This window comes from Kribbella endophytica (assembly GCF_054781295.1).
On the sequence record NZ_BAAGUR010000002.1, the window covers coordinates 1,092,759 to 1,150,429 of the forward strand.

At 69.2% G+C, this 57,671-nt stretch carries 51 protein-coding genes and 1 tRNA gene (2 of these 52 cut by a window edge); 38 read left to right on the plus strand and 14 right to left on the minus strand.

Annotation, left to right across the window (positions count from 1 at the left end):
* A protein-coding gene (locus ACYVIO_RS23555; RefSeq protein WP_460653029.1) for an MBL fold metallo-hydrolase crosses the window boundary here: on the plus strand, positions 1 to 427 show its 3' portion. The gene continues 341 nt to the left of window position 1, outside the view; the window shows 427 of its 768 coding nt (coding positions 342–768); its start codon lies beyond the left edge, outside the window; it ends in the stop codon at positions 425 to 427.
* Positions 424 to 1,023 carry a DedA family protein gene (locus tag ACYVIO_RS23560; protein ID WP_460653030.1) on the plus strand — a complete coding sequence of 200 codons (600 nt, stop codon included), beginning with the start codon at positions 424 to 426 and terminating at the stop codon, positions 1,021 to 1,023. The genes ACYVIO_RS23555 and ACYVIO_RS23560 overlap by 4 nt, the downstream gene beginning before the upstream one ends.
* Here ACYVIO_RS23560 and ACYVIO_RS23565 read toward each other — a convergent pair.
* Entirely contained in the window at positions 1,009 to 1,650 is a 642-nt protein-coding gene (locus ACYVIO_RS23565) for a TIGR03085 family metal-binding protein (protein WP_460653031.1), read from the minus strand. The genes ACYVIO_RS23560 and ACYVIO_RS23565 overlap by 15 nt on opposite strands.
* 102 nt (positions 1,651 to 1,752) lie before the next feature.
* Here ACYVIO_RS23565 and ACYVIO_RS23570 point away from each other — a divergent pair, with 102 nt between their 5' ends.
* Positions 1,753 to 3,606, plus strand: coding sequence for an ABC transporter ATP-binding protein (locus ACYVIO_RS23570; protein ID WP_460653032.1), 1,854 nt, complete (start codon positions 1,753 to 1,755; stop codon positions 3,604 to 3,606).
* Positions 3,603 to 5,399, plus strand: a complete 1,797-nt coding sequence (locus ACYVIO_RS23575) for an ABC transporter ATP-binding protein (protein ID WP_460653033.1) — start codon at positions 3,603 to 3,605, stop codon at positions 5,397 to 5,399. Before ACYVIO_RS23570 ends, ACYVIO_RS23575 begins: the two co-directional genes overlap by 4 nt.
* A gap of 113 nt (positions 5,400 to 5,512) precedes the next feature.
* Here ACYVIO_RS23575 and ACYVIO_RS23580 read toward each other — a convergent pair whose 3' ends face one another.
* A complete protein-coding gene (locus ACYVIO_RS23580; RefSeq protein WP_460653034.1) occupies positions 5,513 to 5,830 on the minus strand; it encodes a Fe-S cluster assembly protein HesB in 318 nt (105 codons plus the stop codon).
* A gap of 351 nt (positions 5,831 to 6,181) precedes the next feature.
* On the opposite strand from ACYVIO_RS23580, the gene ACYVIO_RS23585 reads away from it, so the two are divergent.
* Complete coding sequence (locus ACYVIO_RS23585; RefSeq protein ID WP_460653035.1) at positions 6,182 to 7,048, plus strand: GNAT family N-acetyltransferase; 867 nt, start codon at positions 6,182 to 6,184, stop codon at positions 7,046 to 7,048.
* Between the two features lie 154 nt (positions 7,049 to 7,202).
* Here the strand turns inward: ACYVIO_RS23585 and ACYVIO_RS23590 are convergent, their stop codons facing one another.
* Positions 7,203 to 8,318, minus strand: coding sequence for a dipeptidase (locus tag ACYVIO_RS23590; RefSeq protein ID WP_460653036.1), 1,116 nt, complete (start codon positions 8,316 to 8,318; stop codon positions 7,203 to 7,205).
* 139 nt (positions 8,319 to 8,457) lie between these two features.
* Between ACYVIO_RS23590 and hisI the strand changes: the two genes are divergently transcribed.
* The 12 genes from hisI to ACYVIO_RS23650 all read left to right on the plus strand — a co-directional run bounded on the left by hisI (position 8,458) and on the right by ACYVIO_RS23650 (position 17,869).
* Positions 8,458 to 8,787 carry a phosphoribosyl-AMP cyclohydrolase gene (hisI, locus tag ACYVIO_RS23595; RefSeq protein WP_344170081.1) on the plus strand — a complete coding sequence of 110 codons (330 nt, stop codon included), beginning with the start codon at positions 8,458 to 8,460 and terminating at the stop codon, positions 8,785 to 8,787.
* On the plus strand, positions 8,784 to 10,274 hold the full coding sequence (locus ACYVIO_RS23600) for an anthranilate synthase component I (protein WP_460653037.1): 1,491 nt from the start codon (positions 8,784 to 8,786) through the stop codon (positions 10,272 to 10,274). Before hisI ends, ACYVIO_RS23600 begins: the two co-directional genes overlap by 4 nt.
* Positions 10,274 to 10,807, plus strand: a complete 534-nt coding sequence (locus ACYVIO_RS23605) for a Trp biosynthesis-associated membrane protein (RefSeq protein ID WP_460653038.1) — start codon at positions 10,274 to 10,276, stop codon at positions 10,805 to 10,807. The genes ACYVIO_RS23600 and ACYVIO_RS23605 overlap by 1 nt, the downstream gene beginning before the upstream one ends.
* Before the next feature lie 53 nt (positions 10,808 to 10,860).
* The gene (locus ACYVIO_RS23610) at positions 10,861 to 11,127 is read left to right on the plus strand and encodes an HGxxPAAW family protein (RefSeq protein ID WP_184794289.1); all 267 of its coding nucleotides are present in this window, start codon (positions 10,861 to 10,863) and stop codon (positions 11,125 to 11,127) included.
* Between the two features lie 15 nt (positions 11,128 to 11,142).
* Positions 11,143 to 11,949, plus strand: a complete 807-nt coding sequence (gene trpC / locus ACYVIO_RS23615; protein WP_184794290.1) for an indole-3-glycerol phosphate synthase TrpC — start codon at positions 11,143 to 11,145, stop codon at positions 11,947 to 11,949.
* Positions 11,950 to 12,058: 109 nt separating this feature from the next.
* The gene (gene trpB / locus ACYVIO_RS23620) at positions 12,059 to 13,270 is read left to right on the plus strand and encodes a tryptophan synthase subunit beta (RefSeq protein WP_460653039.1); all 1,212 of its coding nucleotides are present in this window, start codon (positions 12,059 to 12,061) and stop codon (positions 13,268 to 13,270) included.
* The gene (trpA, locus tag ACYVIO_RS23625) at positions 13,267 to 14,094 is read left to right on the plus strand and encodes a tryptophan synthase subunit alpha (RefSeq protein WP_460653040.1); all 828 of its coding nucleotides are present in this window, start codon (positions 13,267 to 13,269) and stop codon (positions 14,092 to 14,094) included. The genes trpB and trpA overlap by 4 nt, the downstream gene beginning before the upstream one ends.
* Positions 14,095 to 14,101: 7 nt before the next feature.
* Entirely contained in the window at positions 14,102 to 14,764 is a 663-nt protein-coding gene (locus tag ACYVIO_RS23630) for an SCO family protein (protein ID WP_460653041.1), read from the plus strand.
* Positions 14,761 to 15,246: a MauE/DoxX family redox-associated membrane protein gene (locus tag ACYVIO_RS23635; protein ID WP_460653042.1), complete on the plus strand. Its 486-nt coding sequence runs from the start codon at positions 14,761 to 14,763 to the stop codon at positions 15,244 to 15,246. Before ACYVIO_RS23630 ends, ACYVIO_RS23635 begins: the two co-directional genes overlap by 4 nt.
* Positions 15,243 to 15,950, plus strand: coding sequence for a DsbA family protein (locus ACYVIO_RS23640; RefSeq protein ID WP_460653043.1), 708 nt, complete (start codon positions 15,243 to 15,245; stop codon positions 15,948 to 15,950). Before ACYVIO_RS23635 ends, ACYVIO_RS23640 begins: the two co-directional genes overlap by 4 nt.
* 79 nt (positions 15,951 to 16,029) lie before the next feature.
* Complete coding sequence (gene lgt / locus ACYVIO_RS23645) at positions 16,030 to 17,106, plus strand: prolipoprotein diacylglyceryl transferase (RefSeq protein WP_460653044.1); 1,077 nt, start codon at positions 16,030 to 16,032, stop codon at positions 17,104 to 17,106.
* Between the two features lie 28 nt (positions 17,107 to 17,134).
* On the plus strand, positions 17,135 to 17,869 hold the full coding sequence (locus ACYVIO_RS23650; RefSeq protein ID WP_460653045.1) for a VIT1/CCC1 transporter family protein: 735 nt from the start codon (positions 17,135 to 17,137) through the stop codon (positions 17,867 to 17,869).
* 109 nt (positions 17,870 to 17,978) lie between these two features.
* Here the strand turns inward: ACYVIO_RS23650 and ACYVIO_RS23655 are convergent, their stop codons facing one another.
* Positions 17,979 to 18,890 (minus strand): phosphotransferase, encoded by a 912-nt coding sequence (locus tag ACYVIO_RS23655; RefSeq protein WP_460653046.1) that lies wholly within the window; start codon positions 18,888 to 18,890, stop codon positions 17,979 to 17,981.
* 250 nt (positions 18,891 to 19,140) lie between these two features.
* Between ACYVIO_RS23655 and gltB the strand changes: the two genes are divergently transcribed.
* The 4 genes from gltB (at position 19,141) to pyk (ending at position 28,329) form a co-directional block, all read left to right on the plus strand.
* Entirely contained in the window at positions 19,141 to 23,679 is a 4,539-nt protein-coding gene (gene gltB, locus ACYVIO_RS23660; RefSeq protein ID WP_460653047.1) for a glutamate synthase large subunit, read from the plus strand.
* Entirely contained in the window at positions 23,679 to 25,145 is a 1,467-nt protein-coding gene (locus ACYVIO_RS23665) for a glutamate synthase subunit beta (RefSeq protein WP_460653048.1), read from the plus strand. Before gltB ends, ACYVIO_RS23665 begins: the two co-directional genes overlap by 1 nt.
* An 82-nt stretch (positions 25,146 to 25,227) precedes the next feature.
* On the plus strand, positions 25,228 to 26,778 hold the full coding sequence (locus tag ACYVIO_RS23670; RefSeq protein ID WP_460653049.1) for a metallophosphoesterase family protein: 1,551 nt from the start codon (positions 25,228 to 25,230) through the stop codon (positions 26,776 to 26,778).
* 108 nt (positions 26,779 to 26,886) lie between these two features.
* Positions 26,887 to 28,329, plus strand: a complete 1,443-nt coding sequence (gene pyk, locus ACYVIO_RS23675) for a pyruvate kinase (RefSeq protein ID WP_460653050.1) — start codon at positions 26,887 to 26,889, stop codon at positions 28,327 to 28,329.
* 84 nt (positions 28,330 to 28,413) lie between these two features.
* Here pyk and ACYVIO_RS23680 read toward each other — a convergent pair whose 3' ends face one another.
* Entirely contained in the window at positions 28,414 to 29,235 is an 822-nt protein-coding gene (locus ACYVIO_RS23680; protein ID WP_460653051.1) for a transcriptional regulator, read from the minus strand.
* A tRNA-Leu gene (locus tag ACYVIO_RS23685) sits at positions 29,208 to 29,284 on the minus strand. Before ACYVIO_RS23685 ends, ACYVIO_RS23680 begins: the two co-directional genes overlap by 28 nt.
* A 185-nt stretch (positions 29,285 to 29,469) precedes the next feature.
* On the opposite strand from ACYVIO_RS23685, the gene ACYVIO_RS23690 reads away from it, so the two are divergent.
* The 8 genes from ACYVIO_RS23690 (at position 29,470) to ACYVIO_RS23725 (ending at position 37,749) form a co-directional block, all read left to right on the plus strand.
* Positions 29,470 to 30,057, plus strand: coding sequence for an ANTAR domain-containing response regulator (locus ACYVIO_RS23690; RefSeq protein ID WP_344170138.1), 588 nt, complete (start codon positions 29,470 to 29,472; stop codon positions 30,055 to 30,057).
* A 292-nt stretch (positions 30,058 to 30,349) separates the two neighbouring features.
* Positions 30,350 to 30,841 (plus strand): branched-chain amino acid ABC transporter substrate-binding protein, encoded by a 492-nt coding sequence (locus ACYVIO_RS23695; RefSeq protein WP_460653052.1) that lies wholly within the window; start codon positions 30,350 to 30,352, stop codon positions 30,839 to 30,841.
* 419 nt (positions 30,842 to 31,260) lie between these two features.
* Positions 31,261 to 32,502 carry a branched-chain amino acid ABC transporter substrate-binding protein gene (locus ACYVIO_RS23700; protein WP_460653053.1) on the plus strand — a complete coding sequence of 414 codons (1,242 nt, stop codon included), beginning with the start codon at positions 31,261 to 31,263 and terminating at the stop codon, positions 32,500 to 32,502.
* Positions 32,503 to 32,582: 80 nt separating this feature from the next.
* Complete coding sequence (locus tag ACYVIO_RS23705) at positions 32,583 to 33,896, plus strand: branched-chain amino acid ABC transporter permease (protein ID WP_460653054.1); 1,314 nt, start codon at positions 32,583 to 32,585, stop codon at positions 33,894 to 33,896.
* Positions 33,893 to 35,593 (plus strand): branched-chain amino acid ABC transporter permease, encoded by a 1,701-nt coding sequence (locus tag ACYVIO_RS23710; protein WP_460653055.1) that lies wholly within the window; start codon positions 33,893 to 33,895, stop codon positions 35,591 to 35,593. Before ACYVIO_RS23705 ends, ACYVIO_RS23710 begins: the two co-directional genes overlap by 4 nt.
* Entirely contained in the window at positions 35,590 to 36,453 is an 864-nt protein-coding gene (locus ACYVIO_RS23715; RefSeq protein WP_460653056.1) for an ABC transporter ATP-binding protein, read from the plus strand. Before ACYVIO_RS23710 ends, ACYVIO_RS23715 begins: the two co-directional genes overlap by 4 nt.
* Positions 36,450 to 37,166 (plus strand): ABC transporter ATP-binding protein, encoded by a 717-nt coding sequence (locus ACYVIO_RS23720; protein WP_184794308.1) that lies wholly within the window; start codon positions 36,450 to 36,452, stop codon positions 37,164 to 37,166. Before ACYVIO_RS23715 ends, ACYVIO_RS23720 begins: the two co-directional genes overlap by 4 nt.
* A 160-nt stretch (positions 37,167 to 37,326) precedes the next feature.
* Complete coding sequence (locus ACYVIO_RS23725; RefSeq protein ID WP_460653057.1) at positions 37,327 to 37,749, plus strand: hypothetical protein; 423 nt, start codon at positions 37,327 to 37,329, stop codon at positions 37,747 to 37,749.
* A gap of 25 nt (positions 37,750 to 37,774) precedes the next feature.
* Here ACYVIO_RS23725 and ACYVIO_RS23730 read toward each other — a convergent pair whose 3' ends face one another.
* The gene (locus ACYVIO_RS23730; protein ID WP_460653058.1) at positions 37,775 to 38,515 is read right to left on the minus strand and encodes a DUF554 domain-containing protein; all 741 of its coding nucleotides are present in this window, start codon (positions 38,513 to 38,515) and stop codon (positions 37,775 to 37,777) included.
* 150 nt (positions 38,516 to 38,665) lie between these two features.
* Here ACYVIO_RS23730 and ACYVIO_RS23735 point away from each other — a divergent pair, with 150 nt between their 5' ends.
* Positions 38,666 to 39,307 (plus strand): GNAT family N-acetyltransferase, encoded by a 642-nt coding sequence (locus tag ACYVIO_RS23735; protein ID WP_460653059.1) that lies wholly within the window; start codon positions 38,666 to 38,668, stop codon positions 39,305 to 39,307.
* On the opposite strand, the gene ACYVIO_RS23740 is transcribed toward ACYVIO_RS23735, so the two are convergent.
* Positions 39,270 to 39,659, minus strand: coding sequence for a hotdog fold thioesterase (locus ACYVIO_RS23740; RefSeq protein ID WP_460653562.1), 390 nt, complete (start codon positions 39,657 to 39,659; stop codon positions 39,270 to 39,272). The two genes, ACYVIO_RS23735 and ACYVIO_RS23740, sit on opposite strands and share 38 nt — an antisense overlap.
* Positions 39,660 to 39,816: 157 nt before the next feature.
* Between ACYVIO_RS23740 and polA the strand changes: the two genes are divergently transcribed.
* Positions 39,817 to 42,501, plus strand: coding sequence for a DNA polymerase I (polA, locus tag ACYVIO_RS23745; RefSeq protein WP_460653563.1), 2,685 nt, complete (start codon positions 39,817 to 39,819; stop codon positions 42,499 to 42,501).
* A 54-nt stretch (positions 42,502 to 42,555) separates the two neighbouring features.
* On the opposite strand, the gene ACYVIO_RS23750 is transcribed toward polA, so the two are convergent.
* A complete protein-coding gene (locus tag ACYVIO_RS23750) occupies positions 42,556 to 42,681 on the minus strand; it encodes a hypothetical protein (protein ID WP_460653060.1) in 126 nt (41 codons plus the stop codon).
* Between the two features lie 112 nt (positions 42,682 to 42,793).
* The gene (locus ACYVIO_RS23755; protein ID WP_460653061.1) at positions 42,794 to 43,267 is read right to left on the minus strand and encodes an NUDIX hydrolase; all 474 of its coding nucleotides are present in this window, start codon (positions 43,265 to 43,267) and stop codon (positions 42,794 to 42,796) included.
* A gap of 238 nt (positions 43,268 to 43,505) precedes the next feature.
* On the opposite strand from ACYVIO_RS23755, the gene ACYVIO_RS23760 reads away from it, so the two are divergent.
* Genes ACYVIO_RS23760 through ACYVIO_RS23770 form a run of 3 tightly spaced genes read left to right on the plus strand, consistent with a single transcriptional unit; the run spans position 43,506 to position 47,180 of the window.
* Complete coding sequence (locus ACYVIO_RS23760; protein ID WP_460653062.1) at positions 43,506 to 45,251, plus strand: extracellular solute-binding protein; 1,746 nt, start codon at positions 43,506 to 43,508, stop codon at positions 45,249 to 45,251.
* A gap of 5 nt (positions 45,252 to 45,256) precedes the next feature.
* Positions 45,257 to 46,195, plus strand: coding sequence for a carbohydrate ABC transporter permease (locus ACYVIO_RS23765; protein WP_460653063.1), 939 nt, complete (start codon positions 45,257 to 45,259; stop codon positions 46,193 to 46,195).
* A gap of 4 nt (positions 46,196 to 46,199) precedes the next feature.
* The gene (locus tag ACYVIO_RS23770; protein WP_460653064.1) at positions 46,200 to 47,180 is read left to right on the plus strand and encodes an ABC transporter permease; all 981 of its coding nucleotides are present in this window, start codon (positions 46,200 to 46,202) and stop codon (positions 47,178 to 47,180) included.
* Here the strand turns inward: ACYVIO_RS23770 and ACYVIO_RS23775 are convergent.
* Together ACYVIO_RS23775 and ACYVIO_RS23780 are read right to left on the minus strand one after the other, a co-directional pair.
* Complete coding sequence (locus ACYVIO_RS23775; RefSeq protein WP_460653065.1) at positions 47,106 to 47,960, minus strand: glycosyltransferase family 2 protein; 855 nt, start codon at positions 47,958 to 47,960, stop codon at positions 47,106 to 47,108. The two genes, ACYVIO_RS23770 and ACYVIO_RS23775, sit on opposite strands and share 75 nt — an antisense overlap.
* Before the next feature lie 40 nt (positions 47,961 to 48,000).
* Positions 48,001 to 49,275: an MATE family efflux transporter gene (locus ACYVIO_RS23780; RefSeq protein WP_460653066.1), complete on the minus strand. Its 1,275-nt coding sequence runs from the start codon at positions 49,273 to 49,275 to the stop codon at positions 48,001 to 48,003.
* A gap of 69 nt (positions 49,276 to 49,344) precedes the next feature.
* Here ACYVIO_RS23780 and ACYVIO_RS23785 point away from each other — a divergent pair, with 69 nt between their 5' ends.
* Positions 49,345 to 51,036 carry a hypothetical protein gene (locus ACYVIO_RS23785; RefSeq protein ID WP_460653067.1) on the plus strand — a complete coding sequence of 564 codons (1,692 nt, stop codon included), beginning with the start codon at positions 49,345 to 49,347 and terminating at the stop codon, positions 51,034 to 51,036.
* A 220-nt stretch (positions 51,037 to 51,256) separates the two neighbouring features.
* Positions 51,257 to 51,424 (plus strand): DUF2613 family protein, encoded by a 168-nt coding sequence (locus ACYVIO_RS23790; RefSeq protein ID WP_363675403.1) that lies wholly within the window; start codon positions 51,257 to 51,259, stop codon positions 51,422 to 51,424.
* On the opposite strand, the gene ACYVIO_RS23795 is transcribed toward ACYVIO_RS23790, so the two are convergent.
* Positions 51,409 to 52,533 (minus strand): glycosyltransferase family 4 protein, encoded by a 1,125-nt coding sequence (locus ACYVIO_RS23795; RefSeq protein WP_460653068.1) that lies wholly within the window; start codon positions 52,531 to 52,533, stop codon positions 51,409 to 51,411. The genes ACYVIO_RS23790 and ACYVIO_RS23795 overlap by 16 nt on opposite strands.
* A 107-nt stretch (positions 52,534 to 52,640) precedes the next feature.
* On the opposite strand from ACYVIO_RS23795, the gene ACYVIO_RS23800 reads away from it, so the two are divergent.
* Both ACYVIO_RS23800 and ACYVIO_RS23805 read left to right on the plus strand, forming a co-directional pair.
* Complete coding sequence (locus ACYVIO_RS23800; RefSeq protein ID WP_460653069.1) at positions 52,641 to 53,399, plus strand: class I SAM-dependent methyltransferase; 759 nt, start codon at positions 52,641 to 52,643, stop codon at positions 53,397 to 53,399.
* Entirely contained in the window at positions 53,396 to 57,493 is a 4,098-nt protein-coding gene (locus tag ACYVIO_RS23805) for an alpha-(1->3)-arabinofuranosyltransferase (protein ID WP_460653070.1), read from the plus strand. The genes ACYVIO_RS23800 and ACYVIO_RS23805 overlap by 4 nt, the downstream gene beginning before the upstream one ends.
* Here ACYVIO_RS23805 and ACYVIO_RS23810 read toward each other — a convergent pair.
* Positions 57,382 to 57,671, minus strand: the end of a protein-coding gene (locus ACYVIO_RS23810; protein WP_460653071.1) for an acyltransferase family protein. It continues 934 nt past the right edge of the window; 290 of the gene's 1,224 nt are visible here — the last part of the coding sequence; the start codon falls outside the window, past its right edge; its stop codon occupies positions 57,382 to 57,384. The two genes, ACYVIO_RS23805 and ACYVIO_RS23810, sit on opposite strands and share 112 nt — an antisense overlap.

A 57,671-nucleotide genomic window follows, 5' to 3' on the forward strand; every position in this document is an offset into this window, starting at 1 on the left:
CGCGGTCACCGCGCACCACGACAGCCGCCGGCTGCCCTGGTCGCAGTACCGTGCCCAGGCCCTCGGGTACCGGGTCGAGAGCTCGCCGAGCGTCTGGTTCGCCGGTGACACCGACCTGTACGACGACATGACGGCCGAGATCGGTCCGGTCGACCTGGCGCTCATCCCGGTCGGCGGCTGGGGGCCGTCGCTCGGGGAGGGGCACTTGGATCCGGTCCGGGCCGCGGAGGCGGTTCGGCGCGTCGGAGCCCGGTACGCCGTACCGGTACATTTCGGGACGTTCTGGCCGATCGGCTGCGACTGGCTGAAGCCCGAGCTGTTCCTGCCGCCGGGGGACAGGTTCAAGGCGGAGATGGCCTCGGCGGGCGCCGGGGTGAAGGTGGAGGTCCTGGTGCCGGGGGAGTCGACGGAGGTGGTGCGGCCGTGAGCGGTAACGCCGATTTCGATCTCTGGTACCTGATCGTGCTCGCCGGCGCGGTCCTGATCGGCGCGGTGCTCCCGGTCCTGCCGACCGGTGCGGCGGTCTCGGCCGGAGCGGTCCTCGCCTCGCACAGCAACCCGATCGGGCTGGTCGGCGTACTGATCGCTGGTGCTGGGGGCGCGTACGTCGGTGATCTGATCGTGTACGCCGCCTGCCGTGCCGGTGGTGAGCGGCTCGCCAAGCGGGTCGGCTGGCTGCGCGAGAACGCGTCGCTCGACGCGCTGCGGGACCGACTGGCCAACCACGAGATCACGGTGCTGCTGACGTCCCGGCTGATTCCGGGCGGGCGGGTGCCTGTGCTGCTCGCGGCGGGACTGGCCGGGTACCGGTGGCACCGGTTCGCCGTGGTAGACCTGGCGGCGTCGTCGCTGTGGGCGGCGGTTTACATGGCGATCGGGCTGCTCGGGTACGCGCTGTTCGACAAGCCGTGGCAGGGCGTGGTGGCCGCGATCGTGCTGGTGCTGCTGACCACGGTGGTCAGCAGCCTGGTCCAGCGGTTCCGGAAGAAGAAGGCCGCGGCGGCGCAGCTAGAAACCGAATGACTTGCCCTGCAGCTGAGCGGTGATCTCCGGGTCGCCGTCGAAGTCGACCTGGGCGACCGCCTGCCGGCCGAAGCAGAACAGGACCAGCTCGACCGGCTCGCCCGTCACGGTCACCGAACCGGCCGCAGTCGGCTTCTTCGCGACCGCTTCCCGCCCGTCCGGCAGCCGCAGTACGACGCCGCTCGGTGCCTTCCGGACCATCGACCTCGCCGCCAGCTTGAGGCCCTTCCACAGGCCCTCCTGCTGCGCGGCCGGCAGCGCGCGGACCTGGAAGTCCGGGACCGCGCGGCGGACGTCCTCGTGGTGCACCAGGTACTCGGTCGTGTTCAGTTGGTGGCCGAGCACCGGCAGCGCGTAGATCGAGAACGTCGGGGGCCCGCTGCGGATCTTGTCGACCAGTTCGGTGAAGCTCCACTTGGTCTTGACCGCGTCCATCCGCCGCTCGGTGGTGTCGGCCAGCGCGGGCAGCATGATGCCCGGCGCCGCGATCGGGTCGGACTCCCGCACGTACAGGTGGGCGGCCAGGTCGTGCGTCAGCCACCCCTCGCACAGCGTTGTCTGATCAGGTCCGACCTGATCGAAGAGATCACACAGAGCGAGTCGTTCTGTCCGGCTGTAGTCGGTCACAACTCGATCGTAGTTGTCCGTGCCCAATGGCAGAATGTCATTCGTTGTCAGTTCCTCGGACTGCCTACACACCTGACACACCGTCGTGACGAAGGATGCCTCGTGCCGTTGCCGAAAGTCCCCAGCAAGGGGAGCGTGACCCGGCGCGGGTTCGCGGTCCTGCGCGTCGCGATCGCCGAGGAGCCGTGGGTCTTCGCGCTCTCGGTCGCGGCGAGCATGCTGTACGGCGCGATGACGGTCGCCGACGGCTGGGCGCTGGGCTGGGCCACCGACCACGTGATCCGCCCGGCCCTCGAGCGCGGCGACACCACGTTCGGCGCGCTCGCGTCGCTGGTGTCGCTGTTCCTCGGTATCGCCGTGCTGCGCGCGATCGGCGTGGTCGGCCGGCGGATCGGGGCCGGCGTGATGCAGTTCCGCCTCCAGGCGACATACCGGCGCCGCGTCACCCGGCAGTACCTGAAGCTCCCGCTGGAGTGGCACCACCGCCACCCGACCGGGCAGCTGCTCTCGAACGCGAACGCCGACGTCGAGTCGATCTGGTTCGTGATCGCCCCGCTGCCGATGGCGATCGGCGTGATCGCGATGCTCGCCTTCGCGACCGCGGCGATGTTCGCCGCCGACGTCTGGCTGGCGCTGGTCGGCTGCCTGGTCTTCCCGCTGGTCTTCGTCGCGAACGTGATCTTCCAGCGCACCCTGCAGCCGCTCGCCACCCGCGCGCAGGAGCTGCGCGCCGACGTCTCCGAGGTGGCGCACGAGTCGTTCGACGGTGCGCTGGTCGTCAAGACGCTGGGTCGCGAGGCGGCCGAGACCGAGCGTTTCACCGGCCCGACGATGGCGCTCAAGGACGCGAACATCGCGGTCAACCGGGCCCGTGGCGCCTTCGACCCGGTGATCGAGGGACTGCCGCGGATCGGCGTACTGGCCGTGCTGCTGGTCGGTGTCGGCCGGGTGCGGTCGGGCGCGGCGGACGCCGGCGACGTCGTCCAGGTCGCGTTCCTGTTTACGCTGATCGGCTTCCCGATCCGGGCGCTCGGCTGGGTGCTCGGCGAGCTGCCGCGCTCGGTCGTCGGCTGGGACCGCGTCCAGCGCGTGCTCACCGCCGAGGGCGGGATGGAGTACGGCGACCAGAAGCTGACCTCGATCAAGGCCGCGCGGCTTGTCGTCGACGACCTCCGCTTCGGGTACCTGCCCGACCGCGACGTGCTGGCCGGAGTCGACTTCACGATCGAGCCCGGGCGGACGGTCGCGGTGGTCGGCCCGACCGGTTCCGGCAAGTCGACGCTGACCACGATGCTGACCCGGCTGGTCGACCCCGAGGAGGGCGCGGTCCGGATCGACGGCGTCGACCTGCGGACGCTGGCCCGCGACGAGCTGGCCGGATCGGTCGCCCTGGTCGCGCAGAACGCGTTCCTGTTCGACGACACGGTCCGCGGCAACATCACGCTCGGCGGCGACTTCACCGACGACGACATCTGGGACGCGCTGCGGATCGCGCAGGGCGAGGGCTTCATCCGGTCCCTGCCCGACGGCCTCGACACCAAGGTCGGCGAGCGCGGTACGACGCTGTCCGGCGGCCAGCGGCAGCGGATCGCGCTCGCGCGTGCTCTCGTACGACGCCCGCGGCTGCTGATCCTCGACGACGCGACGAGCGCGGTCGACCCGCAGGTGGAGGCCCGGATCCTGGCCGGCCTGCGCAGCGCCGTACAGGGTGGCCGGTCCGACACGACCGTGCTGGTGATCGCGTACCGGAAGGCGACGATCTCACTCGCCGACGAGGTGTTGTTCCTGGCCGACGGGCGGATCGCGGCGCAGGGCACGCACCTGGAGCTGCAGGAGAAGTCGGCCGAGTACCGCGACCTCGTCGACGCGTACGAGAAGGACGCCGCGCGGCGCGAGGAAGAGGCCGAGCTGGCCGCCGAACTGGACGATCTGGACAGCGAAGGAGCAAGCGCGTGAGTGCCGCCGAGGCCACCCGGCTCGACGCCGGGGACAACGCCGGAGGACTCGACACCCTGCGTCAGGGGATCAAGGTCTCGCCGGAACTGGCGCGCGGATGGTGGATCACCGGGCTGCTCGCGCTGACCATGACGGGCGGGCGGATCGTCGTACCGATCGCCGTTCAGCAGACCATCGACAAGGGACTGTCCGGGCCGGGCGGTCCGGACATGTCGTTCGTGGCGTGGATGTGCGCGGCGTGCGTGGGCGGGATCCTGGTCACGGCCTTCGCGTCGTACCTGACGACCGTGCGGCTCGCGATCAACTCCGAGAGCGGCCTGGCCACGATGCGGATCAAGGCGTTCCGGCACGTGCACGACCTGCCGGTGCTGACGCAGTCGACCGAGCGGCGCGGAGCGCTCGTCAGCCGGGTGACGTCCGACGTCGACACGGTGTCGCAGTTCCTGCAGTTCGGCGGGTTCATCTTCCTGGTCAGCATCGGGCAGATGCTGCTCGCGACCGTCGTCATGTTCGTCTACTCGTGGCAGCTCGCGCTGGTGGTGCTGATCTGCTTCATCCCGCTGTTCGCGAGTCTCAAATCGCTGCAGCGGTTGATGTCGGCGGCGTACGGCGTGGTGCGGGCCAAGGTCGGCGAGATGCTGTCGGCGATCGCCGAGCCGGTCGTCGGTGCGCAGGTGGTGCGGGCGTACGCGATCGAGCGGCGGACGCAGCAGCGGATCGACGCGTCGATCGAGGACTACCGGAAGACGGCGACGCGGGCGCAGGCGATCACGGGGATCACGTTCTCGATCGGTGGTCTCGCCGCTGGTCTGGCGAATGCCGGGGTGCTGACCGCGGGCGTGCTGCTCGGGGTGGACGGGAACGCGACGCTGGGGGAGATCCTGGCGTTCATGTTCCTGGTCGCGCTGTTCTCGGACCCGGTGCAGATCGCTACGCAGGTTCTGACGGATGCGCAGAGCGCGTTCGCCGGGTGGCGGCGGGTGCTCGGTGTGATCGCTACGCCGGCTGATGTGGTCGACCCGGGGTCCGACGGGGTGACGCAGGCGCGCGGGCCGATCACGGTGGAGTTCGCGGACGTGAACTTCGCCTACCCGGAAGGGGAGTTGGTGCTGCGGGACGTCGACGTACGGCTGGAGCCGCATCGGCGCGTTGCTGTGGTGGGGGAGACGGGATCCGGGAAGACGACGTTCGCGAAGTTGCTGACGCGGTTGATGGATCCGACGTCGGGTGCGGTGCTGCTGGATGGCGCGGATGCGCGGTCGATCGCGTTCAGCTCGCTGCGGGAGCGGGTGGTGATGGTGCCGCAGGACGGGTATCTGTTCGACTCGTCGCTCGCGGAGAACGTGCGGTTCGGGCGGCCGGAGGTGACGGACGCGCAGTTGCTGGAGGCGTTTGAGTCGCTGGGGCTGACGGACTGGCTGGAGTCCTTGCCTGATGGGCTGGACTCGCCGGTGGGTCAGCGCGGTGAGTCGCTGTCGGCTGGCGAGCGGCAGTTGGTCGCGCTGGTGCGAGCGAACATCGCGGATCCGGATCTGCTGGTGCTCGACGAGGCGACGTCCGCTGTCGACCCGGGGACCGAGGTGCGGGTCAATGCCGCGCTGGAGCGGTTGATGGCTGGGCGTACGTCGGTGACGATCGCCCACCGGCTGTCGACCGCCGAAGCTGCTGACGAGGTGCTGGTGTTCGACGAGGGCCGCGTGGTGGAACGCGGTTCGCACGCCGAACTGCTTGCGCTTGGTGGGATCTACTCGCGCCTGCACTCCAGTTGGATCGCTCAGCGCTCTGCCGGCTGATACCTGCTTGAACGTGCGACAGGGCGGCCCGGAGAGGGAGGAAAGAGGCTCCAGGACCGCCCTGTCGTTCAGGGAGGGCAGTGCTGTTGAGGCAGCACGCCCAGTTCAGCTTGTTACGGCGTCGGCACGGCGCCGTTCTGCCCGGCGCCTGGCTGCGGCACCAGCAGGAACTCCACGCCGCCCTTGTCGTCCACGGCGGCGTCCAGGATCTTGTCGTCCAGCGTGCTCGCCGCGTTCTGCTCCAGGAACACCCGCGCGCCGCTCTCCTCGACCACCTGGTCCCCCGGCTTCGGGGCCTCGGTCGTCGTCACCGCCAGGGAGGGGTCGGTCGGGTTCTCCTGGGAGATCCGCACGCCGGCACCCTCCGGCGCGCCGTCGACGCCGGTGATGGACTTGATGACCAGAGTCGCGTTCTCCGTCAAGGTCAGCACAACTACTCCTCGTTGTCGATCAACACGGTGAGCCCGCCCCGTGCCCGATGCCTTGAAGGCCAAACACGAGGGGTCCGCAGTCCGGACGTCACCGGCCCGACGGCGAAAGAGCTCGTCCCCCAACCACCTTCCAAGTACCGACCCTCGATCGGTGGCCGGTACTTGAAAGAGCTCGGCGGGTGAGATCGCGCCACAGGCCGCGTCGCCCGGCGACCTCGTTGCCCGGTCGCCTTTCAAGTACCGGCCCTCGAGTGGTGGTTGGTACTTGAGAGGGGTGGTGGGGTGAGGTCTTTCGCCGGTAGCTCGGACCGTCGAGTGTCAATTCGGCGGTGGGTGGTGTGGGATCGGGGGATGACTTTTGTGGTGGAGACTCCGGCTGTGGGCGGGTTGGAGCTGGTGGTGGCGCGGTTGGCGGAGTGGCAGGTGGATGGCGGTGCGGTGCAGCTGCATCCGGGGGATGTGGGGTGGTTCTGGCGGTACGGCGCCGAGCGGACGGCTGCGGCTGTGCGGACGTGGGCTCGGGACGGGGAGCTGCTGGCTGTCGGGATGTTGGACGAGCCGGATCTGTTGCGGGTGGCGATTGCTCCGAGTGCGCAGGAGGACGAGGAGCTCGCGCGGCGGATTGCCGCGGATGTGGCTGACCCGGCGGCCGGCGTACTGGTTGAGGGGAAGGTTTACCTGGAGACGCCTAACGACAGCCGCGTGCGGGACCTGCTGTTTGCTGCGGGGTGGGAGCTGGATGATCCTTGGCAGCCGTTGGAGCGGGAACTCGGCGAGCCGGTGGAGGACTCCGGGCTGGCGATCGAGATCGTGACGGCGGAGACGGCGGGGGTGCGGGCGGGAGTTCAGCGGGCGTCGTTCGACGGGTCGACGTTCACGGACGAGCGGTGGCACGCGATGGCTGGCGGTACGGCGTACGCGCGGGCTCGGTGCTTGATCGGGCGGGACGCGGACGGCGAGGCGGTCGGGGCGATCACGGTGTGGTCGGCCGGGAAGGGGCGGCCTGGGTTGATCGAGCCGCTCGGTGTGCATCGGAATCATCGCGGGCATGGGTACGGGCGGGCGATGACGTTGGCTGGTGCGGCGGCGCTGCGGGAGCTGGGGGCGTCGCGGGCGCAGGTGTTGACGCCTTGCTTCAACGAAGGGGCGATTGCCACCTATCGCAGCGCGGGGTTCGAGCTGCTGCCGCAGCGCCGGGACCAGTACCGCAAGGTTTAGGCAGGACACGCGATTTCAAGTCTTCCCCGGTCCGCGGGGAAGACTTGAAAAGCTCGCCGGCCACCTGAGGCTTGGTCAGTCCCCGGAGAGCTCGTCAGCCCGCCGGAGCCCTCGTCAGCCCGCCGGAGCCCTCGTCGGCCCGCCGGAGTCCTCGTCAGCCGGCTGACACGTCGTCGGCTGCGCGGAGGACCCGCAGGATGTTGCCTCCGGCAAGTTTTGCCATGTCTTCGTCCGACCAGCCGCGGTCGGCGAGGGCGTAGAACAGCGACGGGTACGACGCAACGTCCGGCAGCCCGACCGGGAACTGCGGGCAACCGTCGTAATCCCCACCGAGACCGATGTGGTCGACCCCGGCCACCTCGCGCACGTGCTCGACGTGCGCGACCACGTCCTCGAGCGTCGCCTTCGGCGCAGGCTTCGGGTGGGCGGCCGCGATCTTCTTCTGGTCGGCCGGCTTCAGCGGGTCCAGGTCCATCGAGTCGGCCAGTTCGCGCGCTTCGGCGACCCAGTCCACGAAGGGCTGCGAGACGAAGTACGGCACGAAGGTGACCATGCAGACGCCTTCGTTCCCGGCCAGCGTGGTCAGTACGTCGTCCGGCACGTTGCGCGGCACGTCGCAGACCGCCCGTGCGGACGAGTGGCTGAAGATCACCGGCGCGGTCGTGACGCGCAGCGCGTGCCGCATCGTGTCGGCGGAGACGTGCGACAGGTCGACCAGCATGCCGATCCGGTTCATCTCGGCGACGACCTGCTCGCCGAACTCGTTCATCCCGCCGAGCACCGGTTCGTCGGTGGCCGAGTCGGCCCAGGAGACGTTGTTGTTGTGGGTCAGCGTCATGTACCGCACGCCGAGCGCGCGCATCACTCGCAGGACGCCGAGCGACTCACCGATCGAGTGCCCGCCCTCCATCCCCATCAGCGACGCGATCCGGCGCTCCTTGAACGCGGCCTCGACCTCGGCCGCGGTCGGCGTCAGCACCATCGACTCGGGGAACCGCTCGACCAGCCGGTGCACGAAGTCGAGCTGCTCGAACGTCCGTCGTACGGCGTCGTCGTCCTGCGGCACCCACAGCGACCAGAACTGCGCCGCGACCTGCCCGAGCCGCAGCCGCGGCAGGTCGGTGTTGAGCTTCGGCACCGAGACGCTGAGGTCGTACGCGTCCAGGTCGTAGTTGCACAACTCGTAGAACGCGATCGGCAGGTCGTTGTGCCCGTCGATCAGCGGATGGTCCTGCAACAGCGTCTGCACCCGCGCCACACTCGTCGTCATCCCGACATCCTGTCAGGTCGGCACCACACCTGTCAGGCCGGCGTGGACCGCCCCCGAGGAGCCACCAGTACGCCGGCCCTCAGGTCCATCGGCAACCCTCCTGGTCGGGGCCGTCCCCGGGCTGGGGGACAATGGGACGGTGAGTATCGAGGAGCTGACCTTCGACGCGGCCGGGCTGATCCCGGCGGTGGTGCAGCAGTACGACACGCGCGAGGTGCTGATGGTCGGCTGGATGAACGCCGAAGCCGTCCGCCGGACCGCCGCGACCGGGCGGAGCACCTTCTGGTCGCGCAGCCGCCAGGAGTACTGGGTGAAGGGCGAGACCAGCGGGCATCGCCAGCACGTGAAGCAGATCCTCGTCGACTGCGACGCCGACACCCTGCTGGTCCTGGTCGACCAGGAAGGCCCCGCGTGCCACACCGGCACCCGCAGCTGCTTCGAGCACGGTGAGATCGAGGTGACGGCGTGAACACTCCCACCCTCGAGACCTTCCGTGAGTACGCCAAGGACCGCCGGGTCATCCCCGTGACGCGACGCCTGCTGGCCGACGCGGAGACGCCGATCGGTGTCTACGGCAAGCTCGCGGCCGAGCGCGAAGGCACGTTCCTGCTGGAGTCGGCGGAGAACGGCGGCGTCTGGTCGCGCTACTCGTTCATCGGTGTCCGCAGCGCGGCGACCCTGACCGAGCGCAACGGCGAGGCGATCTGGACCGGCAACCCGCCGGTCGGGCTGCCCGAGACCGGCGACCCGCTGCAGGCGCTGCGCGAGACCCTCGAGATCCTGCACACCCCGCGCCTGCCCGACCTGCCCCCGCTGACCGGCGGCATGGTCGGCTTCCTCGGGTACGACGCCGCACGCCGCCTGGAGAAGTTGCCCGACACAACGGTCGACGACCTGGGCCTGCCCGAGCTGACCTTCCTGTTCGCCACCGACCTGGCCGCGCTCGACCACGAGACCGGCGAGATCTGGCTGATCGCGAACGCGGTGAACTGGGACGACTCCGACGAGCGCGTCGACGAGTCGTACGCCGACGCCGTCCGCCGCCTCGACGCGATGGAACGCGACCTGGCGCAGCCGACGCCGTCGTACGTCGTACGGGCTGAGCGCAAGACCGAGGCAGATCCGCGCCGGCAGCGTTCGAGCGCGGAGTACCGGGAGGCCGTCGAGCACGCCAAGGAGGAGATCCGGGCGGGCGAGGCGTTCCAGATCGTCGTGTCCCAGCGCTTCGAGCTGGACACGACCGCGAGCGCGCTCGACATCTACCGGGTGCTCCGAAGGTCCAACCCGAGCCCGTACATGTACCTGGTCCGCCTCGACGGCTTCGACATCGTCGGCTCCAGCCCGGAGGCGCTGGTCAAGGTCACCGACAACAAGGTGATCCTGCACCCGATCGCCGGCACCCGCCGCCGCGGTGTGACGCCCGAGGAGGACCACGCGCTGGAGGAGGAGCTGCGCGCGGACGCCAAGGAGCGCGCCGAGCACCTGATGCTGGTCGACCTCGGCCGCAACGACGTCGGCCGGGTCTGCGCGCCGGGCACGGTCGAGGTGGTCGACTTCATGGACGTCCGCCGGTACAGCCATGTCATGCACCTGGAGTCGACCGTCACCGGGCGGCTCGCGGCCGGCAAGACCGCGTTCGACGCGCTGACCGCGGCGTTCCCGGCCGGAACGTTGTCCGGGGCCCCCAAACCGCGGGCGATGCAGATCATCGACAAGCTCGAGGTCACCCGCCGCGGCGTGTACGGCGGCGTGGTCGGCTACCTGGACTTCGCCGGTGACGTGGACACCGCGATCGCGATCCGTACCGCGGTCCTGCGCGGTTCGACGGCCTACGTCCAGGCCGGCGCCGGCATCGTCGCCGACTCGGACCCGGCGGCCGAGGACGCCGAGTGCCGCACGAAGGCCGCCGCCGTACTCAACGCGATCGCCGTCGCCGGAACATTCACCGAGGTCTGATGCGCAGCCCGCAACGAATCGTCGACCTGAGCGCCCTCGTGGGGCTGGCGCTGCTCGCGCTGTCGGCGTACCTGACCTGGTCGACCGCCGACCCCGGCAGCGGCCGCCCGTCGGTCGACTTCAACGGGTACGCCGTCACCCGCGCGCCGCTGACGATGGGCCTTGCGGCCGTGGTCGCGGTGGTCGTCGCCAAACTCGCCGGTACGGCGGTACGGCGCATCCTGTCCGCCCTGGTGCTGCTGATGGGGGTCGCGGCTGTGTGGGTCGCGCTGCAGGTCCGGCCGAGCACGACCGAGCTGGGCCGCCTCCGTCCCGAGCTCAGCCAGGCGGTCACCGACCACGTGGGACTGAGCACCGGACCGGCTCCCTGGCTGGCGCTGGCCGGGGGAGTCGCCCTGGTCGTGGCGGGGCTGACCGGCGTACTGACAGCGCACCGGTGGCGGCGTCCGACCCGGCGCTACGAGCGTGATCCGGCCGCCACACCCGCGGATCAGTGGAAGGCGATCGACGCGGGTGAGGACCCGACGATCTGATCGCGGCGGGCTACCGCCACAATAGGACGGGACGACGACGAGGAGTGGCCCAGGTGACGGACAAAACCAGCACGGAAGTACCGGTCAAGTACGAGAGCGACGACGACGCCCACGCGGGCGGCCTGCACGGCAGCACGCCGGCGGCCTGGACCGCCGTGGTGATCGTGCTGGTCGGTTTCACCCTCGGCGCCATCGCCATGGTGATGGGACCGAACTGGGTGCTGTTCTGGATCTCCGCCGCGATCGCGGTGGCCGGCGGACTGGTCGGCAAGGTGATGCAGTTGCTCGGCTTCGGTGCCAAGTCCAGCGACCACCACTGACGGACGGACCACGACATGACTGTGCTTGACGACATCCTCGCCGGGGTTCGGGAGGACCTCGCGGAGCGCCAGGCGTCGGTCAGCCTGGACGACCTCAAGCTCGAGGCCCAGCGGATGCCCGACGCGAAGGACCCGATGCCGGTCTTCCGCGGCGACGGGATCGCGGTGATCGCCGAGGTGAAGCGGTCCAGCCCGTCCAAGGGCGAGCTGGCCGAGATCACCGACCCGGCCGCGCTGGCCGGGGAGTACGAGCAGGGCGGTGCGGCGGCGATCTCGGTGCTGACCGAGAAGCGGCGCTTCAACGGCAGCCTCGACGACCTGCGCGCGGTGCGCGGCCGGGTCGACGTACCGGTGCTGCGCAAGGACTTCGTGGTGTCCTCCTACCAGCTGTGGGAGGCCCGCGCGGCCGGTGCGGACATGGTGCTGCTGATCGTGGCGGCGCTGGAGCAGGAGGCGCTGGTCTCGCTGATCGAGCGGGCCCAGTCGATCGGCCTGTGCCCGCTGGTCGAGGTGCACGACGAGGAGGAGACCCGGCGCGCCGTCGACGCCGGGGCCCAGCTGATCGGCGTGAACAACCGCAACCTGAAGACCCTCGAGATCGACCGCGACACCTTCGCCCGGGTCGCGCCCGGCATCCCGGCCAACCTGGTCCGGGTGGCGGAGTCGGGTGTCCGCGGCCCGCGTGATGTAATCGAGTTCGCGCGCGCCGGGGCCGATGTCGTCCTCGTCGGTGAAACCCTGGTGACCGGCAGCGATCCCCGCAGCTCGGTCGCCGATCTGGTCGCTGCCGGATCGCACCCCGCCATCCAGCAGCGTCACTGAGACGTAGAACCCCTGCTCCGTCAGGGGTCCGGATCGTCCGCGGGCTCGACTTCGGTCGGGCCCGTCGGTCGTTTCCGGGCCCTGGCCGACGGGGGTCGGAAGGCGAGAGATGACTGCACTGCTGCTCCCCGACCAGCTCGGGCACTTCGGCCGCTTCGGCGGCCGGTTCATGCCGGAGGCCCTGATCGCCCCGCTGGACGAGCTGACCGTCGCGTGGCAGGAGGCGATGGCCGACAAGTCCTTCACCGACGAGTTCGAGCGGATGCTGCGCGAGTACGCCGGCACCCCGAGCCTGCTGTACGACGCGACCCGGCTGTCCGACGTCGCCGGCGCCCGGATCCTGCTCAAGCGTGAGGACCTCAACCACACCGGCGCCCACAAGATCCGCAACGTGCTCGGCCAGGCGCTGCTGACCAAGCGGATGGGCAAGACCCGCGTGATCGCCGAGACCGGTGCCGGCCAGCACGGCGTCGCCACCGCGACCGCGTGCGCGTACCTGGACCTCGAGTGCGTCGTCTACATGGGCGAGGTCGACACCGAGCGCCAGGCGCTCAACGTGGCCCGGATGAAGCTGCTCGGCGCCGAGGTGATCCCGGTCAAGACCGGCTCCCGGACGCTGAAGGACGCGATCAACGAGGCCCTGCGCGACTGGGTCTCCAGCGTCGACAACACCCACTACCTGCTCGGTACGGCGGCCGGCGGCCACCCGTTCCCCGCGATGGTGCGCGACTTCGTCCGCGGCATCGGCGACGAGGCGCGGGCCCAGTCGCTGGAGCTGCTCGGCCGGCTGCCCGACGCGGCGATCGCCTGTGTCGGTGGCGGTTCCAACGCGATCGGCCTGTTCGCCGCGTTCGTCCCGGACACCGACGTGAAGCTGTACGGGGTCGAGGCCGGCGGCGACGGGTACGAGACCGGCCGGCACGCCGCGACCATCACGGCCGGCCAGATCGGCGTACTGCACGGCGCCCGGTCCTACCTGCTGCAGGACGACGACGGCCAGACGATCGAGTCTCACTCGATCTCGGCCGGCCTGGACTACCCGGGCGTCGGCCCGGAGCACGCGTGGCTCGCGGAGACCGGGCGGGCGTCGTACCGGCCGGTGACCGACGCGGCCGCGATGGAGGCGTTCAAGCTGCTGGCGCGGACCGAGGGCATCATCCCCGCGATCGAGTCGGCGCACGCGATCGCCGGCACGCTGGAGATCGCCAAGGAGCTCGGCCCGGACGCCGTGCTGCTGGTGAACCTGTCCGGCCGCGGCGACAAGGACATGGACACGGCCGGCGAGTGGTTCGGCCTGATCGAGAAGGGTCAGCAGGCATGAGCGACGAGCTGGTTGCCCTGGGCAACGGTGGGCGCGCGATCCGGAAGGCCCAGGAGGCCGGGCGGACCGGCCTGGTCGGCTACCTCCCGGCCGGCTACCCGACGATCGACGTGGCCGTCGACGCGGTTAAGGCGATGATCGACGGCGGCGTCGACGTGGTCGAGCTCGGCCTGCCGTACAGCGACCCGGTGATGGACGGCGTGACGATCCAGCGGGCCGCCGAGGCGGCACTGGCCGGTGGGCTGCGCACCCGCGACGTGCTCGCGACGGTCGAGAAGCTCGCGGCGTACTCCGACGTACCGGTGCTGGTGATGACGTACTGGAACCCGATCGAGCGGTACGGCGTCGACCGGTTCGCGGCCGACTTCGCCGCCGCCGGGGGAGCGGGGCTGATCACGCCCGACCTGATCCCGGACGAGGGCGCCGAGTGGGTCGCCGCGGCCGACAAGCACGAACTGGACAAGGTGTTCCTGGTCTCGCCGTCGTCGACCGACGCGCGGATCGCGATGACCACGGCGAACTGCCGCGGTTTCGTCTACGCGACCGCCGTGATGGGTGTCACTGGCACGCGTGACCAGGCCTCGGACCTGGCCGCGCCGCTGGTGGCCCGGACCAAGGCGACCACGGGGATTCCCGTCGGCGTCGGGCTCGGGGTGTCCAACGGTGACCAGGCGGCCGAGGTCGCCAAGTTCGCGGACGCCGTCATCGTCGGGTCGGCGCTGGTGAAGGCACTGACGGCGGGCGGGCCTACCGGCGTACGGGAACTGACGGAAAGTCTGGCCGAAGGCGTCCGGCGGGAACCCACGGCTCCCGCCGCTCGTTAGTACGCCCGTGAGTCGAACCAGGAACGCGGCCGTTTTCTTCGCCGCGGTGACTCTGCTCGCCCTCGCCGGGTGCAGCAGCGGGCAGAAGCAGCAGGCCGACAATCCGGGCGGAGCTGTGATCCGCACCGCATCGGGTGACCCCAACGGGTTGCGCGGCGCGGTGCTGGACCGGCCGTACGCGCTGCCGGCCAAGTCGCTGACCGACACCGCGGGCAACGAGTTCAACCTGCGGACGTCGACCAAGAAACCGGTCACGCTGGTCTTCTTCGGCTACACCAACTGCCCGGACGTCTGCTCGACCGTGATGGCCGACGTCGCCTCCGCGCTGACCAAGCTCGACGACCCGGTCCGTGACGACGTCCAGATGCTGTTCGTCACCACGGACCCGGCGCGGGACACCGGCCCGGTGATCCGTAAGTACCTGGACCGGTTCGACCCGTCGTTCGTCGGGCTGACCGGCTCGCTCACCTCGATCAAGGACATCGCGAAGGCCGTCGGCGTCCCGGTCGAGGGGATGAAGAAGCTGCCCTCCGGCGGGTACGAGGTCGGCCACGGCGCCCAGGTGCTCGGCTTCGGCAAGGACGAGAAGGCCACCGTGCTGTGGCTCGACAACGCCGCGATCGGTGACATGGCGCACGACTTCGGCAAGCTGGTGGAGGACAACCGGTGAGCCCGCGGGCCTGGTTGCCCTGGGTGTCGACGGCGGCCCGGCTGACGCTCGGCGTCGTGATGCTGGTGGCCGGCGCGCTCAAGGTCGCCGACCCGGCGATGGCCGCGCAGGCCGTCCGGGCCTACGAGTTGTTGCCGGAGGCATTGGTGACCCCGGTGGGGTGGGGTCTGCCGTTCCTCGAGATGGCGATCGGCCTGCTGCTGATCGTCGGCTTCGGGACCCGGCCGGCCGGAGTGGCCGCCGGGGTGTTCATGGTGGTGTTCATCGCCGCGGTCTCGTCCGCCTGGGCCCGCGGCCTCTCGATCGACTGCGGCTGCTTCGGCGGCGGCGGTGAGGTCGCGGCCGGCCAGACCAGGTACTTGCAGGAGATCCTGCGCGACACCGGTCTGCTGGTCCTCGCGGGCTGGCTGTTCGTCCGCCCGCTCAGCAAGTTCGCCCTCGAATCAGATCCCCACGTACCGACAGGAGCCACGGCGTCGTGAGCAAGAGCAAAACCCCGGTGAACCCGCTGCTGCAGAGCAAGAAACGCCGGATCGGGCCCGGCGTCGTCGTGGTCGTGATCCTGCTGCTCGCGCTCGGCGCGGGCGTCGGCGTCCAGTACTGGCGGAGCAACTCCGGCGTCGAGGTCAGCTCGAACGGCCAGCCGGAGCCGACCGTGATCACCGGTCCCGGGACCAACGGTCAGGGCGTCAAGGTCGGGCAGGCGAGCGCCAAGGTCAACATCGACCTGTACCTGGACTTCCGCTGCCCGCACTGCAAGGACTTCGAGGACGAGGCCGGCGAGGCGATCAACAAGCTCGTCGACGACGGCACGGCCACCCTGACGTACTGGCCGTTGATGTTCGTCAACCCGGACAACTCGCCGCGGCTGGCGAACGCCTTCGCGGCCGCGGCCGCCGAGGGCAAGGCCCGCAGCTACGCCGACGAGCTGTACGCCGACTTCGCGAAGTCGTGGACCCAGGACCAGCTGATCGAGCTGGGCAAGCAGCTGAAGATCGACGACGCCAAGTTCGAGGCCGGGGTCACGGGCAACACGTACGCCGGCTGGCTGGAGTCGGTCGGTCAGGCCGCCAACACCCGCAAGGTCGAGGGCACGCCGACGGTCTTCGTGAACGACAAGCAGCTGCCGGCCGACGCGCTGACCCCGGAAGGCATCACCGCCGCCGTCACCGAGGCGAAGGGCTGATTCGTCGCACTCCGAGTCCCCATCGTGACCGCAGGTTGGTGGTCGCGGTGGGGAGGGTCGAGTAGCGTTCGTGCTTGCCATGTCTAGTCAGCTGACCGCCGTGATCGTTCCGGCCTTCATTCCCAGTCCCAGCCAGGGTGTCTGGCACCTCTTCGGTCTGCCGCTGCGTGCGTACGCGCTGTGCATCCTGGCCGGCATCTTCGTCGGCTACTGGCTCGGCCGGAAGCGCTGGGTCGCCCGCGGCGGCTCCGCCGAGGTGCTCGCCGACATCATCATGTGGGCGGTCCCGTTCGGCCTGGTCGGCGCACGGATCTACCACGTGGCCACCGACTGGGGCCGGTACTTCGGCAAGGACTCGCCGCTGGACCCGATCGACGCGCTGAAGATCTGGAACGGCGGGCTCGGCATCTGGGGCGCGATCGCGTTCGGCGCCCTCGGCGCGTGGATCGCCTGCCGCCGGCACAAGGTGCCGTTCCTGGCCGTCGCGGACGCGATGGCGCCGGGAATCGCGTTGGCTCAGGTCCTCGGCCGCTTCGGCAACTACTGGAACCAAGAGCTCTACGGGCGCCCGACCACGCACTGGTTCGGCCTGGAGATCGACTCGGCGCACCGCGTCGCCGGCTTCGAGCAGTACGCGACCTTCCACCCGACGTTCCTGTACGAAGCCCTCTGGAACCTCGGCGTCGTCGCCCTGGTCATCCTCGCCGACCGCCGCTTCCGCCTCGGGCACGGCCGGGCCTTCGCCTTGTACGTCGCCGGCTACACGATCGGCCGCGCCTGGATCGAGAACCTCCGCATCGACACGGCCGACCACGTCCTGGGCCTGCGCCTGAACGTGTGGACCTCCCTGATCGTCTTCGCCGCCGCGGTCGCGTTCTTCATCTACAGCTCCCGCACCAAGCCCGGCCAGGAAGACATCCGCACCGAAGAGCCGGCAACCGACGACGACGCTCCGGAGGCGTCGGCTGCTGCTGACGCCGACGACAGCACCCCGTCGCTCGACGCCGAAGGCGAGACCCCGAAGTCCGACGCTGACACGGCGTCGCTCAACGCCGAAGGCGAGGCCGACGGCAAGCGCCCGCAGGGTGCGAGTGTTCCGGCGGGCGGCGCCTCCGACGCCGCCCCGACCCCGCCCGCTGACGGGTCTCGTGACTGACGAAAGCACCACACCGGCAGGAGCCGACGTGCCTCGCGCGTCGGCTCCTGCTGCTGTCTCCGCGGAGCATTCCGGCGACCACATGCATCGGGATGTGACGGGTGGGTGGCTTCGGCCGGCGGTGTTCGGCGCGATGGACGGGCTGGTCAGCAACTTCGCGTTGATCGCCGGCATGGACGGCGGGACCTCGTCGGGGTCGCAGTTCATCGTGCTGGCGGGGTTGGCCGGGCTGGCGGCCGGGGCGTTCTCGATGGCGGCGGGGGAGTACACGTCGGTCGCGTCGCAACGGGAGCTGGCGCGCGCAGAGATCGAGGTCGAGCGGCTGGAGATCCAGCGGCACCCGGCTGACGAGGAGATCGAGCTCGCCGAGACCTACCGCGCGAAGGGCCTCGACCCGGAGCTCGCCGACCAGGTCGCCAAGCAGTTCCACGCCAACCCCGAGCAGGCGCTCGAGGAGCACGTCCGTGAAGAGCTCGGCCTCGACCCGAACGACCTGCCGTCCCCGGTCGTCGCCGCCGCGTCGTCGTTCGTCTGCTTCGCCATCGGCGCGCTCATCCCACTGCTCCCGTACCTGCTCGGCGCCTCCAACGTCCTCCCCGCGCTGATCATGTCCCTCACCGCACTCTTCGTCTGCGGCGCCGTCGTCAGCCGCGTCACCAGCCGCTCCTGGTGGTACTCCGGCCTCCGCCAGCTCCTCCTCGGCGCAGCCGCCGCCGGCCTCACCTACTTCGTGGGCACCCTCGTCGGCCCGGGCATCGGCTGAGGCCGACGCCCACCACTGATCAACCACCGGATCGCAGCCTCGAGCGGCCCTCCGCCCGCCTGAACACGCCCCGGGCCGGAGGTTGATCAGTGCTGCGCGTCGCCGCCCGCTACACCGCGTTCCACGGGGCCTGGTCGCAGGCGAGGTAGACGACTTCCTCCAGTTCCACCAACTGCCGGACATGACCGCCCGGGTCCGGCTGGCCGAGCGACCAGGCTGCGCGTGACGCTGCGGTGAAGGCGGCAACCAGGGCGGCGCCACGCCGTACGGCGGGATCGCCGAAGGCGTCGATCAGCTCGTCCAACGACCGCTTCGACGCCAGCAGCAGATACCCGAGATCGAAGCCGAGCGGCGCGAGCCCGAACTGCTCCCAGTCGATCGCGATCACGTCGTCACCGTCGCGCCCGAGCAGGTTGATCGGGTGCGCGTCGCCGTGCGTCGGCACCCGGGGCAACGCCGCGAGCTCCGCCAGCGCGGCCTCCCGTCGATCCCACAACCGATTGAGTGCCCTGAGCAACGAATCGCTCAGGTCGGCGTCACCCAAAGAAGCCCACCCACCACGCCGGGCAACGGTCTCCAATCGAGTCGGCAGCACGTCCCGCGCACCCCACGACGGCTCGGCCAGGTCGGCGCCGGCGAAGCGCCCGAGGGCGGCGGCCAGCACGAGGTCGTCGGCAGCAGGTGAGCCCGATCCAGCGGGCCGCCGGTCGGGCGGCCCCGGCTCAGCAACGGACGGGGCCAGTGTCGTCGACACACCACGCGCCGGTTCCACCCATTCCATCCACAGTGTGATGCCCTCGGCGTCCTCCTCGACCCGCAGCGTCTCCGGCGCCTTCAGTCCCGGCGTACGCCGGACGAGCCCCGACTCGGCTACCAGGGCCTGCCGGCGCCAGTACGCGTGGTGGCGGGGCTCCTCAGCGCCGCGCACGAGGCGTTTGACCACCGAACCCTCCGGCGTTCGCCAAACTCCGCCGTTGTGCTGCCCCGTGCCGAGCGTGAGCGGGGTCCAGGAAGGATGCATGGACACCACCTTGAGTCAGAACACGCCGGATGTTCACCTGGTTTCGGGTGGTCCGGAGCACTCCCACCTGCGAAGATGGAGCGGCGGAGTGAGCGCTTGCTTACAGGGCGTGACACTCAACAGTGAAAGGGCGTCCGGCCGTGAAACGACTGTCCACCAGTCGGGCGTCTTGAGGTAGTCTCGGGACTCCCGGCTTGGGCCAGTGTTGTCCCGCGGCCAGTTGTTGACCGTAGGACGACGGGAGCCCTGAATGTTTGGTCGCCCCCCTTTCGTTGGTGAGCAGAGCCCCAGCGAGGGTTTGTACGACGGCAAGCACGAGCACGACGCGTGCGGTGTCGCCTTCGTCGCCACTCTCACCGGTGAACCGAGCCACGACATCGTGGCCAAGGCCTTGACCGCCCTGCGGAACCTCGAGCATCGCGGCGCCTCCGGTGCCGAGCCCGACTCCGGCGACGGCGCCGGCATCCTGATCCAGGTCCCGGACGCGTACTACCGCAAGGTGTGCGACTTCGACCTGCCCGTCGCGCGCGCCTACGCGACCGGGATCGCGTTCCTGCCGCAGGACCCGGACGACGCCGCCAAGGCGGTGGCGCGGATCGAGGAGCTCGCCGACGAGGAGAACCTGATCGTCCTCGGCTGGCGCGACGTCCCGACGACGCCGGACCTGCTCGGCTCCACCGCCCGTTCGGTGATGCCGGTGTTCCGCCAGCTGTTCGTCGCGTCGAAGGCCGGCCGCGTGCTCGGCCTGGCCCTGGAGCGGATGGCGTTTCGGCTGCGCAAGCGCGCCGAGCGCGAGACCGCGACGTACTTCCCGTCGCTGTCCGGCCGGACCATCACCTACAAGGGGATGCTGACCACCGACCAGCTGGACAAGTTCTTCCCCGAGCTGACCGACCCCGACCTCGCCTCGGCGATCGGCGTCGTGCACAGCCGGTTCTCCACCAACACGTTCCCGTCCTGGCCGCTGGCCCACCCGTACCGGTACATCGCCCACAACGGTGAGATCAACACCGTCCAGGGCAACCGGAACTGGATGCGCGCCCGCGAGGCCCTGCTCGCGAGCGACCTGATCCCGGGCGATCTCGAGCAGCTGTACCCGATCTGTACGCCGGGAGCGTCCGACTCCGCGTCCTTCGACGAGGTGCTCGAGCTGCTGCACCTGGGCGGCCGGTCGCTGCCGCACGCGATGCTGATGATGATCCCGGAGGCGTGGGAGAACGCCGCCACGATGGACTCCAAGCGCCGCGCGTTCTACGAGTTCCACTCGACGCTGATGGAGCCGTGGGACGGCCCCGCGAGTGTCGTGTTCTCCGACGGCACCAAGGTCGGCGCGGTCCTCGACCGCAACGGCCTGCGCCCGTCGCGGTACTGGGTCACCGAGGACGGCCTGGTCGTCCTGGCCTCCGAGGCCGGCGTACTGGACATCGACCCGGCCACCGTCACCCAGAAGGGCCGGCTCGAGCCGGGCCGGATCTTCCTGGTCGACGTCGAGGCGCACCGGATCGTCACCGACGCCGAGGTGAAGTCGGCGCTGGCCGACGAGAACCCGTACGACGAGTGGCTGCACGCCGGCCTGATCCGCTTTGAGAACCTGCACGAGCGCGAGCACGTCGTCCACAGCCACGCGTCGGTGACGCGCCGTCAGCAGGTCTTCGGGTACACCGAGGAGGAGCTGCGGGTCCTGCTCACCCCGATGGCGAAGACGGGTGCCGAGCCGATCGGCTCGATGGGTACCGACACCCCGATCGCCGTACTGAGCGATCGTCCGCGGCTGCTGTTCGACTACTTCGTGCAGCTGTTCGCCCAGGTGACGAACCCGCCGCTGGACGCGATCCGTGAGGAATTGGTGACCTCGCTGTCGTCGAGTCTCGGCCCGGAGTCGAACCTGCTCGACCCCGGCCCGGCGTCGTGTCGTCAGGTGGTGCTCCCGTTCCCGGTGATCACCAACGACGAGCTCGCCAAACTGCGCCACATCAACCTGGACGGCGACATGCCGGGCCTGGCGACGATGGTGCTGCGCGGCGTGTACGACGTCGAGGGCGGCGGCGACGCGCTGAAGGACCGGCTGGACGAGATCTGCGCCGAGGCCTCCGCCGCGATCGCCGAGGGCGCCCGGATCCTGGTCCTGTCCGACCGGCACTCGAACGCCGAGAAGGCGCCGATCCCGTCGCTGCTGCTCACCTCCGCAGTGCACCACCACCTGGTCCGCGAGAAGACCCGCACCCAGGTCGGCCTGGTCGTCGAGGCCGGTGACGTCCGCGAGGTGCACCACGTCGCGACCCTGATGGGCTACGGCGCGGCCGCGGTCAACCCGTACCTGGCGCTCGAGTCGGCCGAGGACCTGGCCCGGCGCGGCACCTACCTGCCCGGGGTCGACCCCGAGCAGGCGGTCCGCAACGTGGTGAAGTCGCTCGGCAAGGGCGTCCTCAAGGTGATGTCCAAGATGGGCGTCAGCACCGTCGCGTCGTACACGGGTGCTCAGATCTTCGAGGCGACCGGCCTGTCCCCGGACCTGGTCGACGCCTACTTCACCGGTACGTCGAGCAAGCTCGGCGGCATCGGCCTGGACGTCGTCGCCGAGGAGGTCCACCGGCGGCACCTGCGGGCCTACCCGGCCAGCGGGATCCTGCCGGCGCACCGCAAGCTCGAGATCGGCGGCGAGTACCAGTGGCGGCGTGAAGGCGAGCCGCACCTGTTCGACCCCGAGACCGTGTTCCGTCTGCAGCACTCGACGCGGACCGGCCGGTACGACATCTTCAAGCAGTACACGAGCCGTGTCGACGAGCAGTCCGAGCGGCTGATGACGCTGCGCGGCCTGTTCGGCTTCGACAGTGGACGCGACTCGATCTCGATCGACGAGGTCGAGCCGGTGGCGGCAATCGTCAAGCGGTTCAGCACCGGCGCGATGAGCTACGGCTCGATCAGCGCCGAGGCGCACACCACGCTGGCGATCGCGATGAACCGCCTCGGCGGCAAGTCGAACACCGGTGAGGGCGGCGAGGACGCCAACCGCCTGCACGACCCGGAGCTGCGCAGCTCGATCAAGCAGGTCGCGTCCGGCCGGTTCGGCGTGACGGCGGAGTACCTGACCAACTCCGACGACATCCAGATCAAGATGGCGCAGGGCGCGAAGCCCGGCGAGGGCGGGCAGCTGCCCGGCCACAAGGTGTACCCGTGGGTCGCCGGCACCAGACACTCGACGCCCGGCGTCGGCCTGATCTCGCCGCCGCCGCACCACGACATCTACTCGATCGAGGACCTGGCCCAGCTGATCCACGACCTGAAGAACGCGAACCCGTCCGCACGGGTGCACGTGAAGCTGGTCTCGGAGGTCGGCGTCGGCACGATCGCGGCGGGTGTCAGCAAGGCGCATGCGGACGTCGTACTGATCTCTGGTCATGACGGTGGTACCGGTGCGGCTCCGCTGACGTCGCTGAAGCACGCCGGTGGTCCCTGGGAGCTCGGCCTGGCCGAGACCCAGCAGACCCTGCTGCTGAACGGTTTGCGCGACCGCATCGTCGTCCAGACCGACGGCCAGCTGAAGACCGGCCGGGACGTCGTCGTCGCCGCGCTGCTCGGGGCCGAGGAGTTCGGCTTCGCAACCGCGCCACTGGTCGTGTCGGGCTGCATCATGATGCGCGTCTGCCACCTGGACACTTGCCCGGTCGGCGTCGCGACGCAGAACCCGGTCCTGCGCGAGCGGTACGCCGGCAAGCCGGAGTTCGTGGTGAACTTCTTCGAGTTCATCGCCGAGGAGGTCCGCGAGTACCTGGCGGAGCTCGGGTTCCGGACCCTGGACGAGGCGATCGGCCACGCCGAGGTGCTGGACATCAAGCGCGCGGTCGACCACTGGAAGGCCGACGGGCTCGACCTGTCGCCGATCCTGCACGTGCCCGCCGTACCGGAGGGTGCGTCGCTGCACCAGACGGTGCTGCAGGACCACGGCCTGGACAAGGCGCTCGACAACGAGCTGATCCGGATCTGCGCGCCGGCGATCGAGAACGGCGAACCGGTCCGTGCCCAGCTCCCGATCCGGAACGTGAACCGCACGGTCGGCACGATGCTCGGCCACGAGATCACCAAGAAGTACCGCGCGGCCGGACTGCCCGACGGCACCATCGACCTGACCTTCACCGGGTCGGCCGGCAACTCGTTCGCGGCCTTCGTACCAAAGGGTGTGACCCTGCGGCTCGAGGGCGACGCCAACGACTACGTCAGTAAGGGCCTGTCCGGTGGTCGCGTGGTGATCCGCCCGGATCGCGACGCGCGGTTCGACGCGGCCGACCAGATCATCGCCGGCAACGTCATCGCGTACGGCGCGACGTCCGGTGAGCTGTTCATCAACGGTGGCGCGGGGCAACGGTTCTGTGTCCGGAACTCCGGTGCCACCGCGGTCGTCGAGGCTGTCGGCGACCACGCCTGCGAGTACATGACCGGTGGACGCGTCGTCGTGATCGGCGCCACCGGCCGGAACTTCGCAGCGGGCATGTCGGGCGGCGTGGCCCACGTGCTCGACCTGGACCCCGCGCTGGTGAACCCGGAGCTGGTCGACCTGCTCCCGCTCACCGCCGAGGAGTCCGACCTGTTGCAGGACCTGGTCCGCCGTCACCACGAGGAGACCGGTTCGGAGCGGGCGGCCAAGCTGCTCGCCGACTGGACCGCCGCCGAGACCAGGTTCACCACGGTGATGCCCCGCGACTACGCCCGGGTGCTGGCGGCCAAGGCGGCCGCCGAGCGCGACGGGCTGGACGAGGACGCCACCACGCGAGCGATGATGGAGGCCATCTGATGGCTGACCCGAAGGGATTCCTGACCACCCCGCGGGAGGTGGCCGACCGCCGTCCGGTCGAGGAGCGCAAGCAGGACTGGAAAGAGGTCTACCCGGGCGGACCCGGCAAGGCGCTGCTGCCGATCATCGGCAAGCAGGCCGGCCGGTGCATGGACTGCGGGATTCCGTTCTGCCACTCCGGCTGCCCGCTGGGCAACCTGATCCCGGAGTGGAACGACCTGGTCTGGCGCGACGACTGGACCGGGGCGATCGAGCGGCTGCACGCGACCAACAACTTCCCGGAGTTCACCGGCCGGCTCTGCCCGGCGCCCTGCGAGCCGGCCTGCGTGCTCGGCATCAACCAGGAACCGGTGACGATCAAGAACGTCGAGGTCGCGATCATCGACAAGGCCTGGGAGGCCGGCGACGTCCGCCCCCAGCCGCCGGAGTGGCTGACCGGCAAGACGATCGCGGTCGTCGGCTCCGGCCCGGCCGGTCTGGCCGTCGCCCAGCAGCTGACCCGCGCGGGGCACACCGTCGCGGTGTACGAGCGGGCCTCGGCGCCGGGTGGGCTGCTCCGCTTCGGCATCCCCGAGTTCAAGATGGAGAAGGCCCAGGTCGAGCGCCGGATCCAGCAGATGAAGGAGGAAGGCACGGTCTTCCGTTCCGGCGTCAACGTCGGCAAGGACGTCACCGGGACCCAGCTCAAGCAGCGGTACGACGCCGTCGTGATCGCCACCGGTGCGACCGCGGCCCGCGACCTGCCGGTGCCCGGCCGTGAGTTCGGCGGGATCCACCAGGCGATGGAGTACCTGCCGCAGGCCAACCGGGTCGCCCTCGGCGAGACGGTCGAGGACCAGATCGTTGCCACCGACAAGGATGTCGTGATCATCGGTGGCGGTGACACCGGAGCCGACTGCTTGGGTACGGCGCACCGCCAGGGCGCGCGCAGCGTCACGCAGCTGGAGATCATGCCGCGCCCGTCGGACGAGCGTCCGGACGCGCACCCCTGGCCGACGTACCCGATGATCTACCGGGTCGCCTCGGCGCACGAGGAGGGCGGCGAGCGGGTGTACGCCGTCTCGACGAACAACTTCGTGGCCGACGACAACGGTCACGTCGCCGGGCTGGACCTGGTCGAGGTCGAGATGGTTCAGGGGAAGTTCACGCCGGTCGAAGGCAGCGAGCGGACCATCCCCGCGCAGCTGGTGCTGCTGGCGATGGGCTTCCTCGGGCCGGAGAAGGAAGGCTTCCTCGAGCAGCTCGAGGTCGAGCTCGACGAGCGCGGCAACGTCAAGCGGGACAAGGCCTACCAGACGTCGGTCGACGGCGTCTTCGCCTGCGGTGACGCCGGCCGCGGCCAGTCGCTGATCGTCTGGGCGATCGCCGAGGGGCGGTCCTGCGCCAACGGTGTGGACGCGTTCCTGACGGGCTCGTCCACGCTCCCCACGCCGATTCCACCGACGGCGCGTCCGCTGGTGGTCTGACCCCTGCTGACCGGGTGCGGCTTTGCCGAAACGCCGCGCCCGGTCAAGCGAGGGTTTGACCCGGACCCATAAGTTGGTGGTCGTGCCTCGACGACTCCTGACCCGCGCGCGGCTCCGCAAGGCGGTGCCGTGGGCCTTGCTGGTCGTGCTCTGGTTCGTCGTGTCGGTCGTCGTCGGGCTGCTCGGGTTCGCCAACGACTCCGAGCGGGTCACCGTCGGCGCGCACACCGCTCAGGTCTCGCCGACCTTCGACTCCCACGCCACCATCGATCTGGGCGCCGTTCTGCCGAGACTGCGGCTGGACATGAACACCCCGTTCGGGCTCGGCGTCAACCTCGACGTCCAGGAGACCGACGCGTCCAACTTGAACGACCTGCTCCAGCGGGACGCGCTGATCGCGTCCCAGCCCGACGGTGAGATCGCACGGATCCGCGAGGTCGTCCAGCAGATGGCGGTCGACAACGCGGTCGCCGGCGCTGGGTCCGGGTTGCTGGTCACGGTGCTGTTCACGACGGTGTGGGCGATGCTCGGGCCGGCTCGGCGGCGGGAGCTGTTCGCGCTGGTGCATCGAGGTGAACGGCGGGTGCAGCACCGGGCGGTCGTCGTACTGGTGGCTCTGCTGGTGACCGTTGCTTCGGTGATCGGTCCCGCGCAGATGCGGCAGGCGCAGGCGCCGCCGACGGCGTGGCGGCCGTTGGGGGAATTGCTGCCGGAGGTGTCGTTCGACGACCGGCTGAAGACCGTCGAGGTGGCGTCCGGGTTCTCCACCGACGGGGGAGTGGGCGTCATTCGTACGGCGTTCGAGACGTACGAGCGGTCGACCGAGTTCTACGGGCAGCTGCGCGAGCGCGTCAGCCGCGTCGGCGGGCGGATCCGGCCGGCCGGCGAGGGCGAGACCGTCGCGCTGCTGGTGTCGGACCGCCACGACAACATCGGGATGGACCCGTTCGCCGCCGAGGTCGCGAAGGTGGCCGGGGCGAAGGTGCTGATCGACGCGGGCGACGACACGTCGTCGGGGCAGTCGTGGGAGGCCTTCAGCATCAACTCGCTGGCGCAGCACTTCAAGGACATGAAGGTCGTGGCAGTGGCCGGGAACCACGACTCCGGCGGCTTCGTCGAGGAGACGATGCGGCGGAACAAGTTCACCGTGCTCGACAGCAAGCCGGTCGAGGTCGAGGGGATCCGCTTCCTGGGCGACAGCGACCCGACCCGGACCGGGCTCGGCAGCGCCGACACCCCCGGCGACGAGACCACCAGCGAGCAGTCGACCCGGCTCGCCGACGTCGCCTGCTCCCAGGCCGAGGACGAGCCGATCTCGACGATGGTCGTGCACGACCCGGCGTCGTACCAGGAGACCGCTACGCGTGGCTGCGCGTCGCTGCTCGTGTCGGGGCATCTGCACCGGCAGGTCGGGCCGGACACGAAGACCGTCGAGGGTCGCTCGGTCACGACGTACACGAACGGCACGACCGGCGGAGCGGCGTACGCGTTCGCGCTGGGCTACACGCTGCGGCGGCCGGGTGAGGTCACGCTGATCACGTACGCCGACGGGCAGCCGACCGGTCTGCAGACCGTCACCGCGGAGCTCACCGGCGAGGTGACCGTGGGGACCTACCGGCCGTTGCCCGCCTGATTTCTGCTGCCTGGTCAGGCGTTCTCGCGCTCGTCACGTGATGTTGACCGGCCGGTAACGGGGGCGGACCAGCGGGCCAGTGGTCTTGTAGGAGTAGGGTTTTGTGACGTGCGTCGCGCAAAGATCGTTTGTACGCTCGGCCCGGCTACGGCCGCCCCGGAGCGCATCCTGGAACTTGTCCAAGCAGGTATGGACGTCGCTCGGCTGAACCTGAGCCACGGCGCCCACGCCGAGCATGAGCGCATCTACCACCGGATTCGCGCTGCAGCGGAGGAGACCGGCAAAAACGTCGGCATCCTCGTCGACCTGCAGGGCCCGAAGATCCGGCTGGCCGAGTTCGCCGAAGGCAAGGTCACCCTGACCTACGGCGAGCGCTTCACCATCACCACCCGTGAGGTCCCCGGTGACGTGACCATCTGCGGTACGACGTACGACGGCCTGCCCGGCGACGTCAGCCCCGGTGATCCGCTGCTCATCGACGACGGCCGCATCGCCCTGGTCGCCGAGGAGGTGACCGAGACCGACGTGATCTGCCGGGTCACCGTCGGCGGACCGGTGTCGAACAACAAGGGCATCAACCTGCCCGGTGCCACGGTCAGCGTGCCGGCGATGTCGGAGAAGGACGTCGAGGACCTGCGCTGGGCCCTGCACCTGCCGGCCGACATGATCGCGATGTCGTTCGTCCAGCGGGCCTCCGACATCCAGATCGTGCACAAGATCATGGACGAGGAAGGTCACCGGGTCCCGGTGGTCGCCAAGATCGAGAAGCCGCAGGCCGTCGCCAACCTGGACGAGATCATCGAGGCCTTCGACGGCTTCATGGTCGCCCGCGGTGACCTCGGTGTGGAGCTCCCGCTGGAGGAGGTCCCGCTGGTCCAGAAGCTGATCATCGACCAGGCCCGGCTGAACGCGAAGCCGGTGATCGTCGCCACCCAGATGCTGGAGTCGATGATCTCCGCCCCGCGCCCGACCCGGGCCGAGGCCTCCGACGTCGCCAACGCCGTGCTCGACGGCGCCGACGCGGTGATGCTGTCCGGTGAGACCAGCGTCGGCCGGTTCCCGATCGAGACCGTCAAGACGATGGCGCGGATCGTGGAGTCCACCGAGGACCACGGCCTGAGCCGGGTCAAGGAGATCGACTGGGAACCCCGCACCAAGGGCGGCGTGATCGCGAAGGCCGCCGCCGACGTCGCGGAGGCCCTGGACGCGAAGTACCTCGTCGCCTTCACCCAGTCCGGCGACACCGCGCTCCGCCTGGCCCGCTACCGCACCGAGATCCCGGTGCTCGCCTTCACCCCGGTCCCGTCCGTCAGCGCCTGGCTGAGCGTCGTCTGGGGCATCGAGACCCACATCGTCCCCACGGTCGACCACACCGACGAAATGGTCCGGCAGGTCGACCAGCGCCTGCTCGAGCTCGGCAAGCTCCAGAAGGGCGACCTGGTCGTCATCGTCGCCGGCTCCCCGCCCAGCATCCCCGGCTCCACCAACGCCCTCCGAGTCCACCGCATGGGCGACGCCATCTCAGGCGCCGCCCCGGCGTACCGGGAGTAACAGGGCACCAAGAGCAGGACAAGCAACTTAGAGTTTGATCTGTGGTTGCTGCGGCCGGTCAACTGACCGGCCGCAGTTTGTTTCTCAGGCCTTGGGACCGACGATGCGGTCGAGTGCGGCTACGGCTTCTCGGCGGGCTACTGAGAGGGCGTTGGTGCGGGGCATTCGCCAGGGGACGTCGAGCAGGTCGAGTGCCCACTGGCACAACCGCATGATGTCGGTGGACTCGTTGGAGAACATGTAGCGGGTGTACTCGTAGCGGCGGACCTCGCCGTTGGCTCGGTTGGTCGTCCAGTTCGCAACCCGGCAGCCGTCGGAGAGGAACAGACCGCGGACGAACGGTTCAGGGCGTTGGGCAACTATCTCGTGTTGCCAGTCGGCGAGGACGATCGGCCGGAGGTGTTTGCGCCCGGGACCGTGCTGGGGGAACAGACAGGGCCAGTGCTTCCAGTACGACACGAGATGGATGCAGCCGGGTGCCCGAACTCGATGGACCGGCCGTCCTGGGTTCACCGCGGTGACGACGTCTGCGGCCTCGGCGATGATGCCGGGGTAGGCGTCGTCGCACGCTATGCGGAGAGCGAAGACCGCCTTGCGGTGCTCGGACAGGCAGCCGTCGCCCAGATAGAGGCCGAGCAACTGCGAGTACTTGCCGGCCGCGAGCGTCGAATCCGTGCAGCGCGGACACGCCGTGGGATCGACCGAAGGCGCAGGGTCGTCCCGCCACGCGCGGATTGCGCTGCGGCTGACAGAAAGCCGGCGGCTGACCGAGCTCAGAGGCTCGCCCGCAGCGAGTGAGTCCAGCGCGGACTGCCGGATGCGGGCGTCGTACACGAGGAAAGCCTCGCAGCCGGGACCGACAGTTCCGGGGGAGATGGTGGTGCCCTGGGTGGGACTCGAACCCACACTGGATGCTGTTTGAGAGCACTGCCTCTGCCGATTGGGCTACCAGGGCGCTTTCGCTCGGAAATCCTAGCCCATGGGAGGCCCTGGAACTGCAACGGGCATCACCTTGCGGGCATGTCGGCTGTGCGTCTCCTCGTCCGGTGAGTCCTTGCGGTCCGCTCGCACTTCCCGCCTCGTTCGACACTCCTGTACCAGGACTGGCTTGCCGTCGTCGGCGCGAGGTGCCGCCTCGATATGGTGTCGGGTGTGACTGCTAAGCGTGTGGTGATCGCTGAGGACGAGGCTTTGATCCGGATGGATCTGGCCGAGATGCTGGCTGAGGAGGGGTACGACGTTGTCGGGCAGGCCGGGGACGGGGAGGAGGCCATTCGGCTGGCGGTCGAGCATCGGCCGGATCTGGTGATCCTGGACGTCAAGATGCCGAAGCTGGACGGGCTCAGTGCGGCGGAGAAGATCGCGGGGGAGCGGATCGCGCCGGTGCTGATGCTGACGGCGTTCTCGCAGCGGGAACTGGTCGAGCGGGCGCGTGACGCCGGTGCGATGGCGTACCTGGTGAAGCCGTTCTCCAAGGCCGACCTGCTGCCGGCGATCGAGATCGCGGCCAGCCGGTACGTCGAGCTCGCGGAGCTCGAGCGCGAGGTCGCCGACCTGTCGGAGCGGCTGGAGACCCGCAAGCTGGTCGACCGGGCCAAGTCGGTGCTGCAGACCAAGTTCGGCCTGTCCGAGCCGGACTCGTTCCGCTGGATCCAGAAGACCGCGATGGACAAGCGCGTCTCGATGCGCCAGGTCGCCGAACTGGTGGTCGACGAAGCCGGCTCCTGACCTCCAGCCCGTACGGCGAGCGCCCGCGCGATCGGCATCACCGGCGCGCCGGCCGCTGCCGCGCCCTGTCGGGGCGCGCCCGAGCAGGTGGACGCGGAGCCGGCGGAGGCCCCACCGGACCGCACCACACCGATCCGCCTCCGTCGCACCCGTGTCGGTTCGCGCCGTACGACCGCGGTCTGTTTGCCGCAGGTTCCTCCCCGCGACGACGCCTGTTCTTGCTGTTGGCAACTAAATTGGCGAGAAGGCGTCGTGGGCGTGAAAGCTGCCTGCGGGGCGGCCTAGTCTGCGAGTGCTCGCCGCGAAGCACATCGCGCGGGTCTCGCCGGGCAATACCGGCCCCGGCCTGACCATGGGCCCGAAGTGGCAGACCGCTCCGCAGCGGCAGTACGACACCTACTTCCGGACCTGCACCACCGACGCCGTCCAGGGCCCGTACGCCGCGCAGTACCTGTTCCGGACCGCGCACATCACCAAGGTCGCGACGATCAGCGACAAGAAGGCGTACGGCGAAGGCCTGGTCGGCACGTTCACCGCCGAGTTCACCAGGCTGGGCGGTGAGGTCGTCGAGGCCCAGACGGTCAACGCCGACGACCTGAACTACCAGGCGGCCATCACCAAGGTGAAGCAGCAGCACCGCCAGGCGGTCTACGTCGGGACCGAGTACGGGATCGGCGGGCCGATGTCGCAGCAGATGAAGGCCGCCGGCCTGAACGTCCCGCTGGTGGGCGGCGACGGCCTCTACGACCCGCAGTACATCAAGCTGCCACGACCAGGGTCCTGACCCTCAACAAGGTCGTCGGCGGCCGGTGGGTGGCGCAGCAGACCAAGAACTTCGGCGCGGCCAGGTAAGCACCCGACGGGGGCGGACTCATGCCACGAAAGGGCCGGGTTCGCCACCCGTTCGGGCGTGGCGGAAAGCGTGGTCTGTCCGAGGAACGAGACGGCCGTCACACAGCGTAAAACCTGGCCGATTACCTGTGGCACGCATCGGTTGTCAATGTGGCTCTGCGTGCGCTGTACCGTCACAACCGGTGACTCCGCTGAGCAAAGCCAGTTGCGACTGATGATGATGGTGCTTACAGCGGTAACGACCTCACAACACACGCTGGGTCACGTTCGCCTTGACTGCTCGGCGGGGTCTAACCTGCGGGTGCTCGCGGGAATCGCGGGGGTCCGGGGATCCGCTCGGACTATCCAGACATGGGAGGAACAGTGCACCAGCGTTCCGTAGTACGGGTCGGCGCGTCGCTGATCGTTGCGTCGTTGGCCCTGACTGCCTGCGGTTCACGCAGTGACGACAACGGTGGCGGGGGCTCCGGCGATGCGACCAAGACCGCCAAGATCGGCGTGATCGCGCCGCTGTCGGGCGACTTGTCGGCGCTTGGTCTGGGTATCCAGCACTCGGTCGAACTGGCCGTCAAGCAGGCCAACGACACCAACGCCGTTCCGGGCTGGAAGTTCGAGGTCTCGGCCAAGGACGACGAGGGCAAGACGGACCCGGCCAAGAACGCGGCCACCGCGCTCGCCGGTGACAAGGACGTGATCGGTGTCGTCGGCACCCTGAACACCAGCACGAGCCTTCAGGTTCAGCCGGTGCTCGCGCCGAAGAACATCGTCCAGGTCTCGCCGGCCAACACCGGCCCCGCCCTGACCCAGGGTGCGGACTGGCAGAAGAGCCCGAAGCGGCCGTACCCGACGTACTTCCGCACCTGCACCACGGACGCCGTCCAGGGTCCGTTCGCGGCGCGCTACCTGTACAACACCGCGAAGATCACCAAGGTCGCGACGATCCACGACAAGAAGGCGTACGGCCAGGGTCTGGTCGGCACCTTCACCGACGAGTTCAAGAAGCTCGGCGGCACGGTCACCGCGGCCGAGACGATCACCGCGGACGAGTCGAACTACACCGCGGTCGTGTCCGCGATCAAGCCGTCCGCCCCGCAGGCGGTCTACTACGGCGGTGAGTACCCGCAGGCCGGGCCGCTGTCGCAGCAGATGAAGGCGGCCGGGCTGAACGTCCCGCTCATGGGCGGCGACGGCATCTTCGACCCGAAGTACATCACCCTGGGTGGTAAGACCTCCACCAACGACCTGGCCACCTCGGTCGGCGCGCCGACCGACGCGCTGCCGTCGGCCAAGAAGTTCGTCGAGGACTACAAGGCGGCGAACTTCCCGGAGCCGTACGCGGCGTACGGCGGTTACTCCTACGACGCGGCGAACGCGATCATCAACGCGCTGAAGGAGTCCCTGAAGGACGCCACCGACGTCGAGTCGGCCCGTCCGAAGACCGTCGAGGCGCTCGGCAAGGTCTCGTTCGACGGCGTCACCGGCAAGGTCGCTTTCGACCAGTACGGCGACACCACCTCCAAGGTCCTGACCGTCTACAAGGTCGACGCCGGCAAGTGGGCGACCGTGGAGACCAAGGACTTCGAAGCCAACTAGTCGGCCTCGTGTCCGGGGGTGGGAGTGAAGGTTCTCCCACCCCCGTGGCATGTCGGCACAGAGGTAGTTAGGAGGTCGACGTGGACCAGTTCTTCCAGCAGCTCGTGAACGGGCTGACTCTCGGGTCGTTGTACGCCCTGATCGCGGTCGGGTACACCGTCGTCTACGGCATCGTGCAGCTGATCAACTTCGCGCACGGCGAGATCTTCATGATCGGCGCCTTCGGTGCGCTGACGACGTACCTGTTGTTCTTCGACGGGCACACCACGGTGTGGATCCTGCCGGTGATGATCATCGGGGCGATCATCGCCTCGACCGCCACCGCGGTGGCGATGGAACGTGTCGCGTACCGTCCCCTGCGGAACGCGCCACGGCTCGCACCGCTGATCACCGCGATCGGGATCTCGGTGTTCCTGCAGGAGTTCATCCGGCTCCTGTACGACCGGCCGCAGTGGACGCTCGTCGTGATCGCCCCGGTCGTGGTGTGGGTGGCGTACGTCGTGGCCACCCGCGGGCTGAAGCTCAACCTGAACCACCCCGTGACGAAGTGGCACGACCGGACGCCGTTGGTCGGTGCCGGTGTCGGTGCGCTGCTGGTCTGGTTCGTGGTCCGGCGTCTCGTCGACCCCGGTTACGCCTTTACGCCGGTCGTCCTGATCGGCGGCGTGGTCGTCGGTGCGGGCGCCGCCTGGCTGCTGGCCCGGTTCGGGTCCGGCGCCGAGCGCGCGAAGCTCCTGCTGACCCCGTCCCTGCAACTGGCCGGTGGGGCTGTCGTCCTGCTCGAGGTCCTCTGGCTCGTCTACCGCGAGATCCTCAGCTCGATCGAGTGGCCGAGCGCGAAGCAGCGCATCCCGTTCCCGCAGATCGACGTGGTCACCGGGTCGGCGCTGGAGCTCGGTGGCGTGACGATCCAGCGGTCGGCGATCTTCACCGTCGGCGCGCTGATCATCTGCACCGCGATCCTGTGGTACTTCATCAACCGGACCCGGCTGGGCCGCGGCATGCTCGCGGTCTCGCAGGACCCGGACACCGCCCGCCTGATGGGCATCAACGTCGACCGGATCATCGTGGTCGCGTTCGCGCTCGGCGCCGTACTGGCCGCCGTCGCCGGTGTCTCGCAGGGCTTGCAGAACAACAACATCGAGTTCCGGATGGGCTTCCTGGCCGGTCTGAAGGCGTTCACCGCCGCGGTGCTCGGTGGAATCGGCAACATCTACGGTGCGGTCGCCGGTGGTCTGGTGCTCGGCGTCGTCGAGGCGATGGCCACCCAGTACATTCCCGGCCAGTTCGGCGGGAGCACCTGGAAGGACGTCTGGGCGTTCGTCATCCTGATTCTGGTACTGGTCTTCAGGCCGCAGGGCCTGCTCGGGGCGAGGGTGGTGGATCGCGCATGACGCAGGTCGACACGACAACCGGTACGACGGAACCGGCGGCGGCGCCGTCGAAGGCCGCCTGGCCGCTCGGTCTCGCAGGTGTGGCCCTGGTGGTCGTCGGCTCCTTCCTTTCCTGGAGCTACGACGGCTCGATCCTGGGCGACCTGTCGATCAACTTCTACCCCGGCGGGCTGCAGATCCTGGCGATCGTCGCCGCCCTGCTCGCGCTGGTGCTGCTGCTGGCCGAGCGCGGTCCGCTCAGCCGGCTGAACGTCTGGCTCGACACCACCCTGGGCCTGCGGGCGCTGGGCATCACCATGGCGTTCTACATGCTGCTGGTGCTGATCGCGATCACCGTCGAGTCCGACGGCCTGATCAACGTCAACCCCGGTGGCTGGATCTCCTTCGTCGGCGCGGTCGCGCTCCTGGTCTCGTCCCGGATGCTGCCGCTGCGGACGCTGCACGACATGGGCAAGGCGAAACTGCCGGGCTGGTCGGAGATCCTCGCGATCGCCGTCCTGATGGCAGCGGTGCTGTTCGTCTCGGCGTACGCGCTGGGTCTGGACGACGCCTGGGCCTTCGTGCTCTGTCTGGTGTTCATCGCGGCCGTCGTGGCCGTGCTGTTCCGGACCGGCTCGATGACGTGGGTCGGTCACGCCGCGCAGCGGCACAAGAAGGTGCTGACGCTGTCGTCGTTCGTCGTCGCCTTCCTGTTCCCGTTCACCCAGAACGGCTCGGACGCGAACATGTCGATCGCGACCCAGGTGCTGGTCTTCGCGGCCACCGCCATGGGTCTGAACATCGTGGTCGGCCTGGCCGGCCTGCTGGACCTCGGGTACATCGCGTTCCTCGGCTCCGGCGCGTACGTCGCGGCGATGCTGTCGAACTCGGCGTTCGCGACGATCGGCTGGACCCCGCCGTTCCTGGTCGTGGTCCTGGTCGGCGCCTGCGTCGCGGCGACCTTCGGCCTGATCATCGGTTCGCCGACACTGCGGGTCTCGGGTGACTACCTGGCGATCGTGACGCTGGGCTTCGGTGAGATCTTCCGGCTCGCGATGGCCAACCTGGACGGCAACAACGGCCCGAACCTGACCAACGGCCCGAACGGCATCCCCGGCATTCCCGACCTGCAGGTGGGTGGCTTCAACTTCGGCGACGAGCACAACATCGCCGGGATCGACCTCGGGCGCTTCTCGAACTACTACTTCCTGCTGCTGGTCCTGATCGGCGGCATCATCCTGGTCTTCGCCCGGCTGAACAACAGCCGGATCGGGCGCGGCTGGGTGGCGATCCGGGAGGACGAGAAGGCCGCCGAGGCGATGGGCGTGAACGTCTTCGGCCTGAAGCTGCTGGCGTTCGCGGTCGGCGCGTTCCTGGCCGGTCTGGCCGGCACGATCAAGGCGCACCAGGACGGGGCGGTCAGTCCCGACCAGTACGTCTTCCTGGAGTCGGCGTTCCTGCTGGCGGCCATCGTGCTGGGCGGTATGGGCACCATCGCCGGTGTGTTGCTCGGTGCGACGATCCTGAAGCTGCTGCCGGAGAAGCTGCGGTTCTTCTCGGAGTACCGGCTGCTGCTGTTCGGTCTGCTGCTGGTGCTGATGATGCGGTTCCGCCCCGAGGGCCTGGTGGCCAGCCGCAGACGGCAGTTGGAGTTCCACGAAGAGGACGAGGAGCTGGCCGTGGCGGTCGAGCAAGAACTCGTCGAGGAGGCGAAATGACCGTCACGGAACCGGCGCCGAGCGCGCCGAGCACCGGCCGGCCGGTGCTGGAGGCCTCCGGCGTGACCATGCGGTTCGGTGGTCTGCTGGCCGTCAACGACGTCAACCTGACCGTCCGCGAGGGCGAGATCGTCGGGCTGATCGGCCCGAACGGCGCCGGCAAGACGACGTTCTTCAACTGCCTGACCGGGCTGTACAAGCCGACCGGTGGTCAGGTCCGGTTCGAGGGCACGCCGTTGCCGCCCAAGCCGCGGGCCGTGGTCAAGGCGGGGATGGCGCGGACGTTCCAGAACATCCGCCTGTTCGCCAACATGACCGCGCTGGAGAACGTGATGGTGGGCCGGTACTGCCGGACGTCGGCCGGTGCGCTGACGTCGGTGCTGCACGGCCCGAAGTACCGTCGCGAGGAGGCGGCCACCCGGGCGCGGGCCCAGGAGCTGCTCGAGTTCGTCGGGCTCGGCAAGTCCACCGAGCACCTCGCGCGGAACATGCCGTACGGCGACCAGCGGCGGCTCGAGATCGCCCGCGCGCTGGCCACCGACCCGAAGCTCATCCTGCTGGACGAGCCGACGGCCGGTATGAACCCGCAGGAGACCAAGCAGGCCAGCGACCTGATCTTCAAGATCCGGGACTCGGGCCTGTCGGTGGTCGTGATCGAGCACGACATGCGGTTCATCTTCAACCTGTGCGACCGGGTGCTGTGCCTGGTCCGCGGTGAGACGCTGATCGAGGGCTCGCCGGGTGAGGTGCAGTCGGACCCGCGGGTGATCGAGGCCTACATCGGCACCGGCGAGGACGACGACGAGGACGAGTCGGCCGACGACGCCAGGCCGCAGGACGTTCCGGAGGAGGGGCGATGACCGCGATGCTGGAGGTCCGCGACCTCGAGGTTGCCTACGGCAAGATCGTCGCGGTGAAGAAGATCAGCTTCTCCGTCGAGCAGGGGCAGGTGGTGTCGCTGATCGGCACCAACGGCGCCGGCAAGACGACCACGCTGCGGACGATCTCGGGCCTGCTGCGCCCGACGGCGGGCGAGATCCTGTTCCAGGGTCAGCGCATCGACGACGTACCGGCCCACGACATCGTCACGATGGGGCTGGCCCACTCGCCCGAGGGCCGGCGGATCTTCCCCCGGCTGTCGGTCGAGGAGAACCTGCTGCTCGGCGCGTTCACCCGCAACGACCAGTCGGCGATCCGGACCGACCTCGAGGCGGCGTACGCGCTGTTCCCGATCCTGGGGGAGCGGCGCAAGCAGCCGGCCGGGACGTTCTCCGGCGGTGAGCAGCAGATGCTGGCGATGGGCCGGGCGATGATGAGCCGTCCCAAGCTGCTGATGCTCGACGAGCCCTCGATGGGCCTGTCGCCGATCATGATGAAGCGGATCATGACGACCGTCACCGAGCTGCAGAAGCAGGGCACCACGATCCTGCTGGTCGAGCAGAACGCCCAGGCGGCGCTCAAGCGCGCCGACTACGGCTACGTCCTGGAGGTCGGCAAGATCGTCGTCCAGGGCACCGGCCGCGAGCTCCTGGTCAACGACGACGTCCGCAAGGCCTACCTCGGCGAGGACTAGCACCCACGTTCCACCAATAGGAGCCGAGGGCCCCCACTTGGGGGCCTTCGGCTCCTTTTGTACGGGTGGACTGTACGGGTTGTACCTGTTGTGCACGCTCGGTGACGGTTAGCGTCGGGTGCGTCAACTGATTTCCGCCCGGACGACGAGGAGGAACATCATGCGAACGCAACGATCGATCGGTGTGCTGCTGGCGTGCTGCCTGCTGATGCTGGTGGGGGTGAACACCGCGTCCGCCCACCCGGCCGATCCCGCCGCTCCGGCGCCTGCCGCCGCGGTCCCTGAGCCGCACAGCTACTACATGTGGTGCCGCAGCCCCACGGGACTGATCTCGTACCCGAAGGACCCGAGCGAGTGTCGCGGCGGGAACATCAAGATCATCTCGACGTACGACGGCGCGGTGCACGGTGCGATCGACATGTACGCGCTGGAGCACAAGCTGGTCCGGCCGTACAAGACCTGGACCGAGGCCTACCGCGCGTGCACGGCCGAGATCATCTGCGACCTGATCGTGGCGGTGGTGCAGACCTACCTGCTGAAGAAGCTGAGCATCGCGTACAAGTTCCTGCGGACCCTGCTCTGAGTGCCTGGTTGCCGTCCGCAACCGTTCAGTTGCGGACGACAACCAGGAGTTGGACGAGCAGGGGTGCGACGATCAGGGCCGGTAGGAGGTCGGCTACGGCGACCTGTTTGATCTTCAGGAGGCGGAGGGCTACGCCGATGAGGAGGAGGCCGCCAGTCGCGCCCAGGGCCGTTACGTGGGCCTCGGGGAGGACGTCGCCCAGTAGGGCGCCTACGGCGGTCATCAGGCCCTGGATGACCAGTACGACGAGCGCTGAGGCCGCGACGCCCCAGCCGAGGGAGGCGGCGAAGGCGATCGAGGCGAAGCCGTCCAGGACCGCCTTCAGGAACAGCTGGTCGGCGCCGCGGCCGAGGCCGTCGGACAGGGCGCCGAGGAACGTCAGCGGGCCGACGCAGAAGACCATCGACGCCGTCACGAACCCCTCGACGAACGTGCTCTCGCCCTCGCCACGGCTGAACCGGTGCTGCAGCCAGCTGCCGAAGCCCTCCAGGCGTTGCTCGATCTTCAGCAGCGAACCGGCGATGCCGCCGATCAGCATGGCGCCGAGCACGATCAGCACCGGGGCGCTGTCGCCGACCGCGTCGCTGAGGGCGGCGTCGCCGACGGTGAGTGCCGACGTGACCGCGATCAGCAGCGTGACCAGGCCGAGGGCGTCCGTGACCAGGTCGCGGGTCCGGCCGGGCAGGCGGTGCCCGATCAGGACGCCGAGGACCGAGCCGACAAGGACCGTCGCGACGTTCACGACGGTGCCGATTCCGATGAACAAGCGTGCTCTCCGATCGCCGGCGATCACAGCCGGTGTGGGGGTGGTCGCGTCGCTTTGCAAGCGACCTCCGAAGCCCTACTGTTGCGCGGGGACGAGCGTATCCGCCCAGTCCTGTTCACCTCGGGGGTGGATCAAGACCAGGAGGCCGACGTGGCAGCTGCCATCGAGGTGCGCGACGCACGCCCCGACGATGCCGCTGCCCTGGTGACGCTGTGGGGCGAGATGTCGATCGGCACCGGCCACCAGCGCGCGCTGGCGGCGCCGACGCCGGCTTCGGTCCGCGCTTCGCTCGCCCGGCTCGGCAAGGATCCCGGTGCCCGGCTCGTCGTCGGCGAGCTCGACGGCCACGTCAGCGGCATGGTCTATCTGCGTCGTACGCCGATCTCCCCGCTGCACGCCGAGGAGACGATGACGGTCGAGTACCTGCACGTCACCGACCACGCCCGGCGCCACGGTCTGGGCAAGGCGCTGGTCGCCGAGGCCGCCGCGTGGGCCGAGCACGAGAGCTGCCCGTACCTCGGTGTCGTCGCCCCGCCACTGGCCCGCGAGGCGAACCGGTTCCTGGCCCGCCTCGGTCTCGGACAGGCCGCCGTACTGCGGTTCGCCGGCACGCACACCGTCCGCCGCCGGCTCGCGGCCGAGCACGCGCCCAACCTGCTGGCGATGCTGTCGTCACGCCGGTCGGTGATCGCCCGGCGTGCTCAGCTCGGCCGGCACCCCGACCTCACCTTTCAGGCGGAGCCTGAACCAGACGTCACCGTTCCGGCGGAGCCTGAATCAGCTGGCAGGTGATCCGCGCCGTACAGACCCGCTTGTCCCGCTCGTCGGTGACGACGATCTCGTACGACGTGGTGGTGCGACCGAGGTAGATCGGCGTGGCCACGCCGGTCACGGTCCCTTCCCGCACGGCCCGGTGGTGCGTCGCGTTGATGTCGACGCCGACCGCGACCTTCCCGTACTGCGCCGCGTGCAGGGCCGACCCGATCGATCCCAGGCTCTCGGCCAGCACGCAGGACGCGCCGCCGTGCAGCAGCCCGTACGGCTGGGTGTTGCCCTTGACGGGCATGGTCGCCACGACCCGCTCCGGTGACGCCTCGCTGACCGCGATGCCCATCACGCTGAGCAAAGTGCCCTCGATGTCCATCCCCGGCGGCAGCGCCGTACCTTCAGTGCTCTGATCACTCACAGAGCGCAGACTACCTTCGCCCGGCGTGAGAGAAACTGTCCCTGCCAACCACTAGAGTCGGTACGTGGCTCCAGAAACTGACACGACGACGACGACCAAGGACCCGGAACCGGTGGTGGGCGACTCGCCCCGGCCGCGGATCCTGCTGCTGGACGGGCACTCGCTCGCGTACCGGGCGTTCTACGCGCTGCCGGTGGAGAACTTCTCCACCACCACAGGCCAGCACACCAACGCGGTGTACGGGTTCACCTCGATGCTGATCAACATGCTGCGCGACGAGCAGCCGACGCACATCTGCGTCGCCTTCGACGTGTCCCGCAAGACCTTCCGCGCCGAGCAGTACACGGAGTACAAGGCCGGCCGGTCGAAGTCCCCGGACGAGTTCAAGGGGCAGGTCTCGCTGGTCAAGGAGGTGCTGGAGGCGCTCCGCATCCCGACCACCGAGATCGACGGCTGGGAGGCCGACGACATCATCGCCACGCTCGCGACGCAGGCCGACGAGCAGGGCTTCGAGGTGCTGATCAGCTCCGGCGACCGCGACTCCTTCCAGTTGATCAACGACAACGTGACCGTGCTGTACCCCAAGCGCGGCGTCTCCGAGATCGCCCGGATGGACCCGGCCGCGGTCGAGGCGAAGTACGGCATCCCTCCGCGGCTCTACCCCGACCTCGCCGCGCTGGTCGGCGAGAAGAGCGACAACCTCCCCGGCGTACCGGGTGTCGGTGACAAGACCGCGGCGAAGTGGCTGAACCAGTTCGGATCGCTGAACGACGTGATCGACCGGGTCAACGAGATCAAGGGCAAGGCCGGTGAGTCGCTGCGCGAGCACCTGTCCGACGTGATCCGGAACCGGCAGATCAACGAGCTGGTCCGCGACCTGTCGCTGGACGTCGCCGTCGACGACCTGGTCCGGCACCCGTGGGACCGCGACAAGGTGCACACGCTGTTCGACAGCCTGGAGTTCCGCGTACTGCGGGAGCGGCTGGTCGCCGAGCACGAGCAGGTCGAGGAGACGATCGAGGAAGGCTTCGACCTCGAGGGCACGCAGCTGAAGCCGGGCGAGGTCGCGGCCTGGATCAAGGAGCACGTGTCGACCGGCGCGCGCACCGGTGTGGCCGTGCAGGGGACGTGGGGGCGGGGGACCGGCGAGATCACCGGGCTCGCGCTCGCGACGTCGACCGGTGCGGCGGCCTGGTTCGACCCGGCGACGCTGACGCCGGACGACGACGCGGCCTGGCAGGCCTGGCTCGCGGACGCCGCGCAGCCGAAGGCGTTGCACGACGCGAAGGGTCCGCTGCTCGGGTTCCTGGAGCGCGGGTGGACGCTGGCCGGGTTGACGTCCGACACGCAGCTGAGCGCGTACCTGGCCCGTCCGGACCAGCGGTCGTACGACCTGTCCGACCTGACCGTGCGGTACCTCAAGCGCGAGCTGCGCACCGAGGAGGCCGAGAACGGTCAGCTCAGCTTCGACGACGTCGAGGGCGGGCCGGCCGCGGACGCGACGATGCTGCGCGCCCGTGCGATCGCCGACCTGGCCGACACGCTCGACGCCGAGCTGGAGAAGCAGGCCGGTACGGCGTTGCTGGCCGACGTCGAGCTGCCGCTGATCGACGTGATCGCTGCGATGGAGCGCGACGGGATCGCGGTCGACCGGCCGTACCTGGAGCAGCTCGAGGAGCGGTTCGCGACCGGTGTCCGGGACGCGGCGGCCTCGGCGTACGAGGTGATCGGCAAGGAGATCAACCTCGGGTCGCCGAAGCAGCTGCAGGTGGTGCTGTTCGACGAGCTGCAGATGCCGAAGACCAAGCGCACCAAGACCGGGTACACGACCGACGCGGACTCGCTGCAGTCGCTGTTCGAGAAGACCGAGCACCCGTTCCTGGCCTACCTGCTCGCGCACCGCGACGCGACCCGGCTGCGGCAGACCGTCGAAGGGCTGCTGAAGACGATCAGCCCGAAGGACGCCCGGATCCACACCACGTTCAACCAGACGATCGCGGCGACCGGGCGGCTCAGCTCGACCGACCCGAACCTGCAGAACATCCCGATCCGGACCGAGGAGGGCCGGCGGATCCGCGAGGCGTTCGTCGTCGGCGAGGGCTTCGAGGCCTTGATGTCGGCCGACTACAGCCAGATCGAGATGCGGATCATGGCGCACGTGTCGGAGGACGAAGGGCTGATCTCGGCGTTCAACTCCGGCGAGGACTTCCACTCGGTGACCGCCGCGCGGGTGTTCTCGGTCGAGGCCGGCGACGTGACGCAGGAGCAGCGCGCCAAGATCAAGGCGATGAACTACGGCCTGGCGTACGGGCTGTCGGCGTACGGGCTGAGTCAGCAGCTGAAGATCGGCGTGGACGAGGCCAAGGGCCTGATGGACGAGTACTTCGAGCGCTTCGGTGGGGTGCGGGACTACCTGCGCAGCATCGTGCTCGAGGCCGGCAAGAGCGGGTACACCGAGACCATCCTCGGTCGTCGCCGCTACCTGCCCGACCTGACCAGCGACAACCGCCAGCGTCGCGAGATGGCCGAGCGGATGGCACTCAACGCCCCGATCCAGGGGTCGGCCGCCGACGTCATCAAGATGGCGATGCTCAAGGTCGACGCGTCCCTGCGTGCCTCGGGCCTCAAGTCCCGCATGCTCCTCCAGGTCCACGACGAACTGGTCTTCGAGATCGCCCCCGGCGAACGCGAAGCCCTCGAAACCCTGGTCCGCAAGGACATGGGCGCCGCCGTCGACATGGCCGTCCCGCTCGACGTCTCCGTAGGCGTAGGCCGCACGTGGCACGAAGCCGCCCACTGAGTCGATGACACAGAAGCTCCCCACCCGGATCGGGTGGGGAGCTTTTCTGTTGCTTCAGGCGAAGACCGGCGCGGGGTTGTCGGCCAGGGCGTTGGCGATGCAGAGGTCTTCGCGGGGGTGGAGTTCGGGGTGGTCGGTCAGGGGGAACCAGGCGACCTCCAGTGACTCGTCGTCGTTCACGCCCGCCTTGTCTACATGGGCTCGACCTTCGGCAACCTGTACCGGTTGAGCCAGGAATCGTCTGTCGGCGAGCGATGGTCGCGCGAGCTTCAGGCGGCGCTTCGCCGGTAGGTCAGCTGGTCACGAAGACCGGCGCGGGGTTGTTCTCCAGGGCGTTGGCGATGCAGAGGTCTTCGCGGGGGTGGAGCTCGGGGTGGTCGGTCAGGGGGAACCAGGCGACCTCCAGGGACTCGTCGTCGTTCACGCGTGCCTCGCCGCCGGTGGGGTGGCAGCGGAAGCAGAGGTCGAGGTACTGGACCTGGTCGCCGTTGGGGTAGGCCGTTGGCGGGAGGGACTCGACGCGGACCAGGCGGTCGACGACGGCCTGGACGGCGGTTTCCTCGTGGATCTCGCGGACGATCGCCTCGGCGGGTTGTTCGCCTGGTTCGAGGATGCCGGCGGGGAGGCTCCAGCGGCCGTCGTCGGCGCGGCGTACGAGGAGAAGCCGGTCGGACTCGTCGAGGACGACCGCGGTGATCCCGGGCATGCACAACAGATCGTGACCGATCTTCTCGCGCAGGGCGAGGATGAACTTCGGCGTCGTCATTCCTCGACCCTAGTCAGGGCAGGGTTACTTGATGCAAGAAATCTAAACGGTTCGCCGTATGTGGTGAACGTTTCATTGAAAATCACCGATGGTGGGCATCGAATCCACGGGGAGTGACCGCAACCCCTTTCGGCCCCCAGCGATCTGTGCCATCCTCACCAGCCAAAGATCATGGATCCTATCGGATATCTCATGAGGTCCTCGGTGACTTCAACTGGGAGGCGGCGTGCAACCAGCAGTGAGGACAGGTGGAATCCGGCGACGCAGTTTCGTCGCCGGCGCGATGGGGCTGACCGCGGCGACGACCAGCGGTCTGCTCAGCGGCTGCGGCCCGGACGAGGCGGTCGGGGCGAGTCCGGAGAGTCTCGCGGCTCCGCCGGTCACGCTCGGCCCGAAGACCGGCGGCATCCCGTACCCGGACGGCTACGTGGGCCCGGTGGCCCGCAAGCTCGGCCCGATCGTCACCGAGCCGACGAACTTCGTGGTCGTGGTCCCGCAGGACCTGACCGTCGGCGACTGGGCGAAGAACAAGTTCACCAAGTGGCTCGAGCAGCGCACCGGCATCACGATCGAGTTCCGCCAGATCGCCGGCGCCGACGAGGACGTGACGATCAAGGTCAACGCGATGATCGCCGCCGGCGACATCCCGGACGCGTTCATGGGTGTGAACTTCAGCAAGTCCCAGCTCTACCTGTACGGCGCGCAGAACCTGTTCGTCGACCAGCGGAAGTACACCGAGAAGTACGCCCCGAACCTGCAGCAGATGTTCCACGACTACCCGCTGGCCAAGAAGCTGGCGACCTCCCCGGACGGCGGCCAGTACACCTACCCGTCCTTCAACGACTGCTACCACTGCCGCGCCGGTAAGTCGCGGACCTGGATCAACACCCGCTGGCTCAAGCAGGTCGGCCTGGCGATGCCGAAGACCACCGACGAGTTCCGGGAGGTCCTTCAGGCGTTCAAGAAGGCCGACCCGGCCGGCCGCGGACGGACCCTGCCGTTCGTCGGCTACAAGGAGGACGGCACCAACCAGGTCACCGTCGACAAGTTCGTGATGAACGCGTTCCTCTTCAACCCGGCCTCGCCCTGGCTGACCGTTGCTGACGGCAAGGTTCAGGCGGCGTACTCGCAGGACGGCTGGCGCGAGGGACTCAAGTACCTCAGAACCCTGTACGCCGAGGAGCTGCTGAACCGCGACGCGTTCAGCATGACCGCCGAGCAGCTGCAGCGCGCCGGCAACAACAAGGACGGCCCGCTGCTCGGCGTGTTCCAGGGCAACTACTGGGGCAGCGCGATGGACGTCGACGTGGAGGACCCGACCGCCCGCTGGCACGACTACGAAGCCGTGCCCCCGCTGGAGGGCCCCGACGGTTTCCGGATCGCCAACTGGGACCACTACACCGGCTTCGATCCGCGGCTGGTGATCACCCGCAAGTGCCGGCGGCCTGACCTGCTGGTGAAGTGGGCGGACTTCCAGCTCGACCTCGAGGTGATGATGGCGGCGTACGCCGGGCCGGGCAGCTGGAGCTTCGCCAAGCGCGGCGACAAGGCGATCAGCGGCAAGCAGGCGCTGTTCGGCATCTCCGGGACCTGGGCGCCGGACAAGACCAAGGACACCTGGGCGCAGCGCAACCCCAACTACCGTTCCGGCGACTTCCGCCTGTCCGAGCGGGTCGACCCGACCAAGCCGACGTTCGAGAAGCCGCTGTACGAGCAGACGAGGGACCGGTACTTCCCGCACCGGGAGCCGATCGAGCAGCAGTTCCCGCCGGTCGCGCTGGAGGGCGACCAGGCCGCGCTCGACGCGTCGCTGCTGCTCGACCTGAGCGGTGAGGTCGTGCAGACGATGGCCCGCTTCGTCACCGGCAAGGCCGATCCGGCCGACGACGGCCAGTGGAAGGACTACCTAGGCCGGCTCGACAAGATCGGGCTGCGGCCGTACCTCGACATCCAGCAGGCCGCCTACGAGAGCTTCCAGGGGTGAGCGCGATGACGACGACGCAAGCCGCACCGGAACGCGAGTCCGACGACTACCTGCCCGCGGCGGTCAAGGAGACCCGCGGCGACCGGATCGTGCTGATCTGCAACTACACCGCGCTCGGGCTGTTCTCGCTCGCGGTCCTCTACCCGTTGGTCTACGTGCTGAGCGCCGCGTTCAGCGAACCGAAGAACGTCCAGTCCGGCGAGGTCTGGCTGTGGCCGGTCGGGCTCAGCCTGGAGTCGTTCCGGTCGATCTTCGACTACGACGGGATCGTCCGCGGCTTCGGCAACTCGGTGGTCTACGCGATCGGCGGCGCGCTGCTGGCGACCGCGCTGACGCTGCTGGCGGCGTACCCGCTGTCCAGGAAGGACCTGCCGGGCAAGGGGCTGATCCTCGGGCTGTTCCTGTTCACGATGATGTTCAACGGCGGGCTGATCCCGAACTACCTGGTGGTCGACCGGACCGGCCTGCTGGACACCCGCTGGGCGATGATCCTGCCGACCGCGATGGCGGTCTGGAACGTGATCATCACCCGGACCTACTTCCAGACCACGATTCCCGAGGAGCTGCACGAGTCGGCGCGGGTCGACGGCTGCAGCGACATCGGCTTCTTCTGGCGGGTCGTGCTGCCGTTGAGCAAGCCGATCATCGCGGTCAACCTGCTCTTCTACGCCGTCGCGCAGTGGAACTCCTGGTTCAACGCGCTGATCTACCTGACCAGCGAGCACCTGTTCCCGCTGCAGCTGGTGCTGAGGCAGATCCTTGTCCAGAGCAACGTCGACCCGTCCCAGGTCCGGGACGTCGCCGAGCTGCTGCGGATGAAGGAGCTGCAGGAGCAGCTGAAGTTCTCGCTGATCGTGATCGCCACCATCCCACCCCTGCTGGTCTACCCCTTTGTGCAGAAGCACTTCGTCAAGGGGGCCATGGTCGGCTCGCTGAAGGGATAACGCCATGGCCACCGAAACCATCGAGCGGCCACAGGTCGCGAGCACGACGCCGACGCAGAAGCCCCGCAAGCATTCGCAAACCCTCGGCGCGCGGATGAAGAAGAACTGGCAGCTGTACCTGATGCTCGCCGTACCGCTGATCTGGCTGGCGATCTTCGCGTACTGGCCGATGTACGGCGCGATCATCGCGTTCAAGGACTACAACGTCATCGACGGGATCATCGGCAGCCGCTGGGTCGGGCTCAAGCACTTCGAGCGGTTCGCCGAGTCGTACCAGTTCTGGCGGCTGATCAAGAACACGCTGATCCTGCACGGGTACGAGCTGCTGGTCACGTTCCCGCTCCCGATCATCCTTGCCCTCGGCCTCAATCTGGCGCGGCGCCGCTGGTACCGGCGGTCGGTGCAGATGATCACGTACGCGCCGCACTTCATCTCCACCGTCGTGGTGGTCGGGCTGATCGTCGTACTGGTCGACCCGAACACCGGCGTGCTGAACCAGTTCCTCGGGCTGTTCGGCGTCGGGCCGGTCGAGGTGCTGAGCAACCCGGACTGGTTCCGTCACCTGTACGTGTGGTCGGCGGCGTGGCAGACGATGGGCTTCTCGGCGATCATCTACCTGGCCGCGCTGACGGCGGTCTCGCCCGAGCAGCACGAGGCCGCGATCGTCGACGGCGCGTCTCGGCTGCGCAGGGTCTGGCACGTCGACCTGCCGGCGATCCGTCCGGTCGCGGTGATCCTGCTGATCCTCAACATCGGCGCGATCATGTCGGTCGGTTTCGAGAAGGTCCTGCTGCTGCAGAACCCGTTGAACCTGCAGACCTCGGAGGTGATCGACACCTACGTGTACAAGCTGGGCTTCGTCTCCCAGATCCCGCAGTTCAGCTACGCGGCCGCGATCGGGTTGTTCCGCTCACTCGTCGGCCTGGTGCTGCTCGTCGTCGCCAACACCCTGGCCCGCCGCTTCGCCAAGTCCAGCCTGTGGTGAGTAGGTAGCCAGCAGCCGGTCGCGGGCGGCCGCCTTCTCGGCCGCCCAGTCGGAGCTCCAGCTGACGTTGCCGAAGTGGATGACGCCTTGCTCCGACAGCGTCCAGTGCCGGCCGTGCGTCTTCATCACCTGCGTCAACAGGCCGAGCGTGTCCCACCACTTGCCGCCGCGCTCGGCCTGCACGGCAGCGGGGGAGAGGCCGACGTGCTCGACCGTACGGCGGAACGCGTCGTCGTTGCGGATCAAGCAGCAGAAGGGATGCACCCGATCGGTGAGCTGGAGCGTGACCGAGTACTCGATGGGGTCGGACCAAGCGTCGTCCGGTGAGCGGCGTACGGACTCACGGATGTACGACGTCGGGTGGAAGTCCTCACCGGACGCGGGCAGTTCGCCGCCGTCGTGGGTCAGCCAACGAGCCTGTACGGCGAACGCGTCGGCGTCGGCGGTGAGTTCCAAGGCCAGTGCATCGATGGTGCCGTCGGCAACGAAACAGACGTCGCAGTCGACGAACAGGTAGGCGTCGTAGTCCGGCCGGGCCAGGACGGCGTCGCGCAGGATCTCGCCGTGCGTGGTGAGCGTGTGGGCGGTCGTGTACCCGGTCTGCACGACCTCGACCTCGGCCTCGGTGAAGCGCGCGAGCCGGTAGAGCCCGGACGAGTCGTTGTCGAGGACGACGACGTCGAGGTGCTCACGGTCAGGGTGACGATGCAGCAGCGACGCGAGCAGCAGTTCGGCGTACGGCGTGGTGCCGTGGTTGACCGTGAGGACGCAGATCCGCATCCGGCGAGGCTAGCTGCCGGATGCGGATCGCGCGGCTGAATTACGCGGTCGCGTCCTCGGTGACGTTGCTCTGGCGACGCAGGCCCAGGGCGAGGGCGACCGACAGGGCGATGGCGCAGGTGCTGGTCATGGCGACGAGGACCTTGACGCCGGTCATGCCGGTGGCGATGTCGGCGCCGAGGATGATCAGCGTGGCGACCGCGAGGCTGGCCAGGCCGATCCAGATCAGCAGCGCGGCGCGCTTCTCCTGCTGCGCGATCGCGGCGTACACGACCAGCTGCAGCACGGCGTACGACGAACCGGCCAGCGCGAACAGCCAAGCGATCGGGCCGACCGGCGCGTAGTCCGGACCGCCGACGATCTTCACCACGAGGTCGGGCAGCACGAGCGCGCCGAGCACCGTGCAGACGCCGAGCGCGGCGACGGCCTGGATCGCGCGGCGCAGCCGCAGGGTGTCACCCGGACTCGTGGCCAGCGACGGGAACACGATCACGATCACGAACTGCGGCAGGAACAGGCACGCCTTCGCCACGATCACGCCGGCCGCGTAGTACCCGCTGTCCTTGGAGTCGAGCAGGCCGCGGGCCAGCAGCACGTCGGCGTTCGCGATGACGAAGAACGCGAGCAGCGTGTGGGTGCCGTGCACGGTCTCGCGCAGCACCTCCTTGACCTGCTCGATGCTCCCGCCGTTCGACCCACGCAGCAGGAACGTCCCGAGCAGAGCCGGTACGGCGGCGCCGAGCGCCAGGCCGATCATCGCCGACGCCACGCTCGGGTGGATGAACAGCGCGCCGCCGCCGAACACCAACCGGCCCACTCCGGTCGACGTGTAGACGGCCGCCAGCTCGGTCCAGTTGTGGCCGCCCTGGAGCACGCCCAGCTGCGAACCCATGACCGTCAGAAAACCCAGTGTCGGTGCGACCATCACAGCCGCGATGATCGAGTCGATATGAAGCAGCCACATGATCAGCGGCGTCGCCACCAGACAGACGGCGGTCAGCCCTACCGCGGCCCGGCGGCCGGCCTTCAGCATGCTGTCGGCCAGCGCGGCCTCGCCCGGACCCGTGTGGGTGGCGATCCGGCGGGCGCCGGACGCCTGCAGTCCCAGGGACGCGACGTTGCCGATCAGCAGCAGCCCGAGCAGGGCCGTCACGGCGCCGAACTGCTCCGGAATCAGCCGGTGGACCGCGATCAAGGTAAAACCGTAGGCGGCCACGTTCATGATGGCCATACCGACGGCGACCACCGTGGCGCTGCGGAGGAACGCCAGCTTCGGTGCGGCCGGCTGCTGGTCGGGAGTCGTCTCTGAGGTCATCCGGCTTCTGTTCTGCTGGTGGTGGGTCGGTTGTAGGTCGCGCTGGAACAGTACTGCGAGGAGGCGGTCGTGGAGGGGGGAAGCAACCGGGTGGCCCGGCTGATGCCGTGGGCCTGGCCGGTGCTGCTCACTGTGCTGATCACCGCTCCGCTGCTCGCTCCGGGGTACGTGGTCGGCTACGACCTGGTGTTCGTGCCGGACCTCACGCTACGGCGTGACCTCTTCGGTGTCACAACTGCCTTACCGCGCGCGGTTCCTTCCGACGTCGTGGTCGCGCTGCTCGACGAGTTGGGCGGCGGCCAGGTGCTCAACAAACTGGTCCTCGTCGCCGTGCCGCTGCTCGCCGGCCTCGGCCTGACAGCGCTCTGGCGCGAGCTGCGACTCGGTGGACCACTTGCCGGAGCAGCAGCCGCGACGTTGTACGTCTGGAACCCGTTCGTCGCCGAACGCTTCCGCCTGGGTGCCTGGGCTCTACTGCTCGGGTACGCCGCCCTGCCGTGGCTGGTCCGGTCAGCTCTGCGCCTCCGCCGGGGTGAGGGGTGGGTCGGCTTCCTGCTGGCCTCCGCACTCTGCGCGCTGACGGCCTCCGGCGGCATCGTTGGTCTACTCGTCGCCGGACTCATCCTGCTCTGGCCGCGCGGCAGCAGACCCGGCCCGCTCGTCGGAGCTGTCCTGCTCAACCTGCCGTGGATCGTCGCAGGCTTGGCTCGTACGTCGGCCGCCACCACTGACCCTGCGTCGGTGCCGGCCTTCGCTGCGCGCGACGAGGGCTTCGGGGGAGTGCTGCCGACGCTGCTCACGCTCGGCGGGGTGTGGAACTCCAACGTCGTCCCCTCGCGGCGGGGTGACCTGGTGCCGCTTGTGGTGGCTTTCGTCATGCTCCTGATCGCGTGCGTGGGCGTTGTTCTGTGGTGTCGACTGGAAAGGCTGGCGGCCAGCCTGGTCGTGGCGGCGGGCGTCGTACTGGTGATCGCGATGGCCGGGGTCGTCGCGGCTGAGCCGTTCTCCTGGGTGGTGGCTCATGTCCCGGGCGCAGGGCTGTTCCGGGACGGCCAGCGGTATCTGGGGCCACTGGTGCTGCTGGAGGCGATCGGCTTCGGTGCTGCGATCGCAGCCTTGCTGCGGGTCGCACCGCTGACCTGGCTGGTCGGTGCGACCGCGGCCATCATGCCGCTGGCCGCGCTGCCGCAGCTGGTCGGCGGAGGCTTCCACACCTCGCAGTACCCGGCCGACTGGGAGCAGGCGCGGCTGGTACTCGGCGCGGACTCGCAGACCGGTGACCTGATGCCTTGGCCGTTCGAGACCTACCGAGCGCCGAGCTGGAACGCCCGCCGCCCGGTGCTCGACCCGATGCCGCGCTACTTCGACAAGGGCGCCGTGGTCCCGGACGAGCTGATCGTCGGCGGCAACCGGCTGGCCGGTGAGGACCCGCGCGCCGCGGCCGTTGCGAACGCGCTGCGCACCGCCGTACGGACCGGTGCTGATCCGTCGCCGGAGCTGCTGCGGCAGGGGATCGGCTGGATCGTCGTGGACCGTGAGGCCGGTGGGCCGCAGCCGCGTCAGCTGATCCCGCGGCTGACCGAGGAGTTCACCGGTCCGACGGTCAGCGTGTACCGCCTCGACGGAACACCCGCGGAGCAGCACCTCCCGGCCTGGCGGGTCATCCTGATCGCCGTCGCCTGGATCGCCGCGGGCGCCGTACTGGCAGTGGCTCTGCTGAGCGCGGCACCGGTCGTCCAACGCGTCCGATCCAAGCTGTAGGGGCTAGTGAGAGCTGTCGCTTGGCGCTATCGGCGCCCAGGCACGCACCTCGCGGCACTTGCCCAGCGCCCACGATGCTCCGCATCGAGGCCACTGACCAAGCACCGCGATGCACGCACCTGACCACCGCTATCGCTCAAGCGACAGCTCTCACTAGCCCCTAGCCGCCGGGGCGGCTCGTTGTTACTCTTCGGTTTACTTCGAGGAGGGGACACGTTTCATGGGAGCTTTGATCGGTGCTGTCATCGCGGTGCTCGCGGGGGCGGGGATCGCGTCGGCGGCGGTCATCGGGGTCGTGCAGTCCGTGCAGGAAGACCCGGCCAAGCCCGGCCCGGAGGCAGCTCAGGGCCAGGCCGACGTGCCGATCGTCGCCTACGGGAACAAGTAGGACCTCTGCTGCTCGAGAGCCGGCCGGCCGGTCAGTACCCGGTCGAACGCGGTCGCCGTGGCCGTCCAGGTGTAGTTGCCCGCACTGGCCAACGCACCGGCCGCCAGGGCCCGCCGCCGGCTCTCGTCCAGCAGCAGCGCGGTGATCGTCGCGCTGAACTCGGCGGGGTCGTCCACCAGCACCCCTGACACTCCGTCCTGCACCGACTCGGTCGGGCCGCCCGCACTGCGATAGGCAACAGTCGGTACGCCGTGGCCCGCCGCCTCGCCGACCACCAGCCCCCAGCCTTCCTTCAGGCTCGGCAGCGCCTGCACCCACGCTTCGTCGTACGCCGCGTGCTTGTCGTCCTCGCTCACGTGGCCCCGGAACTCCACCGCGTCCTGCAGCCCCAGCGAAGCGACGTACTCGCGCAGCGACTCCTCCCACCAGCCGGACCCCACCACGACCAGCCGCGCGTCGGGCAGGACCGCACGAGCCGCGGCGATCGCATCGACCGCGTGCTCAACCTGCTTGTGCGGAACGATCCTGCCGACGCACACCACTGTCGGTACGCCGGACTGCTCGATCTGTCGCGCCGGCGCCGGGTCGGTGCCGTTGTGCACAACGTCGACCCGCTGCTGGTCGACGCCCAGGGCAACCAGTTCGTCCCGCGAGGCCGACGAGACCGTGACGTACCGGCAGTCCCGGTAGAGCCGCGGGGCGACCCGCGACTCGAGCCACCACCCGAAGCGGCCACGCCAACCGGGGTACACCACCTGCCACTGTTCCTCGTGGACGTGGTGGACCAGTACGACCACCCCGGTACGACGTACGAGGCGGGTAAAGAATGGCAAGCCGTTCTGCACGTCCACCACGCGGTCCGGTCCGCGCAGCACCGTGTGCAGCAGCCCCCGGAGGTACACGGTGACCTTGCTGCCCCGGTAGACGTACCGGACGTCGTACCGCCTGGCCTCGCGCGGACTGCCCGGGTAGGCCGCGCACAGCACGGTGACCCGCCAGCCCAGTGCTGCAAGGCCTCTCGCGACTTCCTCCACGTAGCGTTCGGAGCCACCACCCTCCGGATTCGTGGTGTCCCGCCAGTTCAGCAAAAGCACGCTCTGAGCACGCACTCCACAACCCCCACCCTCGACGAACTTACCCCCGGGTAATGGGGCGCGAGGTTACCAGGCAGTAACGATGTCCGCCAGAGGTCGCGAGATCGGTTATCGTCCCGCCTGTGCGCGCATCGATCTCGGAGTCCGAATCCACCGTGAGGTGGGCCCCGGACGTTCGCCGCGCGCTGCGGTTGTTCCGGGCCTTCGGCGTCGAGCAGAGCGACCCGGACACCTTCTACGGAACCCTCGCCGCGGACTCGGTCGGCCAGCTCTCGGCGTACGCCGATCTGCGCGGGGCGCGGATGCTCGACGTGGGTGGCGGGCCCGGCTACTTCGCCGACGCGTTCCGGTCCGCCGGTGCTCGCTACTACGCGATCGACTCGGACCTGGGTGAGCTCAGCGGCCGCGGCGAGCCCTCACCGGGCACAGTGCTCGGCAGCGGGATGGCTCTGCCGGTCGGGGACCAGCAGGTCGACATCTGCTTCTCCTCCAACGTGCTGGAGCACGTGCCGGACCCGTGGCTGATGGCGGACGAGATGGTCCGGGTCACCAAGCCCGGTGGCACGGTCTTCCTGTCCTACACCGGCTGGTGGGGTCCGCACGGTGGCCACGAGACGGCCCCCTGGCACTACCTCGGTGGGGACCGGGCAGCACGCCGGTACGAGAAGCAGAACGGGCACCCGCCGAAGAACCGGTTCGGTGAGTCCCTCTTCCCGATCACCGTGGCCGGTGGGCTCCGCTGGGCCCGGCAGTGCGCGGACGCCGAGCTGGTGGCGACCGTGCCGAGGTACCACCCGCGCTGGGCGTACGGCGTACTGGCTGTGCCTGGTGTGCGTGAGGTCGTGACCTGGAACCTCGTCCTGGTGCTCCGGCGCCTATGAGCAGCTTGTTGCGAGGACCACTCAAGCGGCTGAGAGCGGGCAGCCCGGACCAGGTGGTCTGGCGAGCACGTCTCGTCCTGGGCTGCCTGCTGCTGATCGCGCTCGCCTTCCACCAGGCGCCGGGCAAGATCGTGCCGGACACCAAGCTGGACCTCACCGCGGACCCCGGCGCCTTCCTGGCTCGGGCACTCCACCTATGGGATCCGCAGGGCGCGTTCGGCCAGTTGCAGAACCAGGCGTACGGCTACCTGCTGCCGATGGGACCGTTCCACTGGCTGCTGGACCTGGTGAACGTTCCTGGCTGGGCCATCCAGCGCGCGTGGTGGGCGCTCATTCTCTGTACGGCGTTCCTCGGCGTCTGGAAGCTCGCCGGGGCCCTCGGGTACGGCGCACCCTGGGCTCGCTTCACCGTCGCACTGCTCTACGCGCTGAGCCCACGGATGCTCGGCGAGGTGGCGATCACTTCGATCGAGGTCTGGCCGCTCGCGATGGCGCCGTGGGTGCTGCTGCCGCTGGTGACACCACGAGCCCGCTCCGGCTGGTGGCGGGTCGGTTGGTCGGCCGTGGCGTTCGGACTGGTCGGGGGAGTGAACGCGGTCGCGACCGGCGCGACGCTGGTGCTGCCCGCGTTGTGGCTGCTGACCCGTCGGCTGGACCGGTCGACGCTGAAGATGGTGGCCGGCTGGTTCGGCTGCATTGTCGCGGTGTCGTTCTGGTGGCTGGTGCCGTTGCTGCTGCTGGGCCAGTACAGCCCGCCGTTCCTGGACTGGATCGAGAACGCGGCGACGACGACCAACACCGCGAGCATCTTCGAGTCGTTCCGCGGGACCTCGCAGTGGCTGAACTTCCTGGCTACCGGTGGCGGGCCGAGTTGGCCGGCGGGTTGGCTGTTCGTCACCCAGTCGGCGCTGATCATGGCAACCGCCGCTGTCGCGCTGCTGGGCCTGGCAGGTCTGGCAATGGGCTCGCTGAAGAACAGAGGCTTCCTGCAGCTCTCGGTCGTCGTCGGCCTGTTCCTGCTGACGCTGGGCCATCACAGCTCACCCCTGTCCGGCCAGGTGCAGGACCTGCTCGACGGACCGCTTGCAGCGCTGCGGAACACCCACAAGTTCGAGCTGGTCGTGCGGCTGCCGCTGGCACTCGCGGCAGCTCATGCACTGACGCGGCTGGCCAGCTGGGCGACCGCTCGCGGCGTACAGCGTCGCCTGGTGCCGGCACTCGCCGCCTGCTTGGTCCTGTCCGTGGCGACTCCGGCCATCTTCGCGCAGCTGCCCAGAGACGAGAGCTACGAGGCGATCCCCGCGCACTGGCGGGAAGCAGCCTCCTGGCTCGACAGCCAGCAGACCAGCGGCAGCGTGCTCGTCGTACCGGCTGCGTCGTTCGCCGACTTCACCTGGGGCTCTACGAAGGACGAGCCGTTCCAGGCGTTGCTGAAGCGGCCGATGGCGGTCCGGGACGCCGTACCACTCGGATCTGCCGGTACGACGCGCTGGCTGGACGAGGTGGAACGCCGACTCGGTTCCGGTGTCGGCGACCGGACCCTGCAGCAGGCACTGGCCCGCGCCGGAGTCCGGTACGTCGTCGTCCGCAACGACCTCCGGTACGACGCGCAGGTGAGCCCGACGGTCGCCGTACACGAGAGCCTGGCCGAGGCGGGCATCGCGCGGGCGGCGTACTTCGGCCCAGCGACCGGCAGCTCGATCGAGTCGCCGTCGTTGACCCTGGACGAGCGGACCCGGCTGCCGTACCCCAGCGTGGAGATCTACGACGTCGGTGGCGACGTCAGCCCGGCCCGGCTGGTCCCGCAGTCCCAGCTGGTCGCTGTGCGCGGCGGCCCCGAGGACGTGCCGTCGGTGCTGACCGCACTGGGTGGCAACCGTGAGGCCGTGCTCAGCACCGACACCAACAAGCTCGACCTGCCGCTGGTCCAGACCGACGGCCTGCAACGGCGTGAGGTGTCCGTCGGGCGTCCGGCCGACAACTACTCGCCGGTGATGACCGCGAACGACCCGGGCCGGATGGGCCGCCGCACGCTCGACTACCTGCTCGACCCGCCCTCGCCTGCGACGACCCGGGTGTGGGCCGAGGGAGTGGCCGACGTACGCGCCTCTTCGTCGGCAGCTGATGCCGACGCGACGCTGCGGACCGGACCGGGCAACGGGCCGTTCGCGGCCGTCGACGGTGATCCGTCGACCCGGTGGATCTCCGGCACGTTCGGCAAGAGCAGCGGCGAGTGGCTGGAGCTGGACTTCACCTCGCCACGCAAGGTGTCCGACCTGCAGATCCAGTTCTCGCTGCAGGCGCCGACGACCGATCCGGTGCGCACGCTGAAGGTCGACACGGACGCGGGTTCGCTGACGACGGTGGTCGAAGGCACCGACAGGCCGCAGCCCGTTCCGGCCCCGGAGGGGTTCACCCAGCGGCTGCGGCTGAGTGTTGGCGTGACCGACGGCAAGAACCCGAACGGTGTCGCGATCGCCGAGGTCATACTGCCCGGACTGACACCGGTCAGCCGGCTCGAGGTGCCGGGCGGACTGACGAAGCAGCCGGACGCGCTGGTCTTCCGCAACGAGCAGCCCGGCCGCTCCGCTTGCCTGCACGTCGGCGTCCGCCCGCTGTGCCGGCAGGGCGTCGCGAAGGACTCGGAGGAGGCGACCGGTCTCTACCGCAGCGTCGACCTGCCCGAGGCTGCGTCGTACAAGCTGCAAGGGACGGCGTTGCCGCGGGACGGTGCCTCGCTGGAGCGGCTGCTGGAGGTGCCGGGCGCGATCACCGCCTCGGCCTCCTCGCGAGCAGTGACTGCGCCTGAGGGCCGGCCCGGTGCGGTGGTGGACCAGGACCTCGGTACCGGCTGGGTGGCAGCGCCGGAGGACGAGCACCCGACGCTGACCTTGAAGTTGCCGGGAGCCCGCAAGCTGCAAGGCCTGCAGTTCCTCAGCGACCCGTACCTGGCCGCGGCCCGGCCGAGCGAGGTGGAGGTCCGCTTCGACGGCGGTACGGCGACGACCCTGCCGGTGACTCCGGAGGGGTTCGTGACGTTCCCCGATCGGTTCAAGTACGTCCGCACCATCGAGTTGGCCTTCACCGCGACGCAGGACGTGATCGACGTCGACTCCGCGACCGGTCTGTCCCGCCGCCTGCCGGTCGGGGTGGCCGAGCTGCGCATCCTCGGCGCCAACGACCTGCGCAAGGCGATCAACCCCAAGGCGGCCACCGGCGCGGTGTGCGGGTTCGGCCCGAGGGTCCAGGTCGACGGCGTGCCCGCGGCGACCAAGGTGACCGCGACGATGCTGGACGTGCTGCAGCGCCGGCCGGTGAAGTACTCGCTGTGCCAGCAGCCGTCGGTGCCGCTGCAGGCCGGTCGCCATACGCTGGATGTCGTTGCCAGCAAGGACTTCGCGCCGGTCGAGCTGGCGCTGACCAAGACCGACACGGCGAAGCCGGAGAACGTGGCAGCGCAGGGCGTCAACGTCTGGCGGCCCAGTCCCTCCGAGCTGACGCTGGAGGCTCCGCTGGCCACCGAGGACTCGGTGCTGACCGTCGCGCAGAACTTCAGCACAGGCTGGCAGGCGTACGACGGCACCGGCCGCAAGCTGGTACCGATCCGGGTCGGCGGCTGGCAGCAGGGCTGGTTGCTACCGGCAGGACCCGAGCAGCAGGTCACCGCGCGCTTCACCCCCGACCGCGACTACCGGGCCGGTCTGCTGGTCGGACTGGTCGCCCTGATCCTCGTTGCCGGGTTGGCGATCTTCTCGCGTCGCCGGTCGAGGCACTCCGGTCACCGGCTGCGTGAAGCCCAGCGAGTCGGTGCCTGGCCGGCCTCGGTCCTGCTGGTCGTGGCAGGCGTCTTCATGGCCGGCTGGATCGGTCTGGCCGTCACAGTCGTCGCTGCAGCGCTGGCCTGGTTCCTGGACGGTCGCAGGATTGCGCTGATCGGTGCGGTCGTCGTAGCGGTCCTGCTCGGTACGGCGATCGCCGCAGCTCAGCCCTGGCCGGACGGAGACGCCGGACTGACCTCCGGAGTCGTCCAGGGATCCGTACTGCTCGCCATCGCGTTGGCCGCGCTGTCGAGGCCGACCGGCGAGACGTCGTAGGAGCGGTCCCGCCGACCGAGTCGCATGATCGGCCGTTCCATCAGGTAGTAGCTAGCGCCGGCCACGCCGGCCGACACGACCAGCGTCGGCCAGAACAGCAAGGCGAAGTGCCCCTCGAACGGCTTGATGCCGAAGATCTGCTCGACCAGGCTCAGCACGATCAGGTGGTAGCAGAACA

What these genes read in the sequence shown, in the direction of transcription:
- ACYVIO_RS23655 (WP_460653046.1), bottom strand. Translation starts at nt 18,890, where the DNA reads ATGCATCCTTCCTGGACCCCGCTCACGCTCGGCACGGGGCAGCACAAC.
- ACYVIO_RS23770 (WP_460653064.1), top strand. Translation starts at nt 46,200, where the DNA reads ATGGCCACCGAAACCATCGAGCGGCCACAGGTCGCGAGCACGACGCCG.
- trpA (WP_460653040.1), top strand. Translation starts at nt 13,267, where the DNA reads ATGAGCGACGAGCTGGTTGCCCTGGGCAACGGTGGGCGCGCGATCCGG.
- trpB (WP_460653039.1), top strand. Translation starts at nt 12,059, where the DNA reads ATGACTGCACTGCTGCTCCCCGACCAGCTCGGGCACTTCGGCCGCTTC.
- ACYVIO_RS23605 (WP_460653038.1), top strand. Translation starts at nt 10,274, where the DNA reads ATGCGCAGCCCGCAACGAATCGTCGACCTGAGCGCCCTCGTGGGGCTG.
- ACYVIO_RS23780 (WP_460653066.1), bottom strand. Translation starts at nt 49,275, where the DNA reads ATGACCTCAGAGACGACTCCCGACCAGCAGCCGGCCGCACCGAAGCTG.
- ACYVIO_RS23665 (WP_460653048.1), top strand. Translation starts at nt 23,679, where the DNA reads ATGGCTGACCCGAAGGGATTCCTGACCACCCCGCGGGAGGTGGCCGAC.
- trpC (WP_184794290.1), top strand. Translation starts at nt 11,143, where the DNA reads ATGACTGTGCTTGACGACATCCTCGCCGGGGTTCGGGAGGACCTCGCG.
- ACYVIO_RS23585 (WP_460653035.1), top strand. Translation starts at nt 6,182, where the DNA reads ATGACTTTTGTGGTGGAGACTCCGGCTGTGGGCGGGTTGGAGCTGGTG.
- ACYVIO_RS23710 (WP_460653055.1), top strand. Translation starts at nt 33,893, where the DNA reads ATGACGCAGGTCGACACGACAACCGGTACGACGGAACCGGCGGCGGCG.
- ACYVIO_RS23690 (WP_344170138.1), top strand. Translation starts at nt 29,470, where the DNA reads ATGGTGTCGGGTGTGACTGCTAAGCGTGTGGTGATCGCTGAGGACGAG.
- lgt (WP_460653044.1), top strand. Translation starts at nt 16,030, where the DNA reads ATGTCTAGTCAGCTGACCGCCGTGATCGTTCCGGCCTTCATTCCCAGT.
- ACYVIO_RS23765 (WP_460653063.1), top strand. Translation starts at nt 45,257, where the DNA reads ATGACGACGACGCAAGCCGCACCGGAACGCGAGTCCGACGACTACCTG.
- ACYVIO_RS23715 (WP_460653056.1), top strand. Translation starts at nt 35,590, where the DNA reads ATGACCGTCACGGAACCGGCGCCGAGCGCGCCGAGCACCGGCCGGCCG.
- ACYVIO_RS23740 (WP_460653562.1), bottom strand. Translation starts at nt 39,659, where the DNA reads ATGGACATCGAGGGCACTTTGCTCAGCGTGATGGGCATCGCGGTCAGC.
- ACYVIO_RS23590 (WP_460653036.1), bottom strand. Translation starts at nt 8,318, where the DNA reads ATGACGACGAGTGTGGCGCGGGTGCAGACGCTGTTGCAGGACCATCCG.
- ACYVIO_RS23720 (WP_184794308.1), top strand. Translation starts at nt 36,450, where the DNA reads ATGACCGCGATGCTGGAGGTCCGCGACCTCGAGGTTGCCTACGGCAAG.
- gltB (WP_460653047.1), top strand. Translation starts at nt 19,141, where the DNA reads ATGTTTGGTCGCCCCCCTTTCGTTGGTGAGCAGAGCCCCAGCGAGGGT.
- ACYVIO_RS23725 (WP_460653057.1), top strand. Translation starts at nt 37,327, where the DNA reads ATGCGAACGCAACGATCGATCGGTGTGCTGCTGGCGTGCTGCCTGCTG.
- ACYVIO_RS23790 (WP_363675403.1), top strand. Translation starts at nt 51,257, where the DNA reads ATGGGAGCTTTGATCGGTGCTGTCATCGCGGTGCTCGCGGGGGCGGGG.
- ACYVIO_RS23775 (WP_460653065.1), bottom strand. Translation starts at nt 47,960, where the DNA reads ATGCGGATCTGCGTCCTCACGGTCAACCACGGCACCACGCCGTACGCC.
- ACYVIO_RS23755 (WP_460653061.1), bottom strand. Translation starts at nt 43,267, where the DNA reads ATGACGACGCCGAAGTTCATCCTCGCCCTGCGCGAGAAGATCGGTCAC.
- ACYVIO_RS23805 (WP_460653070.1), top strand. Translation starts at nt 53,396, where the DNA reads ATGAGCAGCTTGTTGCGAGGACCACTCAAGCGGCTGAGAGCGGGCAGC.
- ACYVIO_RS23700 (WP_460653053.1), top strand. Translation starts at nt 31,261, where the DNA reads ATGGGAGGAACAGTGCACCAGCGTTCCGTAGTACGGGTCGGCGCGTCG.